Origin of the sequence: Burkholderia sp. 9120, assembly GCF_000745015.1 — a bacterium.
In the GTDB taxonomy this organism is placed as follows: domain Bacteria; phylum Pseudomonadota; class Gammaproteobacteria; order Burkholderiales; family Burkholderiaceae; genus Paraburkholderia.
The window spans coordinates 1722825-1778198 of the sequence record NZ_JQNA01000002.1; the positions used below are offsets into that span (position 1 = coordinate 1722825).

Annotated in this window: 52 protein-coding genes, 1 tRNA gene and 1 riboswitch (2 of these 54 running past the window's edge); of the genes, 28 read left to right on the plus strand and 25 right to left on the minus strand. The window is 62.1% G+C overall.

Annotated elements, in window-relative coordinates:
* The 3 genes from FA94_RS15890 to FA94_RS15900 form a co-directional block, all read left to right on the plus strand.
* Window positions 1–1102, plus strand: partial view of a TAXI family TRAP transporter solute-binding subunit gene (locus FA94_RS15890; protein ID WP_035552845.1) — the 3' portion only. Its footprint begins 392 nt before the window's first position; the window shows 1102 of its 1494 coding nt (coding positions 393–1494); the start codon falls outside the window, past its left edge; its stop codon occupies window positions 1100–1102.
* Window positions 1103–1198: 96 nt separating this feature from the next.
* Window positions 1199–1867 (plus strand): 2-hydroxychromene-2-carboxylate isomerase, encoded by a 669-nt coding sequence (locus tag FA94_RS15895; RefSeq protein WP_035552848.1) that lies wholly within the window; start codon window positions 1199–1201, stop codon window positions 1865–1867.
* A gap of 259 nt (window positions 1868–2126) precedes the next feature.
* Window positions 2127–3101, plus strand: a complete 975-nt coding sequence (locus tag FA94_RS15900) for a LysR family transcriptional regulator (protein ID WP_035552850.1) — start codon at window positions 2127–2129, stop codon at window positions 3099–3101.
* Between the two features lie 72 nt (window positions 3102–3173).
* Here FA94_RS15900 and xdhC read toward each other — a convergent pair whose 3' ends face one another.
* The 3 genes from xdhC to xdhA all read right to left on the minus strand — a co-directional run bounded on the left by xdhC (window position 3174) and on the right by xdhA (window position 7767).
* Window positions 3174–3740, minus strand: a complete 567-nt coding sequence (gene xdhC, locus FA94_RS15905; protein WP_156126641.1) for a xanthine dehydrogenase accessory protein XdhC — start codon at window positions 3738–3740, stop codon at window positions 3174–3176.
* A 51-nt stretch (window positions 3741–3791) separates the two neighbouring features.
* On the minus strand, window positions 3792–6158 hold the full coding sequence (gene xdhB / locus FA94_RS15910) for a xanthine dehydrogenase molybdopterin binding subunit (RefSeq protein WP_035552855.1): 2367 nt from the start codon (window positions 6156–6158) through the stop codon (window positions 3792–3794).
* 79 nt (window positions 6159–6237) lie between these two features.
* Window positions 6238–7767 (minus strand): xanthine dehydrogenase small subunit, encoded by a 1530-nt coding sequence (xdhA, locus tag FA94_RS15915; protein ID WP_035552857.1) that lies wholly within the window; start codon window positions 7765–7767, stop codon window positions 6238–6240.
* 389 nt (window positions 7768–8156) lie between these two features.
* Here xdhA and FA94_RS15920 point away from each other — a divergent pair, with 389 nt between their 5' ends.
* Entirely contained in the window at window positions 8157–9368 is a 1212-nt protein-coding gene (locus FA94_RS15920) for an MFS transporter (protein ID WP_035552859.1), read from the plus strand.
* Window positions 9369–9448: 80 nt separating this feature from the next.
* Here FA94_RS15920 and FA94_RS15925 read toward each other — a convergent pair whose 3' ends face one another.
* The 4 genes from FA94_RS15925 to aspT (FA94_RS15940) form a co-directional block, all read right to left on the minus strand.
* Complete coding sequence (locus tag FA94_RS15925; protein WP_035552862.1) at window positions 9449–10687, minus strand: pyridoxal-phosphate-dependent aminotransferase family protein; 1239 nt, start codon at window positions 10685–10687, stop codon at window positions 9449–9451.
* Between the two features lie 186 nt (window positions 10688–10873).
* Complete coding sequence (locus FA94_RS15930) at window positions 10874–12538, minus strand: bifunctional aspartate transaminase/aspartate 4-decarboxylase (protein ID WP_035552864.1); 1665 nt, start codon at window positions 12536–12538, stop codon at window positions 10874–10876.
* A 107-nt stretch (window positions 12539–12645) separates the two neighbouring features.
* A complete protein-coding gene (gene aspT, locus FA94_RS15935) occupies window positions 12646–14331 on the minus strand; it encodes an aspartate-alanine antiporter (protein ID WP_035552866.1) in 1686 nt (561 codons plus the stop codon).
* Window positions 14332–14454: 123 nt separating this feature from the next.
* Window positions 14455–16137 carry an aspartate-alanine antiporter gene (gene aspT / locus FA94_RS15940; RefSeq protein WP_035552869.1) on the minus strand — a complete coding sequence of 561 codons (1683 nt, stop codon included), beginning with the start codon at window positions 16135–16137 and terminating at the stop codon, window positions 14455–14457.
* Window positions 16138–16687: 550 nt separating this feature from the next.
* On the opposite strand from aspT (FA94_RS15940), the gene FA94_RS15945 reads away from it, so the two are divergent.
* The gene (locus tag FA94_RS15945; protein WP_035552870.1) at window positions 16688–17686 is read left to right on the plus strand and encodes a 2-hydroxyacid dehydrogenase; all 999 of its coding nucleotides are present in this window, start codon (window positions 16688–16690) and stop codon (window positions 17684–17686) included.
* Here the strand turns inward: FA94_RS15945 and FA94_RS15950 are convergent.
* The gene (locus FA94_RS15950) at window positions 17683–18324 is read right to left on the minus strand and encodes a plasmid fertility inhibition factor family protein (protein WP_051980595.1); all 642 of its coding nucleotides are present in this window, start codon (window positions 18322–18324) and stop codon (window positions 17683–17685) included. The genes FA94_RS15945 and FA94_RS15950 overlap by 4 nt on opposite strands.
* A 372-nt stretch (window positions 18325–18696) precedes the next feature.
* On the opposite strand from FA94_RS15950, the gene FA94_RS15955 reads away from it, so the two are divergent.
* Both FA94_RS15955 and FA94_RS15960 read left to right on the plus strand, forming a co-directional pair.
* The gene (locus tag FA94_RS15955; protein ID WP_035552872.1) at window positions 18697–19863 is read left to right on the plus strand and encodes an MFS transporter; all 1167 of its coding nucleotides are present in this window, start codon (window positions 18697–18699) and stop codon (window positions 19861–19863) included.
* A 49-nt stretch (window positions 19864–19912) separates the two neighbouring features.
* Entirely contained in the window at window positions 19913–21073 is a 1161-nt protein-coding gene (locus tag FA94_RS15960; RefSeq protein ID WP_035552875.1) for an MFS transporter, read from the plus strand.
* Window positions 21074–21182: 109 nt separating this feature from the next.
* Here the strand turns inward: FA94_RS15960 and fahA are convergent, their stop codons facing one another.
* From fahA to FA94_RS15975, 3 genes are read right to left on the minus strand one after another with little or no spacing between them, the layout of a single operon-like run.
* A complete protein-coding gene (gene fahA / locus FA94_RS15965) occupies window positions 21183–22493 on the minus strand; it encodes a fumarylacetoacetase (RefSeq protein WP_035552877.1) in 1311 nt (436 codons plus the stop codon).
* On the minus strand, window positions 22490–23836 hold the full coding sequence (hmgA, locus tag FA94_RS15970; protein ID WP_035552879.1) for a homogentisate 1,2-dioxygenase: 1347 nt from the start codon (window positions 23834–23836) through the stop codon (window positions 22490–22492). Before hmgA ends, fahA begins: the two co-directional genes overlap by 4 nt.
* A gap of 34 nt (window positions 23837–23870) precedes the next feature.
* Window positions 23871–25235, minus strand: coding sequence for an MFS transporter (locus tag FA94_RS15975; RefSeq protein ID WP_035552882.1), 1365 nt, complete (start codon window positions 25233–25235; stop codon window positions 23871–23873).
* Window positions 25236–25557: 322 nt separating this feature from the next.
* On the opposite strand from FA94_RS15975, the gene FA94_RS15980 reads away from it, so the two are divergent.
* Window positions 25558–26391: an EAL domain-containing protein gene (locus tag FA94_RS15980; RefSeq protein ID WP_035552884.1), complete on the plus strand. Its 834-nt coding sequence runs from the start codon at window positions 25558–25560 to the stop codon at window positions 26389–26391.
* Between the two features lie 27 nt (window positions 26392–26418).
* On the opposite strand, the gene FA94_RS15985 is transcribed toward FA94_RS15980, so the two are convergent.
* Window positions 26419–27204 (minus strand): IclR family transcriptional regulator, encoded by a 786-nt coding sequence (locus FA94_RS15985; RefSeq protein WP_035552886.1) that lies wholly within the window; start codon window positions 27202–27204, stop codon window positions 26419–26421.
* 116 nt (window positions 27205–27320) lie between these two features.
* Between FA94_RS15985 and FA94_RS15990 the strand changes: the two genes are divergently transcribed.
* Window positions 27321–28511, plus strand: a complete 1191-nt coding sequence (locus FA94_RS15990; RefSeq protein ID WP_035552889.1) for an acyl-CoA dehydrogenase — start codon at window positions 27321–27323, stop codon at window positions 28509–28511.
* 86 nt (window positions 28512–28597) lie between these two features.
* Here the strand turns inward: FA94_RS15990 and FA94_RS15995 are convergent, their stop codons facing one another.
* Window positions 28598–29236, minus strand: a complete 639-nt coding sequence (locus FA94_RS15995) for a peroxiredoxin (RefSeq protein ID WP_035552890.1) — start codon at window positions 29234–29236, stop codon at window positions 28598–28600.
* A 339-nt stretch (window positions 29237–29575) separates the two neighbouring features.
* Between FA94_RS15995 and FA94_RS16000 the strand changes: the two genes are divergently transcribed.
* The 3 genes from FA94_RS16000 (at window position 29576) to FA94_RS16010 (ending at window position 31148) form a co-directional block, all read left to right on the plus strand.
* Window positions 29576–29878: an ElaB/YgaM/YqjD family protein gene (locus FA94_RS16000; RefSeq protein ID WP_028198798.1), complete on the plus strand. Its 303-nt coding sequence runs from the start codon at window positions 29576–29578 to the stop codon at window positions 29876–29878.
* A 150-nt stretch (window positions 29879–30028) separates the two neighbouring features.
* Window positions 30029–30415, plus strand: a complete 387-nt coding sequence (locus FA94_RS16005; protein WP_035552894.1) for a phage holin family protein — start codon at window positions 30029–30031, stop codon at window positions 30413–30415.
* Between the two features lie 253 nt (window positions 30416–30668).
* Complete coding sequence (locus FA94_RS16010) at window positions 30669–31148, plus strand: DUF3318 domain-containing protein (protein WP_035552896.1); 480 nt, start codon at window positions 30669–30671, stop codon at window positions 31146–31148.
* A 28-nt stretch (window positions 31149–31176) separates the two neighbouring features.
* On the opposite strand, the gene FA94_RS16015 is transcribed toward FA94_RS16010, so the two are convergent.
* The 7 genes from FA94_RS16015 to glyA form a co-directional block, all read right to left on the minus strand.
* On the minus strand, window positions 31177–31617 hold the full coding sequence (locus FA94_RS16015) for a type IV pilin protein (protein ID WP_035552899.1): 441 nt from the start codon (window positions 31615–31617) through the stop codon (window positions 31177–31179).
* Between the two features lie 10 nt (window positions 31618–31627).
* Window positions 31628–32131, minus strand: coding sequence for a pilus assembly PilX family protein (locus FA94_RS16020; RefSeq protein ID WP_231584964.1), 504 nt, complete (start codon window positions 32129–32131; stop codon window positions 31628–31630).
* 32 nt (window positions 32132–32163) lie between these two features.
* Entirely contained in the window at window positions 32164–32976 is an 813-nt protein-coding gene (locus FA94_RS16025; RefSeq protein ID WP_156126643.1) for a PilW family protein, read from the minus strand.
* Window positions 32973–33344, minus strand: coding sequence for a hypothetical protein (locus FA94_RS16030; protein ID WP_231584965.1), 372 nt, complete (start codon window positions 33342–33344; stop codon window positions 32973–32975). Before FA94_RS16030 ends, FA94_RS16025 begins: the two co-directional genes overlap by 4 nt.
* Window positions 33345–33415: 71 nt before the next feature.
* Window positions 33416–33976, minus strand: coding sequence for a GspH/FimT family pseudopilin (locus FA94_RS16035; RefSeq protein ID WP_197070212.1), 561 nt, complete (start codon window positions 33974–33976; stop codon window positions 33416–33418).
* A gap of 203 nt (window positions 33977–34179) precedes the next feature.
* Complete coding sequence (gene nrdR / locus FA94_RS16040) at window positions 34180–34662, minus strand: transcriptional regulator NrdR (RefSeq protein WP_035552907.1); 483 nt, start codon at window positions 34660–34662, stop codon at window positions 34180–34182.
* A 6-nt stretch (window positions 34663–34668) separates the two neighbouring features.
* The gene (gene glyA / locus FA94_RS16045; protein WP_035552909.1) at window positions 34669–35916 is read right to left on the minus strand and encodes a serine hydroxymethyltransferase; all 1248 of its coding nucleotides are present in this window, start codon (window positions 35914–35916) and stop codon (window positions 34669–34671) included.
* Between the two features lie 166 nt (window positions 35917–36082).
* A riboswitch (ZMP/ZTP riboswitch) is annotated at window positions 36083–36191 on the minus strand.
* A gap of 238 nt (window positions 36192–36429) precedes the next feature.
* Between glyA and ydfG the strand changes: the two genes are divergently transcribed.
* From ydfG to FA94_RS16095, 10 genes are all read left to right on the plus strand, one after another.
* Window positions 36430–37176 carry a bifunctional NADP-dependent 3-hydroxy acid dehydrogenase/3-hydroxypropionate dehydrogenase YdfG gene (gene ydfG, locus FA94_RS16050; RefSeq protein ID WP_035552911.1) on the plus strand — a complete coding sequence of 249 codons (747 nt, stop codon included), beginning with the start codon at window positions 36430–36432 and terminating at the stop codon, window positions 37174–37176.
* 58 nt (window positions 37177–37234) lie between these two features.
* Window positions 37235–37714, plus strand: coding sequence for a tol-pal system-associated acyl-CoA thioesterase (ybgC, locus tag FA94_RS16055; RefSeq protein WP_035562250.1), 480 nt, complete (start codon window positions 37235–37237; stop codon window positions 37712–37714).
* A 155-nt stretch (window positions 37715–37869) separates the two neighbouring features.
* Window positions 37870–38547, plus strand: coding sequence for a protein TolQ (gene tolQ, locus FA94_RS16060; protein WP_012431821.1), 678 nt, complete (start codon window positions 37870–37872; stop codon window positions 38545–38547).
* A 10-nt stretch (window positions 38548–38557) separates the two neighbouring features.
* The gene (gene tolR / locus FA94_RS16065; protein WP_035552913.1) at window positions 38558–39004 is read left to right on the plus strand and encodes a protein TolR; all 447 of its coding nucleotides are present in this window, start codon (window positions 38558–38560) and stop codon (window positions 39002–39004) included.
* Window positions 39001–40026, plus strand: coding sequence for a cell envelope integrity protein TolA (gene tolA / locus FA94_RS16070; RefSeq protein WP_035552916.1), 1026 nt, complete (start codon window positions 39001–39003; stop codon window positions 40024–40026). Before tolR ends, tolA begins: the two co-directional genes overlap by 4 nt.
* 140 nt (window positions 40027–40166) lie before the next feature.
* Window positions 40167–41459 (plus strand): Tol-Pal system beta propeller repeat protein TolB, encoded by a 1293-nt coding sequence (tolB, locus tag FA94_RS16075; protein ID WP_035552918.1) that lies wholly within the window; start codon window positions 40167–40169, stop codon window positions 41457–41459.
* A gap of 32 nt (window positions 41460–41491) precedes the next feature.
* Complete coding sequence (gene pal, locus FA94_RS16080) at window positions 41492–42001, plus strand: peptidoglycan-associated lipoprotein Pal (RefSeq protein WP_035552920.1); 510 nt, start codon at window positions 41492–41494, stop codon at window positions 41999–42001.
* A 19-nt stretch (window positions 42002–42020) separates the two neighbouring features.
* The gene (gene ybgF / locus FA94_RS16085; protein ID WP_035552923.1) at window positions 42021–42770 is read left to right on the plus strand and encodes a tol-pal system protein YbgF; all 750 of its coding nucleotides are present in this window, start codon (window positions 42021–42023) and stop codon (window positions 42768–42770) included.
* Between the two features lie 199 nt (window positions 42771–42969).
* Window positions 42970–43045: transfer RNA gene (locus FA94_RS16090), tRNA-Lys, on the plus strand.
* A gap of 231 nt (window positions 43046–43276) precedes the next feature.
* Window positions 43277–43759 (plus strand): DUF488 domain-containing protein, encoded by a 483-nt coding sequence (locus tag FA94_RS16095; RefSeq protein ID WP_035552926.1) that lies wholly within the window; start codon window positions 43277–43279, stop codon window positions 43757–43759.
* On the opposite strand, the gene FA94_RS16100 is transcribed toward FA94_RS16095, so the two are convergent.
* The 3 genes from FA94_RS16100 to FA94_RS16110 all read right to left on the minus strand — a co-directional run bounded on the left by FA94_RS16100 (window position 43716) and on the right by FA94_RS16110 (window position 45911).
* Entirely contained in the window at window positions 43716–44546 is an 831-nt protein-coding gene (locus FA94_RS16100; protein ID WP_035552929.1) for a DUF8758 domain-containing protein, read from the minus strand. The two genes, FA94_RS16095 and FA94_RS16100, sit on opposite strands and share 44 nt — an antisense overlap.
* A gap of 363 nt (window positions 44547–44909) precedes the next feature.
* Window positions 44910–45266, minus strand: coding sequence for a DUF2513 domain-containing protein (locus FA94_RS16105; protein ID WP_231584967.1), 357 nt, complete (start codon window positions 45264–45266; stop codon window positions 44910–44912).
* Between the two features lie 51 nt (window positions 45267–45317).
* On the minus strand, window positions 45318–45911 hold the full coding sequence (locus tag FA94_RS16110) for a hypothetical protein (RefSeq protein ID WP_035552931.1): 594 nt from the start codon (window positions 45909–45911) through the stop codon (window positions 45318–45320).
* 584 nt (window positions 45912–46495) lie between these two features.
* Here FA94_RS16110 and FA94_RS16115 point away from each other — a divergent pair.
* Window positions 46496–47122, plus strand: a complete 627-nt coding sequence (locus FA94_RS16115; protein ID WP_156126644.1) for a hypothetical protein — start codon at window positions 46496–46498, stop codon at window positions 47120–47122.
* A 57-nt stretch (window positions 47123–47179) separates the two neighbouring features.
* Here the strand turns inward: FA94_RS16115 and FA94_RS16120 are convergent, their stop codons facing one another.
* Window positions 47180–49861 (minus strand): TrlF family AAA-like ATPase, encoded by a 2682-nt coding sequence (locus tag FA94_RS16120; RefSeq protein WP_035552937.1) that lies wholly within the window; start codon window positions 49859–49861, stop codon window positions 47180–47182.
* Window positions 49862–50384: 523 nt separating this feature from the next.
* On the opposite strand from FA94_RS16120, the gene FA94_RS16125 reads away from it, so the two are divergent.
* Window positions 50385–50786, plus strand: coding sequence for a hypothetical protein (locus tag FA94_RS16125; RefSeq protein WP_051980598.1), 402 nt, complete (start codon window positions 50385–50387; stop codon window positions 50784–50786).
* Between the two features lie 206 nt (window positions 50787–50992).
* Here the strand turns inward: FA94_RS16125 and FA94_RS38640 are convergent, their stop codons facing one another.
* Window positions 50993–51274 (minus strand): hypothetical protein, encoded by a 282-nt coding sequence (locus FA94_RS38640; protein WP_156126645.1) that lies wholly within the window; start codon window positions 51272–51274, stop codon window positions 50993–50995.
* A gap of 181 nt (window positions 51275–51455) precedes the next feature.
* On the opposite strand from FA94_RS38640, the gene FA94_RS16135 reads away from it, so the two are divergent.
* The 4 genes from FA94_RS16135 to FA94_RS16150 form a co-directional block, all read left to right on the plus strand.
* Window positions 51456–52430 (plus strand): DUF932 domain-containing protein, encoded by a 975-nt coding sequence (locus FA94_RS16135; RefSeq protein ID WP_035552941.1) that lies wholly within the window; start codon window positions 51456–51458, stop codon window positions 52428–52430.
* Window positions 52431–52545: 115 nt separating this feature from the next.
* A complete protein-coding gene (locus tag FA94_RS16140; RefSeq protein WP_051981248.1) occupies window positions 52546–53547 on the plus strand; it encodes a YqaJ viral recombinase family nuclease in 1002 nt (333 codons plus the stop codon).
* A gap of 44 nt (window positions 53548–53591) precedes the next feature.
* Window positions 53592–54548, plus strand: coding sequence for a recombination directionality factor (locus FA94_RS16145; protein WP_035552943.1), 957 nt, complete (start codon window positions 53592–53594; stop codon window positions 54546–54548).
* On the plus strand, window positions 54545–55374 hold the 5' portion of the coding sequence (locus FA94_RS16150; RefSeq protein WP_051980600.1) for a hypothetical protein. The gene runs 148 nt beyond the window's last position; the window shows 830 of its 978 coding nt (coding positions 1–830); its start codon is at window positions 54545–54547; its stop codon lies beyond the right edge, outside the window. The genes FA94_RS16145 and FA94_RS16150 overlap by 4 nt, the downstream gene beginning before the upstream one ends.

A 55374-nucleotide genomic window follows, 5' to 3' on the forward strand; every position in this document is an offset into this window, starting at 1 on the left:
CTATGTGCCGCTGGCGATCTTCTATCACGGCCCGACCGTCACGCGGCTCTCCGAATTCAAGGGCCTGCGCCTCGCGGTCGGCGCCGAGGGCAGCGGCACGCGCGAACTGGCGCTCGCGCTGCTCAAGGCCAACGGCATCGTGCCGGGCGGCGCGACCAAACTGCTGCCGCTGTCGGGCGACGACGCCGCCGACGCGCTCGTCTCCGGCAAGGTCGACGCGGCGTTCCTCGCCGGCGACTCGGCGCAACCAGCGGTGATGGGCAAGCTCTACCGCACGCCGAACGTGCAGTTCTACGACTTCACGCAGGCCGATGCGTACACCCGCCGCTTCCCCTATCTGACGCAACTCGAAATGCCGATGGGCGCGTTCGATCTCGGCAAGAACCTGCCGTCCGCGCCGATTCACATGGTGGCGCCCACCGCCGAACTGGTGGCGCGCGACTCGCTGCATCCCGCGCTCTCCGATCTGCTGATCGAAGCCGCGCGCGAGGTGCACGGCAAGGCGAACATCCTGCAGCGCGCCGGCGAATTCCCCGCGCCGCTCGCGCATGATTTCCCGATCAGTGACGACGCCGCGCGCTACTACAAGTCGGGCAAGAGCTTCCTGTACCGGGTGCTGCCGTTCTGGCTCGCGAGCCTCGCCGACCGGCTGCTGGTGGTCGTGGTGCCGCTGATCGTGCTGCTGATACCAGCGTTGCGGCTGGTGCCGTCGCTGTACGCGTGGCGGGTGAAGTCGCGAATCTACCGTTGGTATGGTGCGTTGATCGCGATCGAACGCAGCGCGCTCAGCGAGCATTCGGCAACGGAGCGCGCGTCGCTGATCGAACGTCTCGACGCGATCGAGGAATCGGTCAACGGCCTGAAAATGCCGCTGGCCTACGCGGATCAGTTCTATGTGTTGCGCGAGCATATCGGCTTCGTGCGTCAGCGGCTCACGCAGGCTCGCGACACCCAGCGCGACGACACGACCTACGAATCGGACGACACGCTCGACACCCAGACCAACGCCGCCGACGAAGCCGCCGCCGCGGACAAAACCGCCGCCAACGAAGCCGCCGAGATCGGCGAGACGCCGGGCAGCGCCGGCCGCAAACCATATTGATCGAGGATGCACGCGGCCGCCGCACCGCGTAAGATCATTACAATTCCGACGGTCCAGCAGAGGCGCCGTGCGGACCAGGCAATCCGGGAGACACTTATGACCGTTGGCATCGACGCCAGGCAACCGCTTTGGTTTTACGACTTTGTCTCGCCGTTCACGTACCTGTTGCTTGAGCAACACGACAAATGGCCGGGCTTCGACTTCGCGTTCACGCCGGTCGTATTGAACGATCTGTATAGCCATTGGGGACAGCGGCCGGCCTACAGCGTGCCCGCCAAACGCACCTTCCTGTACCGGCACGCGCTGTTTCGCGCGGAGCAACTCGGCATTCCGTACAAGATGCCGCCGGCGCATCCGTTCGATTCGATGAAGCCGTTGCTGCTCGCCACCGCGGCGAAGGGCGACGTCCAGTTCGTGCGCGAGATTTTCCGCTTCATCTGGCGCGAAGGCCGCGATCCGTCGAGTGAAACGGCGTTTGCCGAACTGTGCGAACGCGTCGGCATGCCCGACGGTCCCGAGTTGATCAAAAGCCCCGACGTGAGCGCGCAATTGCAGCGCAACACCGCGGACGCGATCGGTCTCGGCGTCTACGGCGTGCCGACCTTCCGGCTCAACGATCAACTGTTCTGGGGCGAAGACGCCTTGCCGATGGTGCTGTATTGCGCGCGCACGCCGAACTGGCTCGAGTCGAAAGAAGTGAAGCGGATCAGTGCGCTCGCTTCGGGTGTCGTGGACATACCGACGAACTCGGCGAACCCGACGTAAGGCAAGCGCAAGCTTCACGCGATCCGGATCGACGCGCGTGACGGCGTGAGCGTCGGCAGAGGTCTTGAAGCATTCGAAAACTGCCACGATAGCGCCGAAAAGGCCGTGCTGATGCCGGCCATACCGCGCCCGCTATGCTGCTGCTCCGCAAACGGCCTAAGGTTATAACCTTTGCGCCCAGAGCGCGGGCAGGTCCGCGGGCGGGCTCCGTCCGACGCTTCATTGCGGCCCGAACCGCCTGCCTCGCTTAGCCTTGAACATGGACGACACCGCCGCCTCCCTCGATATCTGGCTCGTGCGCGTATTGCGCACGCTGCTGGTCGAGCGCAGCGTCACGCAGACCGCGCTGCGTCTGAATCAAACTCAACCTGCCATTAGCACCGCGCTGCGCAAACTGCGCGAGACGCTCAACGACCCGATCCTCGTGCGCGGCAAGTCGGGCATGGTGCCCACCGAATATGGCGAGTCGCTGCTGGCTTCCGCACAACGCGTGCTGCGCGAAGTGGATTTTGTCGCGACACCCCATGGCGACTTCGATCCCAGCCGCTCGCGCCGCACCTTTCGCGTCGCCGCGCCGGATTATCTGAACGACTTCTTCATGCCGACCGTGATCGCGCAATTCCGCGAAGCGGCGCCGCATGCACGGCTCGAAATCGAATCGTTGAGTCCGATGCTCGATCATTCCGCCGCGCTCGATGCCGGCGAACTCGATCTGGTGATCGGCAACTGGCCGAAGCCGGACCCGCGTTTCGAACGCAGCGATCTGTTTTCCGACACGGTGGTGTGCCTGATGCGCGCCGACCATCCGCTCACGCGCATACCGATGACGCGCGAAGCGTATCTCGCCGCGCCGCATCTCGCGCCGACGCCGTATAGCGGCGCGCGCGGCGGTGCGATCGACATCGGCTTCGCGCGGGCGCGCGCCGACCGGCGCATCGTCGCCACGCTGCCGTACTTCGGACTGGTGCCGCAAACGCTGCTGCAATCGGATCTGATCTTCACGACCACGCGCCGCTTCGCGATGCATTACGCGAGCATCCTGCCGCTCGCGGTGGTCGACGTGCCGATTCCGTTTCCGCGCATCAAGTGCTATCAGCTGTGGCATCCGCAGCCGGATCGCCCGAGCGATATCGGCTGGCTGCGCACGCTGATGTCGCAAGTGTCGGATGGATTGGTCGCGCAGAAAATGCGCCGCGCCAAGCGGCCGCAGAAAAAAGAAACGTCAGCCGCGTAGGGCTGACGTTGTTGTCGTTGAAGCGGGCGCCTTGCGCTCCGCTACGTCCTGGTCGTTCACGCGGTCACACGTTCACACGCTGGCGCAAAGCTTCTGCATCGTGGCTTGCGCCGCAGCCTGCCGCGAACGGATCTGCAGCAACTCCGCACACACCGCCACGGCGATCGCCGGGGGCGCCTTGTCGACGATACCCGCCACGCCGATCGGACAGGTCATCTCGACCAGCCGATCCAGATCCACGCCGCGATCGATCAACCTGCGCTCGAACTTCACGCGCTTGGTCTTCGAGCCGATCATGCCGAAGTACGTGAAATCGCGCCGCCGCATGATGCGCGCGGCCAGCGAAAAATCGAGCGAGTGGTTATGCGTCATCACCAGAAAATACGCGCCGGGCGGTGCCGTGTCGACGATCGCATCCGGCGTGTCGGTCGCTTCGACCTGCACGTTGGCGGGCGTTTCGTCGGGGAACAGCTCGTCGCGTTCGTCAACCCACTGGACTACGCACGGCAAGCTGCCGAGCAACTCGACGAGCGCATGCCCGACGTGTCCCGCGCCGAACAGCACGATGTGCATCGGCGCCGGACGCGGCGCTTCAACCGTGCTGCGTCGGCCGATCTGAACGGAAGAAGAAGCGTTCATGGCGATCATTCCAGTGAGTGAGTGCTTCACGCGTCGGTCAGGCCGCGACGTTTATTGACGGGCGGCAGCAGTCGCCGCCCGCACCGCGCCGACCGCCTTGAGGATTTCCTCGCTGGTGGCCGGGGCGTTCAGCGGCGGGTTGACCTTGTGGTCGCCCACTGCCGACACCGCGTCGCGCACCGCGAAGAACACCGAGAACGGCAGCAGCAGCGGCGGCTCGCCGGTCGCCTTCGAACGGTGAATGCTGTCCTCCGCATTGCGGTTCTTGAACAGGCGCACGCGGAAATCCGGCGGCGTGTCGTTGACGGTCGGAATCTTGTAGGTGGACGGCGCATGCGTCATCAGCTTGCCGCCTGCGTTCCACCACAGTTCTTCGGTCGTGAGCCAGCCCATGCCCTGAATGAACGCGCCTTCCACCTGGCCGACGTCGAGCGCCGGATTCAGCGACGCGCCCACGTCATGCAACGCATCCGCACGCAGCACGCGCATTTCGCCGGTCAGCGTGTCGATCACCACTTCCGACACGGCCGCGCCGTACGAGTAGTAGTAGAACGGCCGGCCTTGCAGCTTCGACTGATCCCAGTAGAGCTTGGGCGTCGCGTAGAAGCCGTCCGACCAGAGCTGAACACGCGCGACGTAGGCCTTCGCGATCACTTCCTCGAACGGCACGATCATCTCGCCGACCACCACGCGATCGTGCAGGAAGCGCACTTCCGACGCGCTCACCTGGCCCGCGCCGAAACGTTCGGCGGCGAACGCCGACAGACGTTCGCGCAACTGCCGCGCGGCATCCTGTGCGGCCTTGCCGTTCAGGTCCGAACCGGTCGATGCGGCAGTCGCCGACGTGTTGGCGATCTTACTGGTATCGGTCGCCGTCACGCGAATGCGGTTGAAGCCGATCCCCAGTTCATGCGCGACGACCTGCGCGACCTTGGTATTCAAGCCCTGGCCCATTTCGGTGCCGCCATGGTTCACCAGCACCGAACCGTCGGTGTAGATGTGCACCAGCGCGCCGGCCTGGTTGAAGTGGGTCACGTTGAACGCAATGCCGAACTTGACCGGCGTCAGCGCCATGCCCTTCTTCAGCACTGCGTTGTTGGCGTTGAATTCGTTGATCGACGCGCGACGTGCGCGATATTCGCTGGTCGCTTCGAGTTCGTCGATCAGCTCGTGAATCACGTTGTCTTCAACCACCTGCCCGTACGGCGTCTGATTACGCTCGGTCTTGCCGTACAGATTGCGGCGGCGCACGTCGAGCGAATCTTCGCCGACCGAACGCGCGACGTTGTCCATGATGTATTCGATCGCGAACGCGCCTTGTGGACCGCCGAAGCCACGAAACGCCGTGTTGGACTGCGTGTTGGTCTTGCCGCAGAAACCGTCGATCGTCACGTCCGAGAGCCAGTACGCGTTGTCGAAGTGGCACAGCGCACGCGTCATCACCGGACCGGACAGGTCGGCGGAGAAACCGCAGCGCGAGGTCATGTCGACCGTCACGCCGTCGATCACGCCTTGCTCGTCGTAACCGACTTCATACGTGTAGTGGAAATCGTGGCGCTTGCCGGTGACCATCATGTCGTCGTCGCGGTCCGGACGCAGCTTCACCGGGCACAGCAGCTTCCACGCGGCGAGCGCCGCGCAGCACGCGAACAGACCCGATTGCGATTCCTTGCCGCCGAAGCCGCCGCCCATCCGGCGGCATTCGATCAGCACGTTGTGCGACGCCACGCCCAACGCATGCGCGACCATGTGCTGCATTTCGGTCGGGTGCTGCGTCGAACAGTAGACGTGCATGCCGTCGTCGTCCTTCGGCACCGCGTACGAAATCTGGCCTTCCAGATAGAACTGTTCCTGGCCGCCGAGCAGCATTTCGCCGGCTTCGCGACGCGCGGCGCGGGCAATCTTCGTATCGGCTTCGCCGCGCGCGAGTTTCATCGGTGGCAGCACGTGCTGGTTCGCGGCGCGCGCCTGCTGCGCGGTCAGAATCGCCGGCAGTTCTTCGTAGACGACTTCGGCGCGGCGTGCGGCGAGCCGCGCGATGTCATGCGACGTCGCGACCACGATGAACATCGGCTGGCCGACGTATTGCACGAGACCGTCGGCGAGAATCGGATCGTCGCCGTGAATGATCGGGCCGACGTCGTTCACGCCGGGGAAATCTTCCGCGGTGAAGATCGCGACCACGCCCGGCGTGGCGCGCACTTTATCGAGCGACATCGAGACGATCTTCGCGTGCGCTTTCGGCGACAGGCCGAGCGCGGCGTGAAGCGTGCCGGCGAGCGTCGGAATGTCGTCGGTGTAGGTCGCGCGGCCGCTCACGTGCAGATGCGCGGACTCATGCGGCCGCGAAATATGGACCTGGGTGAAGTCGTCGAGCTCCTTGAGGTCTTTCAGGAACGGTTCGGCTTGCTGATTCATTGTGTGTTCTCCGTGTGCTTCTCTTGCTTCCTGTACTTACCGCGCACTGATCGCGTAACTACCGCGTACTTGCCGCGTCTCAGACATTCGCGCCGGCTGGGGCGCATGCCGCGGCCACCGCGCGGACGTCGAGCGCGCTCTTCGGCAGCGGATTGTTCGGACGCGTTTCGAGCCAGAAACGGTACAGCGTGTTTTTCGCGGCTTCGAGCCGGTAATTGCTGGTGGCCCGCATGTCGGACAGCGGCGCGTAGTCGTTGCCGAGCGCGATCATCGCGGCCTGCGCGGTGGCTTCGTGCCATTCGGCGTCGCGCAGCACGGCTTCGGCGTGCGTGGCGCGCTTCGAGGTGGCGGCCATGCCGCCGAACGCGATGCGCGGCTCGCGGATCACGTCGCCGTCGGCGATGAACGAGAACGCGGCGCACACGGCCGAGATGTCCGAGTCGAAACGCTTCGACAGTTTGTACGTGCGGAACTGGAAGTTCTTGCGCACGCCGGTGCGCGTCGGCACCTTCAGCCCAACGACGAACTCGTGTTCGGCCATGTCCTTCTTCTGATACGCGAGGTACAGATCTTCCAGCGGCATTTCACGTTCAATCTCACCGCCGCGCACGATCACATGCGCGCCGAGGGCGATCAGGCCGGGCATCGAATCGCCGATCGGCGAACCGTTGGCGATATTGCCGCCGAGCGTGCCGGCGTTACGAATCGGCAACGACGCGAAGCGCTGCTGCATTTCGAACAGTTCCGGATACTGCTTGATGATTTCCGTGTAGGCCTTTTCGACGCTCACGCCCGCGCCGATCTCGATCCAGTCGTCGTTCGTTTCGAGCTTCTGGAATTCGGCGATCTGCCCGATATAAACGATGTTGCCCAACTCGCGCATCATCTTGGTGACCCACAGGCCGATGTCCGTGCTGCCGGCGAGAATCCGCGTGGCCGGTTCGGCTTCCTTGATCTTCGCGAGCGCCGCGACCGTGCGCGGCGCGTCGAACTGCTGGCCGGCGTGCTGGTAGTGGAACGTCTCCGTGCGCTCGAGCTTGGCGAGCGTGGCGGCGAGCGCTTCGACGTTGACCGGCGCTTTGGGCGGCGGCGCTTCGAACATGCGCACGGCCGCGTCGACGATCGGGCGATAGCCCGTGCAGCGGCACAGGTTGCCGGTCAGCGCATTGCTGATCGTGTCGCGCGACGGCACCGTCTTGTTCGCGCAGCTATGCTCGTGGCCGTGCTTTTCGTACAGCGACCACATCGACATGACGAAACCCGGCGTGCAGAAACCGCACTGCGAGCCGTGGCATTCCACCATCGCTTCCTGCACCGGATGCAGCGAGCCGTCCGGCTGGCGCAAGTCTTCGACGGTGAAGAGCGCCTTGCCGTCGAGCGTCGGCACGAACTGGATGCAGGCATTGACCGTCTTGAAGTCGACGCCGCCCGCCGCGTTGCGCTCGCCGAGCACGACCGTGCACGCGCCGCAGTCGCCTTCTGCACAACCTTCCTTGGTGCCGGTGCAATGCACGTCTTCGCGCAGATACTGCAGGACGGTGCGGGTGACGGGCGCGTCCTTGATCTCGCGGATCGCGTTGCGGTGGTAGAAGCGAATCGGCTCAGTCATGTCTCTTTACTCTCGAATGTTCTGTGTCCGTGGGGACGTGCTGCGTGATGGTTCGAAAACTATCATTCCCAATAAAACCAACCCATAGCTCGGATCGCATGCGGGACATATCCGCGAGGCGATAACGAGATAGGTTTGAGGGTCGCTCGACTTATGTTGACATGGCAATTTAGCTTGGTTTTATTATTTTTCAAGCCAATACAGACATATCGAGACGAGTCGAACCGACCGGAACGAGGGCCAAAACCGGCGCTCATGGAGCAAAACCGGACCACTATATGCATCCGGCACCGTTTTTTAATGGGTCAATTTATTAAGCAACTCCTGCAAGAGAATCGGTTCCATGGGAAAATCACGGCTTCCCGCCGTTTTCAAGTCTCGTTTTCCCCATGTCCACCGATTCAGCGACGCCTCGCAGCGAATTTGCGACGACCTTACAGATCATTCCGGTCGTTTTTTTCACGTTTCTTTGCTATCTGACGATCGGTATTCCGCTCGCGGTGCTGCCCGGCTACGTCCACGACGACCTCGGCTACAGCGCCGTGCTGGCCGGCGCGGCAATCAGCGTGCAATACCTGGCGACACTGGCGTCGCGGCCGCTGGCTGGCCGTTCGGCGGATACGCTGGGGCCGAAGCGCACGGTGTCGATCGGACTGCTGGGGTGCGGCGCGAGCGGGATTCTGTTGCTGCTGGCCGTGCTGTGCGGCCGCTGGCCCGTGCTGAGCCTCGGTCTGCTGGTATGCAGCCGTCTGGTGCTCGGGTTCGGCGAAAGCCTATGCGGGACGGGCGCGATTCTGTGGGGCATCGGCCGGGTCGGCACCAGCAATAACGCCCGGGTGATCTCGTGGAACGGCATCGCCACTTATGGCGCGCTGGCCGTCGGCGCGCCGCTCGGCGTCGCGATCGCGCACACGGTCGGGTTCGCGGCGCTGGGCATTCTGGTGATCTTCCTCGCGGCGCTCGGCTTCTATCTGGCCCGGCCGATCGCGCCGGTGCCGGTCGTCCACGGCGAGCGGATGTCGTATGGCAGCGTGCTCACGCGCGTGCTGCCGCACGGTATCGGCCTCGCGCTCGGCTCCGCCGGGTTTGGCTCGATCGCCACCTTCATCACGCTGTTTTATGCCGCGAAGCATTGGCCGAATGCGGCCTTGTCGCTGACGGTGTTCGGCACGCTGTTCATCGGCGCGCGCCTGTTGTTCGCCAACACGATCAAGAGCTACGGCGGATTCCGCGTCGCGATCGTGTCGTTCTCGTTCGAATGCGCCGGGCTGTTGATGCTGTGGCTCGCGCCCGAGCCGCATATCGCGCTCGCCGGCGCGGCGTTGACCGGTTTCGGCTTCGCGCTGGTGTTCCCCGCGCTCGGCGTCGAAGCGGTCGGCCTCGTGCCGCCGGCCAGTCGTGGCGCGGCGTTGTCGGCTTATTCGGTGTTTCTCGATCTGTCGCTCGGCATCACCGGGCCGCTGGCCGGCTACATTGCCGGCGAGTTCGGCTACGCCTCCGTGTTTCTGTTCGCGGCCGTGGCGTCGGCCGCTGCCGTGGTGCTGTCGACGGTGTTGTACCTGCGCAATGCGCGGGCACCGATTGCGCCCGCAACGACCTGATCGTTCGATACAGCTCGTTATCGGCTATTCAGCGCGGCGTGCCGCGCTGAATACGCCAGGCCTGGCGCAGCAGCGCCAGGCTACCGCGCCAACACGCGCGCGCCACCCGACAACGATTTTTCCAGCGCCGCCACGCCCGCCGGCAGATCCACTGCCGCGCCGAGATCCACCATCGTGCGACCCAACGCGTGCAGTGTTCTGAACAGATTGTGTTCGCGACATTGCTCGCCCATCTGCCCGATCCGCACGATCGGCAAGCCGAACGAACCGGATATCTCGACCTGATGCTGCCGCGAGATGTGGCCGCAGATATCGCCGGGACTCAAGCCTTGCGGCACCTCGATACCAACCACCGAATTCAGCCGGCACGCCGGCGGCGCATACAGATTCAGCCCTAACGCCGCGATCCCTTCCTGCAAGGCCAGCGAACATTTCAGATGCCGTGCGAAGCGCTTCTCCAGCGTCTCCGCGCACACGAGCCGCAACGCCTCGTGCAAAGCCAGCACGCCCGACACCGGCGCGGTGTAGTGATAGCCCGCGTTATGCCAGAAGTTTTCCGCGAGCGACGCATCCAGGCACCAATGCGCGTTCGGCGCCGTGCGTCCTTTGACGCGCGCCCAGGCCGCGTCGGAAAACGCGATCAGCGAGACGCCCGGAATCGACGACAAGCCCTTCTGCCCACCGGTAATCACCGCGTCGATACCCCACGCGTCCATCTCCAGCGGCATCGTGCTCAGCGTACAAACCGCGTCGACGATCACCAGCGCACCCGCGGCTTTCGCCAGCGCGGCGATGTCCTTCAGGTGGTAATTCCACACCGTGTTCGACGTCTCGCCCTGCACCACCGTCACGATCTCGGGACGCTTGCGGCGAATCGCCTCGGCCACCTGGTCGAGACTCGCAACCGCGCCATCGTCGACGTCGAGCATACTCACGCGCGCGCCGACACGGCGACCCATCTCCGCCATCCGTTCGCTGAAGAAACCGTTCCTGATGCTCAACACGCGCGTGCCTTCCCACGCGAGGTTGGAGATCGCCATTTCCATCGCGGCCGATCCCGGTCCCGCTACACCCAGCACCCATTTCGAATTCGTCTGGAACACGTAGCGCGCCATGGTCTTCACCTGGCCGATCACCTTCACCATCGTGCCGCCCAGGTGATTGATGACGATCGTGTTGGCCTTGGCGACGGCGGCGGGAATCGGCACGGGGCCGGCACCCATCATCAGCAGCGGTTCTTCGGGGAGGATGGCGTCGAGCGATTCGACAACCGGACAAGGCACAGCGGAAGCGACGGGTGTGATGGATGAAGTCGGCATGATCGGTACGTGAATGTCAAAACGCTAAGGAACAATCGGCCTCGCCAACAGGGATGCTGGCGAGGCCGTTCATTCGATCATTCACTGATCCGCGCGATTGCGCAAGCCATTTGGCCCTGCTTTCACGCATTAAATGCGAGTATCACGCGACCGGCTGCTAGTGCAGCAACAGCGCCGGCCCGCGTGTTATTTCACCTTCGTTTTATCGAGCTTTTTGCCGGTCGCCGCGTTGAATCGCTCGATGTACTCTTCGATCAGTTTGCGCAACGCGCGGCCGATCTGCCGATAATCCGACTCGTTCAGATTGGCGAGCGACACACGCCCCGACGGATGCTGTGTCCCGAACCCGCGACCCGGCAGCAGCACGACCCGCGCTTCACGCGCGAGACGGAACAGCAGTTCGGAAGGCTCGGTGTTCTTCAGCAGCCAATCGACGAACTCACGCCCGAACATCTTCTCGCCGAGGAACTCGATGTCGAGAATCGTGTAGTAGTCGACCTGGTTCGGATCGTCGTCCTCGAACGAGATGCCCACTTCTTCGTAGAGCGCCTGCTTGCGCTTGCGGATCAGACGCTTCAACGCGTTCTTGTACGCGTCCGGCGTATCCATCAGCGAGAACAACGAGAACAGCACCATCTGCACCTGCTGCGGCGTCGACAGACCCGCCGTGTGATTCAGCGCGACGGTGCGACTGTCGGCGACCAGACGGTCGATAAACTTGAGCTTGTCCGGTTCGGTCGTGATCGACTCGTAACGCTCGTGCAACTGCTTCTTCGCGTCTTTCGGCAACTCGGCGATCAGACGGTCGAGCACGTTGTCGCGATGCGTCGCGATCGTGCCGAGACGCCAGCCGGTCGCGCCGAAATACTTCGAGTACGAATAGACCAGAATCGTGTTCTTCGGTGCGAGCGCGAACAGCGACACGAAGTCGTCGGCGAAGGTGCCGTACACGTCGTCGGTCAGCAGAATCAGATCGGGCCGTTCCTTGACGATGTCGGCAATGTACTGAAGGCTCTCGTCGTTGATCTTCACCGAAGGCGGATTGCTCGGGTTCACGAGGAAGAACGCCTTCACCTTCGGATCGCGCAGCTTGTCGAGTTCCTTCTTCGAATACTGCCAGCCGCTTTCCACGTCCGCTTCGAGATTGACGACGTTCAGCTTGTAGTCGTTCAGGCGCGGAATCTCGATGTACGGCGTGAAGATCGGCATGCCGAGCGCGATCGTGTCGCCTTCCTTGATCAGGTGATTCTCGCGCATCGTGTTGAAGATGTACGTCATCGCCGCCGTGCCGCCTTCCACCGCGAACACGTCGAACTCGCCCACGAACGGATGGTTGCCGATCATCTCGCGGCGCAGATACTGACCGACGATCAGCTCGGACATCTTGAGCATGCGGTCCGGCACCGGATAGTTCGACGCGAGAATGCCCTCGCACATTTCATACAGGAAGTCGCCGGCGGAATAGCCGAGCTGATCGCGCACATACGACACCGCGCCGCGCAAAAAGTCGATGCCTGCCACGCCCTTGTTCTCGCGGCAAAACAGATCGAAGCGTTCTTCCAGACCGTCGCGCCGCGGGAAGCCGCCGATGCCTTCCGGCATGTACGCGAACGAGCGCTCCGATTCGCGCATCGCAAACAGGCCGAGTTGCCAGAAGCCATGACGCGGAATCGTCGCGAGAAAGTTCGGGTTGCCACGACCGGCGTTGAGCATGGCTGCGTTCGCAGCGCGCTCCACGGCGCCGCCGCCGGCCGCCTTGATCAGTTCGTCCTTCAGTTCGAACGGGCTGAGCGCGGACAGCCCCGGTTGCGCCATATCCGCGTGTTTCTTGTCGCCCTTCTCTTTTGCCATGATGCGTTCTCCAATGAGCAGGTGAAAGACGCCGGCGTCGCGAGAATCGCCCGCTTACCGCCAGCGTGAAAGAGATCGATGAGAGATCGATAAAGCGCTGCGCGCGCCTAAACCAGCCCGACCACGAGCGGACCCAGCAGCGTCAGCGCGACGTTGGCGATCGCATACGTGATCGCGAACGGCACCGTCGGCACCGCGCTTTCCGCCTTGTCGAGCACACCGCCGAAGGCCGGATTCGCGCTGCGCGAGCCCGACAGCGCACCGGCCAGAAGCGCCGCGTTGTTGTACTTCAGCACGTAGCGGCCGAACAGCATGGTCAGCAGCAGCGGGAACAATGTGACGAACACGCCGAGCAGGAAGATTGTCATGCCGCTCTGCTTGACCGTCACCACGGCTTGCAGGCCGGAGTTCAGACCCACCACCGCGACGAACGCCGCGAGACCGAAGTCCTTGAGCAACTGCGAAGCCGCCGACGGCATCACGCCGTACATGGGATGCTTGCCGCGCATCCAGCCGAACAGCAGGCCGGCCAGCAGGCAGCCGCCGCCCGAGCCGAGCGTGAGCGGAATGCCGCCCACGTTGACGACGATCAGCCCGATCAGCAAACCGAGCACGAGGCCCACGCCCATGTAGATGAAGTCGGTCTTGTTGGTGTTCGGCAATTCGTAGCCGGCGGCGTCGACGGCGCGCTTGGTGTCTTTCGGCGAGCCGTAGAACGTGATGACGTCGCCATGTTCCAGTTTGGTTTCCGGCAGGATCGGCAGCGGCTGACCGGCGCGCGAAATGTGCTGGATGTAGACGCCGTGGCGCAGGTCGCGGTCCACCACTTCGCGCGCGGCGGCGATCGTCGTGTGGTTCATGCCTTTGCGCGTGAACACGCCGTCGCGGGTCTGCATCACCACGCCGATATCGTCGACGTTGGCGATCTCGTTGCCGTTCGCGCCGAATGCAACAACGGCTTCGCGACGACCCACCACGAGCACTTCGTCGTTGAGCTGCAAGGTCAGATCGGGCGTTGGATCGACGGCCTTGCCGTCGCGTTTGATCTTCTCGACCGTCAACATGTCCTGGTGCAAGGTCTCGACCGCCTTGACGGTCTTGCCGGCGCTGACGTCGATCCGGTACGCGCGTCCTACCAGTTCAGGCAACGCACGAATCTGCCCCGCCGCGAGCGACGTCGACACCCCCGCCGACAACTCGCGCTCCGCGTCGATCGACGCCTCGCGCAAGCCCTGCCCCATGAACTTGGGCAGTATGTTCACGCAGACGATGATCGCGCCCAGCGAGCCGAACACGTAGGTCACCGCGTACGCGATCGCCACGTCCGACTGCAGCGATTTCACCTGATCGGCCGGCAAGCCGAGCCGCGCGATCGCATCGCCCGCCGTGCCGATAATCGCCGACTGCGTCAGCGCGCCGCCCGCGAGCCCGGCCGCGAGGCCCTTGTTCAGATGGAACAGCTTCGCGCACACCACCACGGTGATCAGCGCGGAAACGGCGAGGAACACCGCCATCGCGATTTCACGCAGCGTCTTGCGGTTCAGCGAGTTGAAGAAGCCCGGGCCGGAGTCGTAGCCCACCGCGTAGATGAACACGGCGAACATGACCGACTTCACGCCGTTGTCGATCGTCACGCCGAACTGGCTGATCACGACCGCCGCCAGCAGCGAACCACCCACTCCGCCCAACTGGAACTTGCCGAAGTTGATCTGCCCGATGAAGTAACCGGCTGCTAGCGATAAAAACAGCGCAATTTCGGGGGATTTCTGAAAAATGTGATGTAGCCAGTCCATCATGCCCTCGCTGGATAGTTTGAGATATTGAGTACTGGGTGCCGTCTGCCGGGGTGCTGCGGGCGGGAATGCCGCCTGTCGATGCGCGAAGCGGATCGTGTCGTGCCGCTCATGTCGTGTTACCTAACCGAGCTTGCCGGCGAGACCGACCACCACCGGCCCCATCAACGGCAACAGAATGTTCGAGAGTGCATAGGTGATCGTGTAGCCGATCACCGGCGTCGAGTTGCCGGTCACGCCGACCAGCGCGCTGATCGCGGGCGTGCTGCATTGCTGGCCGGCAATCGCGCCGAGCAGCATGGGGGCTTCGAGCTTGAGAAACGCACGGCCGATCCACAGCGACAGCAGCCCAGGCACCAGCACCATCAGAATGCCGGCCACCGGCAACGCGAGGCCGTATTCGCGCACCAGCTTGATGGCGTCCGGTCCCGCCGACAAACCAACCGCCGCGATGAAGGTGGCGAGGCCGAAGTCCTTGAGAATCTGCGCGGCCGCCGACGGCAGCGAGCCGATCAACGGATAGCGCGAGCGGATCCAGCCGAACAGCAAGCCGGACAGCAGGCAACCGCCGCCCGTGCCGAGCGCGATCGAGACGCCGCCGATCCGGCCGCCGAGGTGGCCGATCGCCATCCCCACCAGCACGCCCAGCGCGAGATAGACGAAGTCGGTTTTCTGCGTGGCGGCCAGCACGTAACCCAGGCGCCGCGCGCCGCGTTCGACGTCGGCCTTGGCGCCGACCAGCGTCAACACGTCGCCGCGATTCAACTCCGTGCCGGGCAACGCGGGCACCGTGGTTTCGAGCCGCGTAACTGCCGCGATGTAGACGCCGCGCGCCTGTTCCGGATCGGCCCGTTCCCGCACCTGCGCCACCGTCAGACCTTCCGCTTCGCGGCGTGTCAGCACCACGTCGATTTTTTCGGCGACGATCTGGTCGAAACCGCCGCTGTCGATTTCTTCGCCCAGACTCGCCGACGCCGTCACAATCGCTTCACGACGCCCGCCGATCAGGATCAGGTCATCGGCCAGCAAGACCAGTTTCGGTTCCACCGGCACTACCTCACCACCGCGCCGTAGTTGCTCGATAGTCAGGTTGTAGCCGTACTGCTGCTCGAACGCCACGACCGTCGTGCCGGCCGCCGCGCCGACGCGGAATGCGCGACCCACCAGCGCCGGCGCCGCCGCCCGCTGTCCTTCGCCGAACGCGCCGTCGCCGCCGAGCTTGCGCCACACGCGCTCGGCTTCCTCGCGCAAATTGACGCGCAGCAGCAGTGGCGCGAACTGGCTCGTGAACAGCACGATGGTGATCAGGCCGAACAGGTAGCTCACGCTGTACGCGGTCACGATATTGGCCTGCAGACGCAGCGTTTCCGCGTCGCCGAAACCGAGCTTGGCGATCGCCTCCGACGCCGTGCCGATCACCGCCGATTCGGTCGCCGCGCCGGCCAGCAGCCCGGCCGCCGTGCCCGCGTCGAGCCGCATCACGACCACCGCGATCAGGATCAGTATCAGCACCGAGACGATCTCGACCACCGACAACAAGCCATAGCGCCAGCCGCGTCCAATGTTGGCAAAGAACTGCGGCCCGCCGGTAAAGCCCAGCGCAAAGATGAACAGCGCAAACGCGATGTTCTTCAGATCGGGCGCCAGTCGCGCGCCCGTCTGTCCCAACAGCAAAGCAACGATCAACGTACCGCAGACGCCGCCGAGCTGTATCGGCCCAACACGAAATGAGCCAATGAAATATCCAATTGCCAGGCTTGCGAACAGCGCGATCTCCGGTTGAGACCTCAGCAAATCACTGATCATGTAGGCTCGCCGATTTACAGGTTTATTAGTAGGAGACTGAAAAACAATGGCTCAAAAAAAGTGCAAATAATTCGCTCAAACCGGGTACGGCTCAGCAATTACTCAACCGGCATAGCTGGCTGAATGACACTATTTATGGCAATGGGATGACGCGACATGCGTCCGGGAAGATTGCGGCGCTGCGGCGATGTTATGGAAAAGCGTTTGTGATAGCTCGACGGTCACACTGTCCTCGCGAAATCGCTCGATGCCTTAAAAAAGACACCGAATTCTGATGGCCGATTTTTTCTACTTTACTGCATGAATGAACATGCTTTTTTCAGACTGCTTTTTTAATAAATATTGTAATTCGTCACACCTGTCAATATTATTTTCAATCTTGACCGGACTGCCTTCGCAAAAGATGATCTTTAGCAAAGACTGAATGGCAATACGTACCGTGCGCGGTGGCGGCAACCGGGCCTTTATACTGGCTCATCCCCCTCGCGCGCGGCGAGACCGCCACGCCTGAATCCACCTTGCGGCCGGCATGCATTCCTTGGAGCCCGACATGCGCATGATCCTGTTCAGCAGCCGTCAGTACGACAGCGACACGTTCATCGAAGCCAACGGCAGGCATTGCTACGAACTGCACTTCCAGGAATCGCACCTCGACAGCGAAACCGCGATCCTTGCGCAGGGCTACGAGGTGGTGTGCCCGTTCGTCAACGACAAAGTCGACGCGGCCGTGCTCGAACGGCTGCATGCCGGCGGCACGCGCCTGATCGCGCTACGCTCGGCCGGCTTCAATCATGTCGACCTGGCCGCGGCCGAACGCCTCGGCATCACGGTCGCGCGCGTGCCGGCGTATTCGCCGCACGCGGTGGCCGAACATGCGGTCGGCCTGATTCTGGCGTTGAACCGGCGTCTGCCGCGCGCCGTCGCGCGGACTCGCGAGGGTGACTTTTCGCTGCACGGGCTGCTCGGTTTCGATCTGCACGGCAAGACCGTAGGCGTGATCGGCACGGGGACGATCGGCCGCGTGTTCGGACGGATCATGGCGGGCTTCGGCATGCAGGTGCTTGCGCACGATCCCGGCACGCCCGCCGAAGACCTGCTCGCGCTCGGTGCGCGCTATGTTCCGCTCGATACCTTGCTGGCGGAATCGGACGTGGTCAGCCTGCACTGTCCGTTGGTGCCGGACACCTACCATCTGATCGACGGCCACGCGCTCGCCAGGATGAAACGCGGCGCGATGCTGATCAACACCGGCCGCGGCGGCCTGGTCGAAAGCAATGCGCTGATCGGCGCGTTGAAGGACGGCCAGCTCGGCCACCTCGGTCTCGACGTGTATGAGGAAGAAGGCGGCCTGTTCTTCGAGGATCACTCGAATCTGCCGCTGCAGGACGACGTGCTCGCGCGTCTGCTGATGTTCCCGAACGTGATCGTCACCGCGCACCAGGCGTTCTTCACGCGTGAAGCGATGAGCGAGATCGCCCAGACCACGCTCGACAACGTCGCGGCCTGGGAGAGCGGCACGCCACGCAACGTGGTGCGGGCGACGGGTTAGGGATGAGCGGCGGGCGGGGGAACGACCTGGGGCGGCCCGCCTAGCGTCGTTGCGCGAATCGCGGTGCGGGCGTCGTCCGGCGCGCCACAGAGTTCGCGCAGCATGACCGCCTCGCGCTCATGCACTTCCACCGGAAACCAGCGCGCGCCGGCATCGGCCAGATAGCGCGCGCGATGCTGCCCGTTGCGAAACGACACCACGCCTTCGCGCTCCAATCCGACCAGGCCGAGCAACCCCGGCGCGCGACGCGTCGTGATCGTCACATAGGGCATCTGCGGAATCCGCGGGTTGTCCGGATCGAGAAACTCGCGAATGCCGCGCACCTTGCCGGCATGCCATTCGGCAACCGGCTTCAGCACGTAGTCGGTGTTGTCGCGATCCGCGCAGGCGAGCAGCTTGCGCACGTCGATCAGCACCACTTGATGCCGCGTGCCGTCGGTGACGAACACGCGTTTCAGGCGCACATGGTCGAACCACGAATGCTCGAGGAGCGGCACGATCCACACGGTTTCGGCGCAAGCCGGCGAGGCGGCTGACGAGGGATTGGACGAGGGCAAAGGCAGGCTCGATAAGCTAGCGAAAATCCGCCAGCGCGTTAAAAGAGCGCTAACGCTACGAGTCGACTGTGTAAGAAGCATGACAGACCACGGCATTAATCACACTGCATGCTCATGCTGCCAGGACACCTCGGCATGAACACACTTTAAAAGTACCCGCACACACGGGCAGACGCTGACCTCTATCGATGTAACGACTATAGCTAGGCAAAATTTCAATAGCTATGGACGCGTCGAAGTTAACCAGGATATCGGCGTCGCGGCACTCGTCCTTGAGTGGACCGCGCGCCGTATGCAGCAAAAAACAACAGCCGCCTGACGGCGCAGCAAGGGTGTTTTGACTTAGGTAGAATCCCCTACTGTTTGCCTCTTGTACGGCGCACGCGTTCTCGCCCCGAAAATGCGCGCCGGCCGCGCGACGCTTCCCGTCGCGCCGATTCACGCTCCGCCACCATGCCTTTACCCCTGCTCGCCCTTGCCGTTGCCGCTTTTGGAATCGGTACCACTGAATTCGTGATCATGGGCTTGCTGCCCGACGTGGCACGCGACCTGTCCGTCTCGATTCCGGCCGCCGGCATGCTGGTGTCGGCGTATGCGCTCGGCGTCACGATCGGTGCGCCGATCGTCGCGATCGCGGTGGCCAACATGCCGCGCAAGAAAGCGTTGATGAGTCTGATCGGCGTGTTCATCGTCGGCAACATGCTGTGCGCGATCGCGCCGGGTTATGCCGTGCTGATGGCCGCGCGTATCGTCACGGCGTTCTGCCATGGCGCGTTCTTCGGTATCGGCTCGGTGGTGGCCGCGGGTCTGGTCGCGCCGAATCGCCGCGCGCAAGCCATCGCGCTGATGTTCACCGGCCTCACGCTCGCCAACGTGCTCGGCGTGCCGCTCGGCACCGCGCTCGGCCAGGCCGTGGGCTGGCGCGCAACCTTCTGGGCGGTGACCGGTATCGGCATCGTCGCGGCGGCTGCGCTCGCCGTCTGCCTGCCGGCCAAGATCGAGATGCAGAAGGCCAGCCTCATCCACGAATTCAGCGTGCTGAAGAATCCGCAGGTGCTGATGGTGCTCGGCATCAGCGTGCTCGCGTCGGCCAGCCTGTTTTCGACCTTCACCTACATCACCCCGATCCTCGAAGACGTGACCGGCTTCACGCCGCATGCGGTCACGCTCGTGCTGCTGCTGTTCGGCCTCGGCCTGACCGTGGGCAGCACGCTCGGCGGCAAGCTCGCCGACTGGCGGCTGTTGCCGTCGCTGGTGGCGTTCCTGCTGGCGATCGTCGTGATCCTCACGATCTTCGCGGGCACGATGCACGCGCAGATTCCGGCGATGATCACGATCTTCGTCTGGGGCATTCTGGCCTTCGCGATCGTGCCGCCGTTGCAAATGCTGATCGTCGACCGCGCAAGCCATGCGCCGAATCTGGCCTCGACCTTGAATCAAGGCGCGTTCAACCTCGGCAATGCCACGGGCGCCTGGCTCGGCGGCATGGCGATCGGTGCGGGTGCGCCGCTCACCACGCTGCCGTGGGTCGGCGTGGCGACCTCGATCGGTGCGCTGGTGCTGACGCTGTGGTCGGTGTCGATCGACCGTCGCACCCAGCGCATGATGGCCGCGGGATAGTCGCCGCGTTGCGTGCTAATGACCCGCGGCCGTAGTAGCATCTCGGCCGATGAAAGTCATCTTCACTCGCGATTTCCTCGCGCTCATTCTTAGCGTTGCCGTAGTCGGGCTCGGCAGCGGCGCGACTCTTCCGCTCACCGCGCTCGCGCTGACGCAAGCCGGCTATGGCACCGACGTGGTCGGCCTGCTGACCGCCGCGCAAGCGGGCGGCGGCCTCTTCATCGTGCCGTTCGCCGGTTGGATCGCGGCGCGCTTCGGCGGCCGGCAGGTGATCGTCGGCGCGGTGCTGGTGGTGGCGATCGCCACCGCGCTGATGCAACTCACCGCGAACCTGTGGCTCTGGGCACTGTTGCGCGTGCTCTGCGGCGCCGCGCTGATGCTGCTCTTCACGATCGGCGAAGCCTGGGTCAACCAGCTCGCCGACGACGCCACCCGCGGCCGCGTCGTCGCGATCTACGCCACCAATTTCACGCTGTTCCAGATGTCGGGGCCGGTGCTGGTGAGTCAGATCGCCGACCTCATGCATTCGCGCTTCCTGATCTGCGGCGCGCTCTTTTTGCTGGCGCTGCCGATGCTCGCCACCATCCGCACCACACCGCACGCCGCCGACGACGAACACGCCGCGCACGGCAGTTGGCGTCACGTTTTGCCGCAGATGCCGGCGCTCGTGGTCGGCACGGGTTTTTTCGCGCTGTTCGACACGATCGCGCTGTCGCTGCTGCCGCTCTTCGCGATGTCGCACGGCATGACGAGCGAAGTCGCCGTGTTGTCGGCGTCGGCTTTGCTGCTCGGCGACACGACGATGCAGTTTCCGATCGGCTGGCTCGCGGACCGGCTGGGCCGCGAACGGGTGCATATCGGTTGCGGCGTGATCGTCGTGCTGCTGTTGCCGCTGCTGCCGTGGGCGATCACCTCGCCGTGGCTATGCTGGCCGTTGCTGTATGTGCTCGGCGCGGCGGCGGGTGCGATCTACACGTTGTCGCTGGTGGCTTGCGGCGAACGCTTTCGCGGCGTCGCGCTGGTGTCGGCGAGTTCGCTGGTGGGCGCGTCGTGGAGCGCGGCCAGTTTCGGTGGGCCGCTCGTGGCCGGTGCATTGATGAAGGGCGTCGGCAACGACGCGATGGTCGGCGTGCTGCTCGTGGCGGCACTCGCGTTTCTGGCGGCTGTCTGGTGGGAACGGCGACGGGCGCCGATGCGGGCAGTGGGGTAACGCGCGCCGCGCGGCGGGTGACGTCATGATGCGCTTGCGCACGTTAGAAATAAAAAAGCCGGCGTAATCCGCCGGCTTTGCACCTTGTGCCGTGACGTTACTCGTGACGTTACGACTGCGCCGGCAAAATCTCCCCGGCGCACACGCCGAACCCCACCCGATAACCGTCACCCTGGCACCAGCCTGCCAACGTCAGTTCATCGCCGTCTTCGATAAAACTGCGCGTGCCTCCCTGCTGCAACTCCACCGGCTTCTTGCCGTTCCACGTCAGTTCCAGCAGGCTGCCGAACGAATCCTCGCTCGGTCCGCTGATCGTGCCCGAACCCATCAGATCGCCCACCCGCGTATTGCAGCCCGACACGGTGTGATGCGCGAGTTGCTGCGCCATCGTCCAGTACATGTGCCTGAAATTGGTCCGCGTGATCGTGCTCGCCTGCGTGGCCTGCTGCGGACGCAACGTCACTTCCAGATGGATATCGAAAGCGTGCGCGCCGTCGTGACGCAGATAAGCGAGCGGCTGCGGCTCCTGCACCGGTTGCGCGACGCGGAACGGTTCGAGCGCGTCGAGCGTGACGATCCACGGCGAGATCGTGGTCGCGAAGGTCTTCGCGTTGAACGGGCCGAGCGGCACGTATTCCCATTGCTGAATGTCGCGTGCGCTCCAGTCGTTCAGCAACACCATGCCGAAGATATTCGCTTCGGCATCCGCGCAGGCCACCGGCTCGCCCAGCGCATTGCCCGCGCCGATCACGAAACCCGTTTCCAGTTCGATATCCAGTTTTCGGCACGCACCGAACACCGGACGCTCCTGATCCGGCAACTTCAGTTGACCGTTCGGCCGACGTACCGGCGTCCCGCTCACCACCACCGACGACGCGCGTCCGTTGTAGCCGATCGGCATTTCCGACCAGTTCGGCAGCAACGCATTCTTCGGATCGCGGAACATCGAGCCGACATTCGTCGCATGTTCTTTCGACGAATAGAAATCGGTGTAGCCCGGAATCTGCACCGGCAGATGCAATTGCGCGTCGGCCTGACGCACGAGCGCCTTCGCGCGCAGTGCGCTGTCGTCGCGCAAGGTGGCGGTGTCACGCCCCAGCAGATCGCTTAGCTGGACGCGGACGCTGCGCCACGCGTCGCGGCCCAGCGCGATGAAATTGTTCAACGTCTCGCGTGCAAACACGTCGGCTTTCGACGACACCTTAAGCAAACCCGCCGCCTGCAACGCGGCCAGATCGACGATCTGGTCGCCGATCGCCACGCCCACGCGCCGCGCCGCGTTCAGCCCATCACGCTTGTCGCTAAACACGCCGAACGGCAGATTCTGAATCGAAAAATCGCTGGTCGAATCGTTGGCCGATTCGACCCAGCTCTTACGCGACGGATCGAGCGTCGCCTGAAGATCGCTCAATGCGTTCATCGTTGCTCCGGGTTGAAATGTTTCTTGAGGCCTTGCCAGCACTCGTAGTAATGCGCCTGCAATTGCGAGGTGTCGAGCGCGAAACGGGTCGGCTTGAGCAGCGTGCGCGTTTCGAACATGAAGGCCATCGTGTCGCCCACTTTGTGCGGCTTCGACGTATCGCTATGCGAGGCTTTTTCGAACGTGTCCGCGTCCGGGCCGTGACCCGTCATGCAGTTGTGCAGACTCCCGCCGCCGGGCACGAAGCCTTCGGCCTTGGCGTCGTACACGCCATGCACGAGGCCCATGAATTCGCTCGCCACATTGCGATGGAACCAGGGCGGGCGGAACGTATCTTCCGCGGCGAGCCAGCGCGGCGGGAAGATCACGAAGTCGATCGTATCGACGCCCGGCGTGTCGCTTTGCGATTGCAACACCAGGAAAATCGACGGGTCCGGATGGTCGAAGCTGATCGAGCCGATCGTGTTGAAGCGGCGCAGATCGTACTTGTACGGCGCGTAATTGCCGTGCCATGCCACCACGTCGAGCGGCGAATGGCCGATGTCCGCGCGCCACAGATTGCCGTTCATCTTGGCAACGAGTTCGAAGTCGCCTTCGCGGTCTTCGTAGGCCGCGTGCGGCGTGAGGAAATCGCGCGGATTCGCGAGACCGTTCGAGCCGATCGGGCCGAGATCCGGCAAGCGCAGCAGCGCGCCGAAGTTCTCGCAGATATAGCCGCGTGCGGTGCCGTCCGGCAGGCTCACCGCGAAGCGCACACCGCGCGGAATCACCGCGATTTCGAACGGCTCGACGTCGAGCCGGCCCATTTCGGTCGCGATGTGGAGACGCCCTTCCTGCGGCACGATCAGCAGTTCGCCGTCGGCGCTGTAAAAGAAACGGTCCTGCATCGAGCGGTTCGCGGCGTACAGGTGAATCGCGCAACCGCTCATCGATTCTGCGGCGCCATTGCCCGCCATCGTCACCCAACCGTCGATGAAATCGGTCGGCTCCGTCGGCATCGGCAACGCGTCCCAACGCAGTTGATTGGGCGGCGTCGGCGGGACTTCGGCGAAGTTGGCGACGAGCCGTTCCGAAGGCAGCAACGTGAACGGCATATGCACAGCCGCCGGCCGGATCCGGTACGTCCACGTGCGGCGGTTGTGGCCGCGCGGCGCGGTGAACGCGGTGCCCGACAGTTGCTCGGCGTACAAACCGTAGGCTGCGCGCTGCGGCGAATTGCGGCCTTCGGGCAACGCGCCCGGCAGCGCCTCGGTGGCGAATTCATTGCCGAAGCCCGACTGATAACCCGGCTCGATCTCGAGCCGCGAGCGCGCGGTATTCGGCTGACGTGTTGCGGTGTCCATGCAAGGTTCTCCGTTGATACTCGTTCGTTTCATCTCACGCGGTCTGCGGCTCGGACGGGCGGCCGCGTTGCCGGGTCGCCGCGGCGAGCGCGATCACCAGCAGCGCGGAACACAGCACCGGCAAAGCCGCCGCGTGGAACAGCGACGCGTTCGACCAGTTCATCGCGATCAGTTGGCCGCCGACCAGCGGCCCGATCACCGAGCCGATCCGGCCGATGCCGAGACTCCAGCCGATGCCCGTCGAACGCAACGTGGTCGGATAGAAATGACCGGCCAGCGCGTTGACCGCCGGTTGTCCGCCGACCACGCAGAAGCCGCCCGCGAACACCACGATCAGCAGCCACGGCAGCGCATGCGCGACCGTGCCGATGGTGCCGACCGCGAGCGCCGCGCCGGCAAAACACACAAACAGCACACGCACGAAGCCGAACCGTTCGATAAACCAGCCGAGCAGCAAGGTGCCGACCACGCCGCCCGTCTGCAACACCGTGCCGACGATCACCGCGGTGGACGGCGAATACCCGGCGTCGCGCATCACGGTGGGCAGCCAGTTCGACAGGAAGTACAAGTCGATCAGGTTCATGAAACTGATCGCCCACAGAATCAGCGTGACCGGCGTGCGGCCCGCGCGGAACAGTTCCGCGACCGGCGCGCCGCCGGTGCCCTTCTCACGCACGACGACGCGGGTGTTGGCATCGATCGTCAGCGTCGGATCGAATTTCGCGAGCCAGCGCAGCGCGCGTTCGCTGTGTCCCTTGATAACGAGGAATTGCAGCGATTCCGGCAACGCGGCGAGCATCGCGAACGCGAGCAGCAGCGGCACCGTGCCGCCGACCCAGAACACCGCGCGCCAGCCGTAGGCCGGAATCAGCGCGGCGCTGACGAAGCCGCCGAGCGCCGCGCCCAGCGTGAAGCCGCACGACACCAGCATCATGCGCTTGACGCGATGCGCGGGCGACGCGAACTCGCCGACCAGCGCCATTGCGTTCGGCATGATGCAGCCGAGCCCGAGGCCGGTGATGAAGCGCAGCGCGATCAACGCGGGAATCGTCGAGACGAACGGTGTGGCCAGCATCGACACGGCGAAGAAAAACGTCGCGCCGATCAGCACCGGCCGACGGCCGATCCGGTCCGCCAGCACCGACAAGCCCAGCGCGCCGAGCAGCATGCCGAACAGGCTGGCGCTGAACACCGGGCCGAGCGCGGCCTTCGACACATGCCATTCGCCGATCACGCTAGGCGCGACATAGCCCATGGCCTGCGCGTCGAAGCCGTCGATCACGAGACACAGCCCGCACAACGCGAGCAGCATCCATTGAAAGGCCGGGTGATGCGTTTCGCCGAGCACGCGCTCGACTTCGATCACGTTGGCGGCGGCTGGAGCCGGGTTGGAACTCATTCGGGTGTCCCCTCATCCTGATGGATTGTCTGGTGGCCGCATGGATGGCAACGGTGACGATGATCTGTGCAGACGCGATCGTCGTCACTGCCCACACGGCAATTTACGTATAGTAAAACGAATTACGGATGGTGAAATTAACGTATACCCTGAAGCTCAGCCCGAATACGGCCGCCAGCCCCGGCGCACAAGCGTTCGGCGGATAACGTTATGAGCATTTTGTTCATGTGGGCGCGGGCCGGGCTGCTACCATCATTGGATGCGGCAACCGCGTCGCGTTGCCCGGCGCCGAGCGCGCCTCTTTTGCCATCCATTCGCCTACATGATTCCGCCGACCATCCCCAACCTCATCGCCCGCGCCGCCGAACACCCGTTTCTTGGCGAATACCTGGCGATGGGACACGGCGAGCACAGCGACATCGCGCTCGCCCGGTTCGACGGGCACGAGCTGGCGAGCAGTTACGAGCCGATCTTCGACATCAGCGTGCATTCGCTGGCGCAGTCGCTCACGTCCGGCGCCGAGGGTGTGGACCGGTTCGGCGACGAACTCGGCTTTCAGGCCGTCACGCAGCGGCTCGACGCGCCACCGCTCGAGGTGTTCGACCCGTTCGACCGGATCGCCGACGACCAGCAGCTCGTGGCGCTCGACCGTATGTCGCGGGCGCTGCATGCGATCAATTTCTTTGGCGCGCAGCGGCACGGGTTGCTGTTTCTGCGCGTGCACGAGCGTCTGCTGAAGAGCGTGAAGTACGACCACGGCCGGCATTTTTCGACGGTGCTGGTGTCGTTCGGGCTGAACCCGTCGCGGGTGGTGATCGAGTTGCCGGCGGCGGCCGTCGCGCACAAGACGTTTCTCGGTTATCTGACCACGAGCTATCAGCGCTACGGCTTCAAGGTGGCGGGCAATCTGTCGAACGCGGGGCAGATTCTGTCGGTGTCGGAGACCGCGCGGCTCGACTTCATCAAGATGGATGCCGGCATCGCGTTGCGCGATGCGACGGTGAAACCGCTAGTGGGTTACGCGAGCCGCCTGCGGATTCCGCTGATCTTCAACCGCGTGGTGGATGAAGCGCAGTTCGTCGCGCTCCAGCAGTACGACGTGCGCTTCGTGCAAGGGCCATTGTTCAACGCGCATTATCACGATCGGGCGGTTTGAGCGGGGCGGCTAGTGTTTCGACGCGCTTTAGCCCGTATCGCCCAGACGCCGCGCGAGCGCTTTCAAGCGCGGCCCGACGTTCTCACGAAACACCGCCTCGCCCATCGACGACGCCGGCCCGCTGCAACTGAGCACCAGCCAGCGCCCTTCGCGCGGCTCGCGAAACGGCACCGCGACCGCGTTCACGTCGTCGTGCCACGCTCGGAATGAATAGCAGCAGCGTTCCGCGGCGAACGCGGCAATTTCCGTTTCGGCGTCGGCGACTAAAGCCGGTCCTTCCTTTCCCGCCGCCTTCTTTAGTTCGGTCAGCAGCGCGGCGCGCACGTCGGCCGGTAGCACGGCCAGATAAGCGCGGCCCATCGAGCTCGTGAGCATCGACAGTTTCGAGCCGGACGCCAGCCCGAGCGTCAGCGCGGTTTCGCTGCGGATCGTCTCCAGATAAATCATGTCGAGCCCGTCACGACAACCGAGCGACACCGCCGCGCCGACTTCGCGAGCGAAAGTGCGCATATGCGGACGCGCGAGTTCCAGCGTGTCGGTGCCCGAAAGCAGCGCGAAACCGAGCGACAACACACCGGCATCGAGCGCATATTTACCCAGCGTTTCGTCGAGCCGCAGATAGCCGAGCACCGTCAGCGTATAGGCGAGACGGTTGACCGTCGCCTTCGGCAGACCCGTGCGTTCGACGAAATCGCGATTGCCGAGCATGGTTTCGCCCGGTTTGAACGCGCGCAGCAAATCCAGCCCGCGTGCGAGGGCGACGACGAATTTACGCTCGTCGAGCGGATCGGACAGAGTAGATGTGGGCGGCATGGGGTGATACACTCGGTCGTGGTTTGCAAAACATTGTTTCGCATAGCGGAACTTAAGTCAAGCCCGAGGATGTAGCTCAGACACGTTTCAGTCCAGAAGGAATCAGGAGATAAATCATGGCCGAGGCCGCGCAGTTTCACTGGGAAGACCCGTTGCTGCTGGATCAGCAGCTCACCGAAGACGAACGCATGGTGCGCGACGCCGCCGCGGCCTACGCGCAGGACAAGCTGCAACCGCGCGTGCTCGAGGCCTTCCGTCATGAGAAGACCGACATCGAGATTTTTCGCGAAATGGGCGAACTCGGCCTGCTCGGTCCGACGATTCCTGAGCAATACGGTGGCCCCGGGCTGAACTACGTGGCGTACGGCTTGATTGCGCGCGAGGTGGAGCGCGTCGATTCCGGCTATCGGTCGATGATGTCGGTGCAGTCGTCGCTCGTCATCGTACCGATTTATGAATTCGGCTCGGAAGCGCAAAAGCAGAAGTACCTGCCGAAGCTCGTTACCGGCGAATGGATCGGCTGCTTCGGCTTGACCGAGCCGAATCACGGCTCCGATCCGGGCAGCATGATCACGCGCGCGAAGAAGGTGGACGGCGGCTACTCGCTGTCGGGCGCGAAAATGTGGATCACCAATTCGCCGATCGCCGACGTGTTCGTCGTGTGGGCGAAGCTGGAGGAGAACGGCAAGGATTCGATCCGCGGCTTCGTTCTCGAGAAGGGCTGGAAGGGGCTGTCGACACCGACTATTCACAGCAAGGTCGGTTTGCGGGCGTCGATCACCGGCGAAATCGTGATGGACGAAGTGTTCGTGCCGGAAGAGAACCGTTTCCCGGAAGTCAGCGGCTTGCGCGGTCCGTTCACGTGCCTGAACTCGGCGCGCTACGGCATTGCGTGGGGTGCGCTCGGCGCGGCGGAAGCCTGCTGGCACACTGCGCGTCAGTACGTGCTGGACCGCAAGCAGTTCGGCCGGCCGCTCGCCGCGAATCAGCTGATCCAGAAGAAGCTCGCCGACATGCAGACCGAAATCACGCTCGGTTTGCAAGGCGTGCTACGCCTCGGTCGCATGAAGGACGAAGGCACTGCGGCGGTCGAGATCACGTCGATCATGAAGCGCAATTCGTGCGGCAAGGCGCTGGATATCGCGCGGCTCGCGCGTGACATGCTCGGCGGCAACGGTATTTCGGACGAGTTCGGGATTGCGCGGCATCTGGTGAATCTGGAGGTCGTGAATACCTACGAAGGGACGCACGATATTCACGCGCTGATTCTGGGCCGTGCGCAGACGGGAATTCAGGCGTTTTTCTGATGGGTTGGTGAGGCGCTGACGGGATAAAAGCAAAAGGCCGATTCTCTTGCGAGAACCGGCCTTTTGCCTTGTGGCGCCTCAGCCGCTTACTTGTTCGGCTGCGGCGTCATGCGCAGATACGGGCGCAGCGCCTTGTAGCCCTTCGGGAATTTCTGTTTGATGATTTCTTCGTCCTTCAACGACGGGACGATCACCACGTCGTCGCCCTGCTTCCAGTTGCCCGGCGTCGCCACCGAATGGTTGTCGGTGAGCTGCAGCGAGTCGATCACCCGCAGCACTTCGTCGAAGTTCCGGCCCGTGCTGGCCGGATAGGTGATGATGAGGCGCACCTTCCGCTTCGGATCGATCACGAACAGCGAACGGACCGTCAGGGTCTCGTTGGCGTTCGGGTGAATCATGTCGTACAGCTCAGCAACCTTGCGATCGCCGTCCGCGAGAATCGGAAAGCCGACGTTGGCCGCCTGCGTTTCGTTGATGTCCTTGATCCATTCCTTGTGCGACTCTGCCGTGTCGACCGACAGTGCGATCGTCTTCACGTTGCGCTTCTCGAACTCGCCCGCCAGCTTGGCGGTCAGACCGAGCTCGGTCGTGCAGACCGGCGTGAAGTCCGCCGGATGCGAGAACAGCACACCCCAGCTATCGCCCAGCCAATCATGAAACTTGATACGACCCACACTCGATTCCTGCTCGAAATCCGGTGCGATATCGCCAAGACGTAGACTCATGATGCATCTCCTTTAGATGTTCGGACAGTCCGCGCGAGCCTCTGCCCGCGACCCCGCAAAGTTAAAGCATACCGGACAGGCGGTGCACCGCTAACGAACATCGCGTCACTACTTTATGCGTTTTTGTAATTTTCGCCGTTTTAGTGGAAACTTTGCGGGACAGATCAACTCCATCTTAAGCAAACTTTCCTGCATGATGCTGTGGGTGGTAGCGTTCTCAAAGCTTTCCTCAACCAGGAACGGTTCGTGCGTTCCTTCGAACAATCGGGCACTGCGCTCGCCAGGGGCCGTTTCTTTGGTTACGATTCACGCGTGGCGTGAGCCGAAGGGGAGCTGTCAATGTCGGAAGTCAACAAGGAGAGATTGATGTCGGATATCAAAACCGTCCTCGCGGACGCGGAAGATCTGCTGAAACAGGCCGCGAGCGCCACGGGCGAGCGCGCTTCGGAACTGCGTGAAACGGCGCTGACGCGCCTGAAGCAGGCTAAGGAAAAAGCGGCTGACGTGCAGGTCGTGGTGGTCGAAAAAGGCAAGAAGGCTGCCCGCGCCACCGACGACTATGTGCATGAGCATCCGTGGGCATCCATCGGCATTGCCGCAGGCGCCGGCGTGCTGCTGGGTTTGCTGATCAACCGCAAGTAAGCAGGCACCACCTGATGCGCCGGGCGGCGAGCATCTCGGCTCCCGTCTCGGCCCATCAGCGAATCGAGTTGACCGGCGCCCGTCTGGCCGGTCCGCTTCTCCTGGCGCGCACAAGCGCCGGTTAGGCCTTTACGCGCAACGCCCACAGCTATGACGATCGAAACACAATCGCAGCGCGGAGAACACAGCCCGTTGCGCCGCATTATCGGATCCGTGTTTGCCATTTTGCAGACGCGGCTGGAACTGGTCGGCATTGAACTCGCCGAAGAAAAAGACCGTCTGCTTGCCGTGCTGTTTCTCGGCCTTGCCGCGATGATGCTCGCCACCATGGCGCTGATCGCATTGACGGCGCTGATCGCAATCGCTTTCTGGGACACTTACCGGTGGCAGGCGCTTGCCAGCATCACCGCGGTTTATGCGATTGCGGGACTGGCCTGTGCGCTGAAAGCGCGCAGTGGTCTGCGCAGTGCACCGATGGTATTCGAAGCGACTATCGCTGAGTTCGAAAAGGATCGCGACGTGTTTCGCAAACCGTGAAGCGGAGTGCGCTGCGCACTTTGCCTGCGGCAGCGTTGCACCGTTGTTGAGATGCTGTTGAGAAATGTGCGCGGTTTTGGGGTTTTTTAGGGTTTTAGTGCCCCGGTTTTAGTGCCCCGTCAGCAAGTTTTTTGCAGCACCCTTGCTGCACTATTTGCACTACCGCTCGCCGCTTTTTTGCAGTCGATTCGTAGCTGATTTGCGATTGTCTGTGATTGTCTGATTGCTCCACCTCCACTGCCGCCGACACGCCATGAGCCAGATCCATTCCGATACCGCCTTCCGTAACAAACGCCACCAGGCGAAAGATCTGAGCGCGCCGCACCTGCGAGCACTGCGCAAGGAACTGCTGATGGTGCGCGCGGATGTCGAGCGTATGGAGCTCGCTCAGGCAACCATCGAACTGCGCCAGGCGGTCACTCATTTCAGTTGGCTCAAGTTCCTTGTGCCGGGCTTTAGCAATATGCGCCCGGGCCGCGGCTCGAAGTCGAATTTCCTCAACGCGGGGAATATCGGCGCATTGCTGAAGGAGTATCCGCTGATCAGTTCCATCGCTTCGATGGTGCTCGCCAAGCCGTTGCGCGCGACGCTTGCCGCTGGCGCCAAACCGGCGCTCAAGTGGGGCGGCCTTGCGCTTGCCGGGTGGGAAGCGTATCGAATCTGGCAGCAGATGAAGCGTGATTCGGCTGGGTCTTCGCGGGAAAAGGTTGACTCGACGGATGGGGGGTATTGAAGGGTTGGGCGGAGTGGGTTGTAGCCCGCTAACCGGTTTTCCAGCATTCACCGATTGACGGCATTAAAACGCCGCTCCCATTACTACCGCTTCTATTACTTCTCTGTCCCGTCGCATCCAGCGTAAAGATGCCGCAGGCGTCGTCGCGCATGGGTCCGGACTCGGTCGGCGCGGCCTCTATCGAATAGCCGCCATTGGTGTCGTCCGCAGGCAGCACACGCAGGCTGTAGATCGGCGCACCGAATTGCGGCGCCTGATCCAGACCAGGAGGCAAAGCCGTCAGGTTGTCGCTCGCCGCACGCTCGACGAATTGCGCCGCCCGATAAAGCGCCGATGCCGCGTCGATTCGATGCGCGCGCTCGACGTGACTCCGATACGAAGGCACGGCGAATACGGCGAGCGTGGCAACTATCGCGAGCGTGATCATCAGTTCGAGCAACGTAAATGCGGATGTATGCCGGCCTGTCATGAGCCTCCCGTCAAAATGGCTTTGCGGCGACGCGGCGCCAATGGCGCTCGACTTTTTCGCCCTCGACGACCAGTTCCATCTGCAGCCAGACCTGCGACTCTTTAGTCCGCCCGAAGCCGCGCGAAGTCAGCAGGAATGCTCGTGCATCGGCGCGCGTGGCAAGACGCCATGCTTCGATCAAACATTGCGGCGGTCGCAGCGATCCGGGCCATTGCGCAACGGGTGCGACCGCGCCAGCCTCGAATGCGGATTCGAGCTTCCATTGCACCGGCTCACCCGAAGCAGCCGGTGGCATCGCGGCGGCACCGTCACCTGCCGCCGTGACGACAGCGCGGGAGCACAACGTCAGCACTGAATCGGCCGCATGGAACGCCTGCAGATAATCGCGGACGTTGCTAGCGGCGCGCGCCGACGCAAGCGAGCTTTCGAACCACGCTGCGGACGTGGCCAACATCATTGCGGCAATCAGCAACACGATGGGGAGCACAGTGCCGCGGCAATGAACGCGTGACATGCCACGCAGGCCCGCCTTCTTTCGATGCGCGGTCACAGAGAAACCCCCGCCGCTGAGTTACGTATCGCCACCCGCCGCCAGAACGCCTGCCGCGCGCGCGAGTCGGCGCTCATGGCGCTAATGCCGTCGCAATCGACATAACTCCCGCGCTGCGCTCGCGGAGCGCCTCGAACGAGCACGCAGAGGTCGACCGCAACGATCTTCGCCCATTGATCAACCGTGACCGCTGACGCTTCGATCGCGTCCAATCGGTCAGCTAGCCAGTACTTGATCCGCAAGCGCTCGACACCTTCGACCAACGGTTGCGCGGATCCCGCCTTGCCATTGCCCTCGCAATAGAGCTCCGGCTCCCCGGTCGAACCACTGACTCGCGCGAAATACCGGTTCACGACCGGGACACCGCGGTCACCGAGCGCCGCGTTGGTGGCGGTCACGGCTTGTCCGAGGCAGTCGGTGGTTTGCCCGGCCGCCGATGGCCACGTCGAGATGTTGTCTCCAACATACCGAACCACGACACCGTCCGAGCGGCTGGACAGCGTCTCGCAGACGGGGTTGTCGTCAGAGGCCGTCGGCCGGCCGCCCGAGCATCCGAATATCGGCGGAGGATTGGCGTAACGTACGACGTCCGCGGGCACGAAGCCGGCCATTTGCAGTTGCTGCCCGATCAAGGTCAGCGCGGTCAACCCGGCTTCGCGAATCCGCGCCGAGTCGCTGGCCTGTTCGAACGCCGCCCTCTGCGCTGTATAGAGCGAAACCGCGCCCGCAGTCACGAGCAAGCCCAATGCGATGGCGATCACGAATTCCACCAGCGTATGGCCGCGAGCAGAAACCGAACGCGCCATCATTCCGCGAACGCCAATGCGACGCATGAGAGGCCGGCGGGAACATCCACTCCGCCACAAGACTCGGGTTTGTCGATGATATTGTCGGCAGGCGGCATGTTGAGCGGGGCCACCCACGTCACACGCGCAGCGGACAGCCCGCCGCTTGCTTCCACCGACACCTGGCCATGCGGCAACAGCACCGCCGCTCGCGCGTTCCATTGCCTAATCACGGCATCGCTCGCGGTAGGTGCGTACATGGCCTCCGCGACCGAATCGGCAATCCACGCCGCGTGCTCGCGCTGTGCCGTCGCGTGCGCTTCGCGAGCGGTCCACAGTTGACCGGCGATTAACCCGAGCGCCGTCACCGCCATCAACGAAATCGCCAGCATGACTTCGATTAGCGAGCTGCCGTCGCATGCCAATGCGCGATGGCGCGGCCAGGGCCTCAGTGAAAGCCGCCTCACGACACGGCTCCGCAAGCACCCTGAACAATCCGCACGCGTCCCCCGGCGGCGATATGGATACAGCGTCGCCACGCGTTCCCCTGAGTTGCTCCTGAAGATACGCGCGGGGCGATTTCGAAACTGCGAAACGTGCCGATCAATTGCCCCGCCGGCGGCGTGAACGTGAGATTTGTCTGCGTCCCGCTGATGCTTACCGCACTTAACGAAGGATGCGCGCGCAAAAGCGTAAGCGTGCCGCCGCGCTCTGCCATGACGGCCCAGCCACAGGACCAGTCAGCAACGCCGTTGGCGCAAGCTTGCCCCGCGACAAGACACCGGCGTGCGGCGTCGACCCGGCAGACGGTAATACGTGTCCCGCGACGCAGCGCTTCGCTGCGCGCGTAGGCAAAGGTCGAGGCAAGCGCTTTCGCGCGGGCGTCGATCTGATCCCGCACGTGCCAGGCGACGAACGACGGCGTCGTCAGCACGGCGACGACAGCAAGTAGCGCAACCACGGCCAGCGTTTCGACGAGCGTAAAGCCGCCGGATGGCGGTCGACAGACGGCGTCCTGTTTCATCTGCATCCCTGATCGTTGCAAAGAATGCAGCCAATCTAGCGGTTCGCAAACGGCTCAACAATCGGCCGAATGGCCAGGTGGCACTCAGACGCTATCGCGCGCAAAAATGCACGCGTCGAACCATAACGGAGCGGGAGCAACCAATGTGCGAATCAACGCGGAGAAAAACGGATACTCGAACGCAACACGCGGCGCGGCCGCGATCAGCGCTTGCGGGGAGGCTTGGGAGGAGAAGAGGCGCGGCGAAATTCTTCGATTACGTCTTCGAACTCAGAGACGTCTTCAAAGCGCCGGTAAACGGAGGCAAAACGAACGTAGGCAATCGTATCGAGCTCGCGCAACTCGTTCATGACGAGTTCGCCGAGGCGCTCACTACGCACCTCACGCTCGCCGCTACCGAGCAACTGATACTCGATGCGGGCGACGGCCGCGTCGATCGCGTCCGCTGCGACCGGGCGCTTGCGCAGCGCCAGTTGCATGCTCGCGACGATCTTGCGGCGATCGAATTCCGTGCGGCTACCGTCCTTCTTGACGACCGACGGCAACGCCAGCTCGACCCGCTCATACGTCGTGAAACGTTTGTCGCAGGCCGGGCAGCGGCGGCGCCGGCGAATCGTTGCGCCGTCTTCGGATACGCGCGAGTCGACAACCTGCGTATCGGCGTGACGGCAGAAGGGGCAGTGCATAACGGCTTAACGGTAGACCGGGAAACGCTGGGTCAGCTCGGCAACCTGGCCGCGCACACGTTCGATCGTGGCGGTGTCTTCCGGGTTGTCCAGCACGTCGGCGATCAGGTTACCCACCTGCTCCGCTTCCTTGACACCGAAGCCGCGCGTGGTCATGGCCGGCGAGCCGAGACGCACACCGCTCGTCACGAACGGCTTTTCCGGGTCGTTCGGGATCGCGTTCTTGTTGACGGTGATGTGAGCGGCGCCCAGCGCGGCTTCCGCAGCCTTGCCCGTGATCTTCTTGGCGCGCAGATCGACCAGCATGACGTGGCTTTCGGTACGGCCCGACACGATACGCAGACCGCGCTTGACCAGCGTTTCAGCCAGCACGCGCGCGTTTTCGACCACTTGCTGCTGGTACACCTTGAATTCCGGCGACAGCGCTTCCTTGAACGCAACAGCCTTACCGGCGATCACGTGCATCAGCGGACCACCCTGAATGCCCGGGAAAATGGCCGAGTTGATCTGCTTCTCGAACTCGGCCTTCATCAGGATCACACCACCACGCGGGCCGCGCAGGCTTTTGTGCGTGGTGGTCGTGACGAAATCGGAGAACGGCACCGGGTTCGGGTACACGCCTGCAGCGACCAGACCGGCGTAGTGCGCCATGTCGACCATGAAGTACGCGCCGACCGACTTGGCGATCTTCGACAGACGTTCAAAATCGATACGCAGCGCGAATGCCGAAGCACCCGCCACGATCAGCTTCGGCTTGTGTTCCTGAGCGAGCTTCTCAGCGGCTTCGTAGTCGATGTCTTCCGCTTCGTTCAGGCCATAGCTGACGACGTTGAACCACTTGCCCGACATGTTGACCGGCGAACCGTGCGTCAGGTGACCACCGTGCGCGAGGCTCATGCCCATGATCGTGTCGCCCGGCTTCAGCATGGCGAAGAACACGCCCTGGTTGGCCTGCGAGCCCGAGTTCGGCTGGACGTTGGCCGCTTCGGCGCCGAACAGTTCCTTGACACGGTCGATCGCCAGTTGCTCGGCGATGTCGACGAATTCGCAGCCGCCGTAGTAGCGCTTGCCCGGATACCCTTCGGCGTATTTGTTGGTGAGCTGCGAGCCTTGCGCGGCCATCACAGCCGGGCTCGTATAGTTTTCCGACGCGATCAGTTCGATGTGCTCTTCCTGACGGCGGTTTTCCTGCTCGATGACTTTCCAGAGTTCAGGATCGACGTTGGCGATGGTGCTTTGGGCTCTATCAAACATACGGATTCCGTTGAGTGTGTTCAGGTTGACCGGATCGTGCGCCGAATCTTGCGTAGAGGGTACGCAGCGCTGCTGGCGGCTGGGCCAGCCCTGACGTGGCGGATAGAGAGACGCCGCACACGCGAGGCAGGACAGCCACCGTCAGCGCAGATCAATGCGCGCGGATCACGGCTGCCCAGGCGAACGGCAAAACGGCACCCTGCGCTTCACGGTGGGTTGTTCCACCTTGAACCCGATTGCTTGAATCGGTTCTATCGCCAGTCACGCAGGGATGAGCGCGTTAGTTTATTGGAAGAGGATCGAATAGGCAACCGGCTACCGGTCGACGCCGGGCGTGCTCGAGAGGCCAGCCCAAGGGCCTCCGGGTGCGGTGTGCAAAGGTCTGAAGAAAACGCGCTGCAAGCCCGCTGCGCGTCCCTGCCACAGCCGCTCATGCGGCTGGTTCAGCCTTGCCGCAGCGCCGCATTGGAAGTAGGCTTGGGACCTTTCTCCTTTACCGACCAGGAAACTGCAATGATCGTGTTCGTCACCGGAGCGTCCGCGGGATTCGGCGCCGCTATCGCTCGCGCCTTCGTCAAGGGCGGCCATCGTGTCGTCGCCACCGCGCGCCGGAAGGACCGCCTTCAGGCGCTCGCCGACGAACTCGGCGACGCGCTTCTGCCCTACGAACTCGACGTACGCGACCGCGCGGCCGTCGAGGCGGTGCCCGCCGGACTGCCGGCGGATTTCGCCGAAATCGACGTGCTCGTCAATAACGCCGGCCTCGCGCTCGGCACCGAGCCGGCGCAAAAAGCGAGTCTGGACGCGTGGAACACCATGATCGAAACCAACTGCACGGGCCTCGTACAGGTTACGCACGCCTTGCTGCCCGGCATGGTGGAGCGCAATCGCGGTCACGTATTTAACCTGGGCTCGGCGGCCGGTAGCTGGCCGTACGCAGGCGGCAACGTTTACGGCGCCACCAAGGCCTTTGTGCGCCAGTTCAGCCTGAACCTGCGCGCCGATCTGGCCGGCACCGCGCTGCGCGTCACCGACATCGAGCCGGGCCTGTGCGGCGGCACCGAATTCTCGAACGTGCGTTTTCGCGGCGACGACGACAAAGCCGCGAAAATGTACGAAAACGTGCAACCGCTGACGCCCGAAGATATCGCCGACTCGATCTACTGGATCGCCACCCGACCGGCCCACGTCAACATCAACACGATCGAACTCATGCCGGTGGCCCAATCGTTCTCCGCTTTGAGCGTTTATCGCGGCTGAGCCCCGCCGGGCAAGGCGCACACTTTGAAACAGACCTCAAGGTATGCGTTCCGGTAAAATGCGCCGCATGAATGAGTCGACCAGCCAGTCCGGCACCGAAATTGGCTGCACGTGGTCCATCCGCGTGTACTACGAAGATACCGACGCCGGCGGCATCGTGTTTTACGCGAACTACCTGAAGTTTTTTGAGCGGGCGCGCACCGAATGGCTGCGCGCGTGCGGCGTCGACCAGCGCCGGCTCGCGGATGAAACAGGCGCGATGTTTATCGTAAGCAGCACTGCGGTCGACTATCGGGCGCCGGCACGGCTCGACGATATCGTCAACGTCGTAAGCCGGATCGAACGGCTAGGCAGGGCTTCGGTCGACTTCGTGCAGGAGGCGTGGCGTGACGGCACGCTGCTTGCTACCGGTTCCATCCGGGTCGGCTGCGTCGATCGTATTGCGCTGCGGCCGGCCGCGATTCCTTCACCGGTTCTGGCCGCTTTGCGGCGCGGGCCGGCCGCGAGCAGCGGCGGCGTGTCAACGGACAACGACTGAATCCCGTTGTTACGGGGCCAGTGAACTCATATCGATCTAGCAACACAAAGCATGGTTCGGCTTGCAATCTCGCCGATGCTTCCGTTTTGCTCACGGCAAGCTTCGACTGACCTTGCAGCCGGACGCCCCCTTCCGGGACGTTAAAACGAACCTTTATGAACACTACACAAGATCTGTCGATCGTTTCACTCGTACTCAATGCGAGCCTGCTAGCGCAGGCCGTGATGGCGCTGCTGCTGTTGCTGTCGCTGTTGTCGTGGACTTTCATTTTCCGCAAGTGGTTTGCGATCCGCCGGGCGCGCGCGCAAACTGAACGCTTCGAACGCGATTTCTGGTCGGGCGGCGACCTGCAGGCGCTGTATCAAAGCGCGGCCAACAACCGCCATACGATCGGCGCGCTGGAACGCATTTTCGAGTCCGGCATGCGCGAATTCCTGAAGGGCAAGGAAAAACGCCTGAATGACTCGGGCGCGATTCTCGACGGCGCACGGCGCGCCATGCGCGCTGCGTTCCAGCGTGAAATGGACGTGCTCGAAGCCAACCTCGCATTTCTCGCGTCGGTCGGTTCGGTCAGCCCGTATATCGGTCTGTTCGGCACGGTGTGGGGGATCATGAACGCGTTCCGCGGCCTCGCCAATGTGCAGCAGGCCACGCTGGCGAACGTCGCGCCGGGTATCGCCGAAGCGCTGACCGCCACCGCGATCGGCCTGTTCGCCGCGATTCCGGCCGTGGTGGCCTATAACCGCTACGCGCACGACATCGATCGTTTGGCGATCCGCTTCGAGACCTTCATCGAAGAGTTCTCGAACATTCTGCAGCGCCAGGCACAGTAAGGAGTCCATGATGGCAGGCTCTCGTTCCTCCAGCATGCGCGGCAGCCGTCAGCGCCGCGCCATGGCCGACATCAACGTCGTGCCGTATATCGACGTGATGCTCGTGCTGCTCGTGATCTTCATGGTGACTGCGCCGCTGGTCGCCCCGTCGATCGTCAATCTGCCCACCGTAGGCGGCGCCGCGCCGCAACAGCAAACGCCTCCCGTGATCGTGAACATCCGTGCGGACGGCAACATGAGCGTCAAATACAAGGACGATTCCGGCGCGCAGCAGCAGGAAGACATGTCGAAGGCTGATCTGAAAGGCTTCATCGCCGATCGTGCGCAAGCGCATCCCGATCAGCCCGTCGTGATCGCCGCCGACAAGACCGTGAAGTACGAAGTCGTCATGAACGTGATGTCCGAACTGAAAGGCGAAGGCGTCAAACGTGTTGGATTGCTCGTCAAATCGCAATGATCCGCAAGAATCCCGACTACCCGCTCCAGCCACCGCGTGAACGCGGCACCTGGCGAGCCTTTGTGTTCGCGCTGGTGATGCACGCGTTGCTCGGGTTCTTCCTGTATCACGGCATTCAGTGGCAAAACAGTACGCCGGAAGGTGCGGAAGCCGAGTTGTGGACCGAAGTGCCGGATACGACCCTTCCGCGTCCCGTTCCGCCCCCGCCGCCCGTGCCGGTCGCCCCTGCCCCGCCGTTGCCGGACGAACAGGCCGACATCGCGCTGCAGGAAAAGAAACGCCAGCAGCAGGAAGCTGCTCGTCAGGCGCAACTGGCTGAGCAGTTGCGCCAGCAAAAGTTGCAGGCCCAGCAGGAAGCCGAGGCGAAACGGCAGCAGCAACTGGCCGCCGACCAGGCTGCGCAGCTTGCCGCGCAAAAGGCTGCGGCAGCGAAACAGAAGCAGCAGCAACAGCAACAGCAGCAGGCCGACAAGCTCAAGCAACAGCAACTGGCCGATCAGCAAAAGCAGCAGCAGAAAGAACAACAGCAACAGGAACAGCAGAAGCAGGCCGACGCTGACGCGGCGCAGAAGAAGGCCGATGCGCAGAAAGCGGCCAAGGCCAAGGCTCAGGCCGACGCTGCGGCGCAAGCGAAGAAGGTGGACTCGGAACGTCGCGCGCGTCTCGCACAGATGATGCAAGGTTCGGCCGGCGGAACGGGCTCGACCGATGGGCTCGGAAAGAGCGGCACGGGTACGGGTTCGGGCGGCACGGCAACATCGCCGGGTTACGCGGACAAGGTCCGTCGTCTGGTTCTCCGGAATATCTCATGGTCCGGCGAAACGGAAGGTCTGGAAACCGTGATCACCGTGCGCTGTTCGCCGACGGGCACATTGCTTGATGCCAGCGTGTTGCACAGCAGCGGCAACTCGGCGTGGGACGACGCGGCATTGCGAGCGGTTCAGCGTTCGAACCCGATGCCTCAGGACATCGACGGCAAGACGCCAACCAGTTTCAAAATTACGTTGCGGCCGGCAGGTTGATTTCAGCAGCATGACAGTCAGTTGACAGCAGACCTGGCGCCCCGCCCAGCGTGGCGCCATTCGGGAACGAATTAGTGCTTTCCGGGTCTGTCTGCTGTCGTGAAGTCTTAGTAAAACCGTTTTTGGGGAAACCATACAGCATGAGTTTGATGACCAAGCTAGGCCTGCGGACACTTGTAGCGTCGTGCCTGATCGCCGTCGGCGGTGCCGCCAACGCACAACTCAACGTCCTCGTGACAGGCGTCGGGTCAACCCAGTTTCCGATCGCAACGGCGAATTTCGCCAATGAAGCGAACTCGCCGCAACAGGTCAGCACGATCGTGCGCCAGGATCTGCAACGCAGCGGCAAGTTCACGAACATCGACGCGGGCGCCACGCCCGTCGCCGAAACCGATTCCGTCGACCTCGGCAGCTGGAAGGCCAAGGGCGCCAACGCATTCGTGTCGGGCAGCGTGAACCGCCTGCCGAACGGCCAGTACGAAGTGCGTTTCAAACTGTACGACACGGTCAAGGGCGAAAGCCTCGGCGGCCTCGTGCTCGTGAGCCCGGAAAGCGGCTTGCGCATGAGCGCGCATAAAGTTGCCGACTACATTTACGCCAAACTGATGGGCGGCCGCGGTGTGTTCGCTACGCGTCTGTCGTACGTGATCAAGACCGGCGGCCGTTACCAGTTGCAGATTTCCGATTCGGATGGCCAGGACGCGCACATCGCGCTGTCGAGCCCCGAGCCGATCATCTCGCCGGCCTGGTCGCCTGACGGCACCAAGGTTGCTTACGTATCGTTCGAAAAGAAGAAGCCGATCGTCTACATTCACGATCTGCCTACGGGCCGCCGTGTGGTCGTCTCGGATCAGAAGGGCAACAACAGTGCGCCGGCCTGGTCGCCGGACGGCCGCACGCTGGCCGTCGCGCTCTCGCGCACCGGCAATACGCAGATTTTCGCCGTCAATGCAGACGGCAGCGGCCTGCGCCGCCTCACGCAAGGCAGCTCGATCGACACCGAACCGTGCTTCTCTCCTGACGGCCAGTCGATCTATTTCACGAGCGACCGTGGCGGCCAACCGCAAATCTACAAGATGCCGGCAGCGGGCGAAAACGCCGGCGCCGCGCAACGCGTCACGTTCACGGGCAGCTATAACACCAGCCCGCGCATCAGCCCGGACGGCAAACAGCTCGCTTATATCTCGCGCGTCGGCGGCGGGTTCAAGCTTTATATCCAGGACCTGCAAGGCAACACTGCCACAGGCCTGACGGACACGACACATGACGAATCGCCGAGCTTCGCGGCGAACGGTCAGTACATTCTTTACGCCACACAGGTGAACGGCCGTGGCGTGTTGGCCGCAGTATCGACCGACGGTCGCACTCGGCAGGTCCTGTCCGTTCAGGGTGGCAGCGTACGCGAGCCATCCTGGGGCCCGTTTATGCAATAACGTTGATGCAATAACACAAGGAGAGTAACCAAATGATGTCCAAACTTCGTTTCGCCTTTGCCGTATTGATGGTCGGTGCACTGGCCGCGTGTCACTCGGGCGTCAAGCTCGACGAAAACGCTAACAAGGGTGGTGCAGTCTCGACGCAGCCGAACCCGACCGATGTCGCACAGGTCAACGTCGATCCGCTGAACGATCCGAACAGCCCGCTGGCCAAACGCAGCATTTACTTCGACTTCGACAGCTACTCGGTCAAAGACGACTACCAATCGCTGCTGCAACAACACGCGCAATACCTGAAGAGCCATCCGCAACGTCACGTCCTGATCCAGGGCAACACCGACGAACGCGGCACGAGCGAGTACAACCTGGCACTCGGCCAGAAGCGTGCTGAAGCGGTGCGCCGTTCGCTGTCGTTGATGGGCGTGACGGACTCGCAAATGGAAGCCGTGAGCCTGGGCAAGGAAAAGCCGCAAGCTACGGGTCATGACGAATCGTCGTGGGCACAAAACCGCCGCGCCGACCTCGTGTACCAACAGTAAGTAACGGGTGATGAGCCGAATGACGCATCGTTTCTCCTGGCTGCGGTTTGCCGCAGCGGCCTGTGTCGCAGGCACCGCCTTCGTGACGGTGCCCGCGCATGCGGGCATCTTCGACGACGATCAGGCCCGTCAGGCCATTCTCGATCTGCGTTCGAAGACCGATAGCCTGTCGAGCCAGTTGTCGGCCGCACAGCGTACGATCCTCGATCAGTCCAACCGTCTCGACCAGCTCAACCAGCAGGTCGCTACGCTGCGTGGACAGAACGAGGACATGGGCAACCAGCTCACCACGCTGCAAAAACAGCAGAAGGACTACTACACCGATCTGGACACGCGGCTGAAGAAATTCGAGCCGCAGCAACAGACGGTGGACGGCGTCCAGGGTGAGGTTCAGCCGGGTGAAACCGATTCGTTCAACGCGGCTTCGCAGCAGTTCCGTGGTGGCGATTTCAAGAATGCGGCGGCGTCGTTCCGCACTTTCATCTCCAAGTATCCGAACAGTCCTTACCAGCCGACCGCGCAGTACTGGCTCGGCAACGCGCTGTATGCATTGCGCGACTACAAGGGTTCGACGGCGACCTGGCAGGGTGTGGTGAAGAACTACCCGCAGCATCCGCGTGCGCCGGATTCACTGATGGCGATTGCGAACAATCAGCTCGAGCAAGGTCAGAAGGCTGCGGCCAAGAAGACGCTGGAGCAGATCGTGGCGCAATACAGCGGCTCGGACGTCGCTCAGTCGGCTCAGAGCAAGCTGTCGCAGATCAAGTAGTTCTGATGGTTGTGTTGCAGGTAGTAATCGCAGGCAGTAACGCGCAGTGTCCGACGTCATAGTCACGCGCGCCTCTCGCTGGAAAGCCCGGGTAGCGATACCCGGGCTTTTCACTATCTGAGTGAAGTAGCGGTAGCCGAATGGGTCACTACGGGTTGACAGCCCGCCAAGGCTATCGCTATAATCTCGCTTCTCTTTTGGGTCGTTAGCTCAGCTGGTAGAGCAGCGGACTTTTAATCCGTTGGTCACAGGTTCGAATCCCGTACGGCCTACCAAAGAAATCAAAGGGTTACAGACCATCGGCCTGTAACCCTTTTCTCATTTCTGGCCCAGTGTAGGCACCATGTAGGCATTTTGGGGCAGCAAAAATCTATTTCGATCCATGTGTCCATGCAGCAAAATGTTGTGACATACGTGGCATCGCAGCAAGGCCGCAAGTGCCGTCAGCGTCGCGGACTCACCAAGGACCGCTTCCTGCACTTATAGTCGCCTAGAGAGGCTCATCGATGACTGTTTTCACTATAGGCTACGAAGGACTTAGCATCGACGCGTTCATGGCGTTGCTCGTTGAGAATGACGTCGAAACGGTTGTGGACATCCGCGAACTGCCCCTGTCGCGGAAACCGGGTTTTTCGAAGAAAGCTCTGGCCAGCGTGCTGAACCTAACTGGTCTCGAATACGTTCATATGGCCAGTCTGGGCTGCCCTCGACCCGTGCGTGACCGCTACCGTGAGGACGGCAACTGGAAACGCTACACGGTAGGTTTCCTGAAGCACCTGAAGAGTCAGGAGGCCGCCATCGTCGAGCTTTCGGATCTGGTTGCGTCGTCGAACTGCGCGTTGCTGTGCTACGAGGCTGACTACAATTTCTGCCACCGCTCAATGGTCGCGAACGCGGTGCACGACTACAGCGACGCCGGCATCCAGCACATCACGGCTGCTGACGCTAGAATAGCCAGCCCTGCCCGTCTTCGACTGGCTTTCGTTTAGGCGGGTATATCAAGCTGATGATCAGCCACTGGTCTTGGAACCGGTGCTGATTGCCCATCAGGAACATCAGATCCGTACCGCCGAGCTGCTCTTCCAGCTTAGCCCGGAACGGTGTTTCCCAATCGTCGCCGTGGCTGCGGTGGCAGTTCCAGTACAGTGCGCCCGCCTCCCAATCGACGATCTTGTGACGATGCTCCTTTTCACCCTCCGGCGTATCGCAAAGATATCGGTAGTAAAAGTCGAACGGCACCTTGCGCAACTCCTTCACCTGGCGCTTCGCATCAGCCTCTGAGAAGAGATCTCCTTGCATTTGCTCCCGCGCTAGTTTCTCCTTCTCCTCCTCCGTCCAAACCAAGTTTCGGGCCTTGACGACATCGAGGCCGAGCACCGTCTTAGGGCGAAGTAGACCGATTGACATGCCGTCGCTTAACCGAGCCGCATCAAGAGTCTCGAAGCTGTGAAACGACGGGATCTTGTCGAGCCACTCCGACCGAGCAGCCCACCCCCTCTTCGTGTTGATGACGTCCCCACATCGGATTGTATCGACGTAGACCTTATGGCTTTCCGACCGATGATCTTTGTTCGCCTTTTCGACCCGAACCTCGATCCACTGCCATTTCTTGAACTGTTGGCCGTCTTCGATCATCCGGAACGGCACTGGATACAGCCTCCGAATCACTCCTTGCTCGTTGATCCCGGCAACGCAGGACGTCTCGACGTACTGCGCGCTGGGCGACGGATAGGTCTTCGCGAGGATCAGAATGCGTTCTATATGCCCCAATGCCATTGCTCGCCCTCTTATGCTTCGTGGTCGGTCAGCCCCTATACGGTCGCGGAACAACCCGCGCCGCCGACGCCCGTGGATAACACGATGCCGGACAGCAGCCCAGTACGCTCGCGATTTTTTCAGAGCGTAAGCATTTCGCGTTGAAACGCCAATAGAAATAGCATAGCGAAAGTCGCGCTACTCCTATCCGTTACTGCGCAACGCCCCAGTTGTCGTTCGTCGGCATGCTCGTAGATCTCGCCCCTTTGCGGACATAGGCGGCATCGCCGGGCTGTAGCCGGCATCTCGTTGATCGACCGGTCTACGACACGCCGATTACCTGCTTGAGTGCCCAGCCGCCAAGCGCCTTAATCGCGTCGAACGTCAGCTCAATGCCCTTTGATCGCGCTGCTGCCTTGATGTTTCCCAAACGGGCTTGGAGCGCATCGTGTCGAGAAGGTCGTGTCCCGCCATAGTCAGACGCGGGGTGGATCGACTGATCATGAAATGACCATTGAGGCCTCGCGTTATCTTGATGCCCTCAACGTAACCATTTTTGATCAGCAGTTCGAGATGCCCAAGGATTCTCGCTTCAATAGCGCTGTATTCCTCGCGCTGGCGAGTAAATTCAGCTTCGGACTGATCGGTCCGTTTCGGTTCGTCGGGAATGTCCGCAAGCACGTTGAGCTCTTCTTCAATGTTGGTGAGCTGCTTGCGCAGCAGATCCCAGTCTCGTTTCATGGAGTTTCCTCGTGTGATTTCGAAGCCCGGCGGCCGACGAGCTCCGGCGCGTTATGACCGGTGCATGCGACGGTCGGAATTGCGGCGATCAAGCATCTGCCTCAATTCGTTCTGGTATCCCTCAAGGAGACTATAGTCGCCATCGCTCAGTTCTCCCTGTTCGCGGTAACGATCGATTAACGCGATAGAGTCGACCAAGTTAGAACGCAGGGCGATAACATCGTCCATTTCCGGGGCGGTAAGCGGCAGTTGGCGTACCGTTGTTAACCGTTGCAAGAGTTCGGAAAACTCAGCACCGTTGATCGATACATACGCGTCCGATGGTCGTCGTCGCATGGTCTCGACGTTCCTGCCGATGAAATGCAGCATGTCGTACGCTAGGTTCCCTATTTCCGTTCGGGTTTGTTCTTCACGTCGCCGCCTGTCGATCTTTGCGCCAAGCTGAGTGTTCCATGCCGCCCACACGATTGCGCCGATTGTGCCGAACGCCTGAAGCCAGTAGGCCATGGTCTCGGGCTTGTAACCCATTTTGGTCCCGTTGCCCGCTCCGAGGAGCGCTCCGGTGAGCGATAGCATGAAGGCGACAGCGGCGATCATGAGCACTCTGGCGACGTGGCTGGGATTGAATGTATCGGGCTTTGGCATGGCAGTAATCCGTTAAAATTCCAAATGGCGCTTGTCGGAGTAGTCGCTGGTGTCGAGAGGTCGTCCGATGTCTCGCGCGTGAAGCTCACGACAACTTGCCCCGGCACACTTTACTGCAAGCTCGCCTGCAATACGAAGCGACGCGGCGCGTTGGAAACAGCAGAGGCCCTCAAAGTGAAGCGGGAGCTTCTTCCGACGCCCCGGACGGCCGCTTTGGCAACGTGACCTTGATTCGTTGGAACAACGGCACCCTCGGACAAGATGAGAAGTTTTCCCCGGACAGAGCAGTGGTCTGCGACTCTCTCTGAACAGGCGGTTAATCAGCAGCAGCGGGGCTTAGCCTTTATCGTTCAGGGGCTCAGGGGAGTAAAGACGTAGGCGCACCATCTCGTACCTATTTTGACGTCGCTGTGCTGAATCCTTGGTGCCGCGTTACCAGATGAGGCCGCCGCTGCGACCCTGCTTTTCAAATCGTCGTTGCATCAGCTGCGATTCGTCGTGTCACCGCAACCGAATGAAGCCGCCCGAGTTTGTGGGGCAATAGTCAGATTGAGATCTGAATGAATGATCGGAGGGCGACGGCCATGCAAGCGCTGGAGAAACTCGAGGACGAATACGGCCTGTCCGCTGGAATACAGCAGCGAATCGGCGCTTTGTTCGTGTATTGCGGGATGCTCGAATTTCATTCGGAAAAAGCTATATGGGCACTCACGGATGAAAACCCCATCGGCAAGCCTCCTTCGACAGACCGAGGTCGCGCCGGAGATCTGATGTCTAAGCTCGGAAAGTTGGCCGATCGCGAAAGCGGAAATTTAGCCGTCACTATCAGGCTCATCGGCGAAGTGGCGAAACCTCTGTTGGAATACAGAAACGCAATCGCTCACGGATTGCTCGTGCGATTCAATTTTGAGCATCCTTCGTTCGTAAATAATGGCACGTGGCATGGTGAGAAAAGGCGTAAGCCGGCCACTCTGGCGCACGCCGACGCCGATCGACTCAATACTGCTATTGAAATCGCGGATACTCTATCGAGCACGGCGATGATTCTGTTTTACAGCTGTTCTGGACCGTCCGCGCGCACTGATGGCTCGCTCGATCAATGGGTGGCCCCGCTGCAGCGTGCGCAGAATCTGGTTGCACGATTGCGAGATTTATTTCGGAGTTGCGGCGTTGGCGCGTACGACATGCGATGGTGCCCGAAGATACAATAGGTCCCCATCTGCGACAAGCCGTATCAATACGCGATCCATAAGCGATAATTCAGCATGTCAGTTTATTCCATAGATCCTTGCCCGACGTGTGAACGCTTCCCGCGCGCCCTCAAGGATCTTGCACGCTGCATCTTGAGCCACCTTGTCGTCAATTGAACCCCGCGCCACGATCACGCTGTGGTCGCTGTTGCTCTTGAACACAATCAACTGCTCGGCGTCGCCAAGAACGGCGATATTGGCATTGTGGGTGACGATGATCACCTGTCGCCGTTCCTTCGCGCGACGCAGCACGGGAACGAAGGTGTGAAAAATGAATTCGCTGTCGAGGTTGTCCTCGGGCTGGTCGATGATGAGTGGACGTTTGCTGTCAGAAGAGAGAATGAGTGCAAGCAGAACGGACTGCTGTTGTCCCAACGAGAGTTGAGAGAAGTCGCGTTGCATAAATTTCGGCTTCTCCCCGCCGTCGATTCGCCGGCTCACCGTCAATCGCGGCAAATCATCGAGATGACAGTGTTCAAGCGCTGCACGCAATGGCGCTTCGCTCAGTTTTTCCAGGATTTCCCGGGCCTCGGAGGTCGAAAACTCCTGAATATCGCCATTCCTGATTTCCGTCAGTGCAGTAGGTTGCGATTTTGAGATCGCGGTGAGCAGACCAGGAATAGTGAGTTTTTCAACAATCAGGCGCGCCTTGGAATGGTTCACCGTGCGCCAGCTCATCGCGCCGGCGATGATGCTCACTGCCTCAGTAGAAAACCCGCTTTCGACATATTGAAGTTTGACCTGGAAGTCCGACAGCACCTCGGCGAGTGCGCGAGACGCTTTTATGGCGTAAGCCTGCCGTAGTGCCGCGACCTTTTTCCGGGCCCGCCATCTTTCGGAGAGAAGTGTCGCGTACTGGGCGCGCAATGTTTTGAGCTGCGGCTCGCACGTCTTGAGATTCGCCAGCAATTTTTGTTGCTTTGCTTCGTCTTTCGTCAATTGCGCCACATGCGCCATGTCAAGCTTGATCCCCTTCGATTCCAGAGCGGCTCGCTTGGTTTCGATTTCTTCGCGAATTGGCTTCTCTTTCGCGACCCAGCGTTCAAGCGCTGCATTCGCCTTGCTCTGAAACTCGTCAAATTCGCAGGCGATTTCATCTCGCGCCCGCTCAAGATAACCGCGAAAACTCTTCACGGCCGCCAGGACTTCGGCGGCTTCGGTGCGCCCGGTCACAATTTCTGTTGCATCGACGATCGAGCGTAGTGATGCCGCTGCCTCGACAAGCGAGCTATCCCCGATCTGCTCTTCCAGGTCGGCCATTTCTTCTTCGAAAAGGTCACGCCTGGTTTTCTCGCTTGCCAGACTACGCTGAAGCGTAATCACTTCGGAACCCTTGACGGCTTCAAATGCTTTTAGCTGCTGCTGTATCGTACTCAGTGCGCGTTGCGTTGGTGCGATGGCTTCCACCTTCTTTTCAGCCTCGATGATCTTTTCACGCTGGGTCGCGAGATTGTCCCGGACTATATGCTCCTCATCGACCGCATCCTGAGCCCTTGTGAATGTGTCAAGATACTTCATCAGAGCAAGTGGATCACTCCTGGCCTGCTCCCGAACGCGGCCCGCTTCTCCCTGACCGAAGCAATCGAGTTCGAAAGCAACTGGCCCGTCAAGCGGATCGTCCAGATTTGTGAGGCCTTCGCCGATCGCCCTGGAAATTGAATGTTGCTGACCGGCCTCGTCCTGCCAGAAAAGATGCAGCAGCTGCGGCCACACTTCGGAGTCAACGACCTCGGCTCCCGACGCCGTGCCTGTAAGGCATCTTACCGCTTCGAATGTGGTGGATTTTCCTGTTCCGCGTCCGCCGATGATGCAATTGAGATTGGGGCTGAAATGAATGCTTTGCCCCCTGAGAAATCCGCCACCTATGATCGCGCCCAGGATGTATGGGGTGGCCGACGGAACCTCTTCTTCAAGACGGATGCGGGAATCCCCCTCCTCAAGCGCGTGGCGCAAGCCGTCAAAGGACGGGGTTGACATCTTGTAGCGCGTGAGCTTTCGATCCAGATTCGCATTGCGGCCGAGGGCTTTCACGGTGTGAGAATCGGAACTTAGAATCCGAGCAAGATATTGGCGCTCCCCCAAACCGAGCCTTTCAATGCGTTGCTTGCCGATGTTTGCCCGAACGTTATCGGGGTCATCAGGCGCATAGCGCACCGGCGATCCCGCCGCGCTGAGTTCAATGCCAAGCAGGGCCTTGTGGCAGAGGATGTCAATCTTGTGAGGCGAGCCACCCGGAACTTTGGTTTCGAGGCCATTGCCCACGTCAACGTGGGCGAGTATGCAGAATCCGCCGAGTTGCTGGGTCAGTTCCAGGCAGGCATGCATGGCGGTGCGGCAGCGGCTATTGCTCTGGCCTCGGTCCGCAAGGTCGAGTCTGCCATGGAACTGTGCAAGTACATCGGCCGTCGGAAAATAGCAAAGGAGATGCCCCTCTGGCGTGGAGAGTTCGACGGCTGGAACAACGAGAATGCCTGCGGCTGTGCCGGCTGCAACAGCAGCCTGAACATTGCCGATCTCATTGTGATCCGCTACCGCGATAATCTGCAGGTTCTCTTGTACCGCAGTGTCGATGATGGCTTGCGGCGTCATTCCGGTGTCGCTTACGTCATGAGATGCGACATAAGAGTGGATATGGAGGTCGCCCCGATAAAAATGCGCCCCGTTTGGCTGCACCAGACATTCTTGTAATTTTTCAGTCATCTTTCTTCCGTATCTCAAATACCCGGGCGCATCGTTACCCGCTGTGCCGAACGACGCTTTGGGTGTCTGGCGACGTAATCGTACGTTGGGCACCTGTGCGCGAAAATCTGCGCAGCAATCTTGTTGCCGAGATCGCACGGATTATTTTAAATAATTCCAGGTCGCGATGGGCACATCTGCCGCGTTTTAGCGCGTTGACTTGTGCCCTTGTCACCCGTTCAACCAAACAGCATAAAGCCCAGGGACGCGGTCCCCTGTGCTTTATGCTGTTTGTTGGCAGCACGTCTGAGCCCGCCGTATAGCGGCTTCGACTGGTTGCCGCGATTCCAGAAAATCTTGGCTACATATCACCTCGTTGGACAAAGCCGGTTGTGCGCATTGTCTGGCGACGGATCAGAGACGCGCATCGGGGATCCCCATTCCCGGTCGCATCAACGCATTCCGTTTTCTTCCACTCCTGTTCGTCGTAGCCGGCTTCTCACCTGACCGGATTCATACGACGCTATTTTGGAGAATTCCCTTTATGACCTATTCGTGTTCGGACTTTGCGGACGACGTGATCAATCGTCTCGTCGACATCGGTGCACTCGACGCTTCGAAGATTCCAGAGAACGATCCGCAGGGGCAGGTGAGCCTTGCGCTTGCCGCCATCACCACACTGCAACGCGGACTGCCTGCCGCACGTTTTGCGAACGAAGTCCTCAATTCGGTCGAATCGCTGTGTGCCGTGGCGGAACAACACGGCGTGCATGCGCTCGCCGATCTGTTCTATCTGCAAACCGTGATTCTCGAAGGCACGCAGGTGCAGCTCGATTCGAAAACGGCACCGATCTTCGAACTTGTTGGAACGCTGCCATCGGTATCCGAGTGGGAGCGGCATATCCGGTTCGACGCTTGCGTTTGCCTGTCGGCATTTCAACCCTAGGGACAATAGCTCATGTTTCACGTGCCTTCCCCCTCGACATGCTGATCGCGTTCGCCATTGTGTTCCTGGCGAGCGTGCTCTCAACAGTCGGCCTGCTCAAATACATCGAGCGGCACAAGGCGGCCATCCGCGTTGTGCGGGCGGCCTGACAAATCCTGATCCATCACAAACGGATGACTTTCATGCACCCATGTCCAAAGTGCCAGTCAGAACAGATCGAAACGAGAAATTGCGCAAGAAAGACAGGCGGCGCAATCGGCGCGGTCGCCGGTGCGGCAGGCACTGCAACCGCCGCCATGTCGGGCGCGGAAATTGGCGCGACCGCTGGCATGATCGGCGGCCCGGTCGGTTCCGTTTTCGGGCTGATCGCGGGCGCCGTTATCGGCGGACTCCTCGGCGGAGCCGCAGGCTGCGCGACGGGCACCGCCGTCGGCGAAGTCATCGACGACAACGTCCTTGATAACTACCGTTGCCTTGAGTGCGGCCACACGTTCAGCAGACGCCCACTTAAAGCCTGAACTCGAACTCCGCATCGTAAGGCCTTTCACTTGGCGGTCTTGTCCACCGTCCCCTGCTGTCCCGAACTCCCTCATCCCGACTTCAATGCTCGCGCATGCGCCCGGTCCCGGCCGGGTCTTATGCGCTCGTCTTTTTACAAAGGAGTTATTCATGCATCTCGTACAAACCATGGCCTACGTCAACGAAACCCCGTGGCACGGTCTGGGCAATCAGCTTGCCCACAACCAGCCGCTCGAAGTCTGGGCGCAACAGGCCGGTATGAACTGGAAGATTGAAGAATCTGAGGTTCGTTTCGTAGCTGGCAACGCTGGCCTCGGTTCCATCCATGCATTTCCGGAACAGAAGGTGCTGTATCGCTCGGACACCAGGGCACCGCTGTCCGTCGTGTCAAGCCGCTATCAGGTCGTCCAGCCCGCAGAGATCCTGGAGTTCTATCGCGACCTGACCGAGGTCGGCGGCTTCGAGCTCGAAACGGCTGGTGTCCTGAAGGAAGGTAAGAAGCTCTGGGCGCTCGCGCGCACCGGCCAGAGCGCCACACTCAAGGGACGTGACAAGGTGAACGGCTATCTGCTGCTCGCCACCGCATGCGACGGCACGCTCGCGACGACGGCGCAGTTCACCTCTGTTCGTGTCGTGTGCAACAACACCCTCGCCATCGCGTTGGGTGACAGCACCGGAGCGGTCAAGGTTCCGCATCGCAGCCAGTTCGATGCGCAGGCCGTGAAGCGTCAACTCGGCATCGCCATTTCGTCGTGGGACGGGTTCATGGTGCGGATGAAAGCGCTGTCGGAGCGCAAGGTCACAGCCGAATCTGCTGAAGCGTATTTTCGCCGCGTGCTGACCTATCAGACCGGTAGCGCATCGGGGGCTGCGGACAAACCGAACGCGACCACCAACGATAGCGCGATCCGTGCCGTGCACGACCTGTTCGCCGGTCGAGGCAAGGGGGCAACGCTCGCGTCTGCCTCTGGGACCGCGTGGGGGCTGCTCAATAGCGTAACCGAGTTTGTCGACCACCAGCGCCGTGCACGCAGCGAAGACCACCGGCGCGACGCGGCGTGGTTTGGCCACGGAGCAACGCTCAAACAGAAGGCCTGGGACGAAGCACTGAAGCTTGTCGTCTGAATCATTGCCATTGGTTTCATCGTTACTCGCCGTCCATCATCTGTTTCCGTCATAAGGCGCCCGGTTGAGCTTCGGCTCACCGGGCGCTTTTTATTTATCCGTCTGGGAGAAGGCCATGTCGCAACTCATCCAGGAAGAGAAACCCTTCAGAAAAGGCTCTGCATTACGCCTGGTCGAAACACGCAGCCTGAGCCGCACCGACTGGCTGGAGGTCCGCAGGACCGGCATCGGTGGGTCCGACGCAGCAGCAGCAGTGGGCCTCAATCCATACAAGAGTGCGCTCGAACTGTGGCTGGAAAAGACGGGGCGCGACGCGAATCTCGCCCAACCCGATCCACACGACACTACGGAACCCGTCTACTGGGGAACGCTACTCGAACCCATCGTCGCCGCAGCCTATACGCAGCAGACCGGCAATCGCGTGCGTAAGGTCAACGCGGTCCTTCAGCATCCAACCATCCCCTTCATGCTGGCCAATCTCGACAGGGAGATTGTGGGTGTGCCGGGACTGCAGATTCTGGAATGCAAGACGGCGGGCGAGTTTGGCGCTCGGCTGTGGCGGGACGGCGTGCCGGAGTATGTGCAACTGCAGGTCCAGCACCAGCTGGCCGTGACCGGCAAGCGCGCCGCCGACGTCGCTGTGCTGCTATGTGGTCAGCAACTGGCGGTGCACCGTATAGAACGAGACGACGAACTCATCGCCCGGCTCATCCCCCTCGAAGCGGCGTTCTGGCAGTACGTCACAACCGACACGCCCCCGCCCGCAGATGGTTCCGAGTCCGCCGATCGCGCCTTGCGCTGCCTGTACCCCGGACATGCCGGTGTAACGGTCGACTTCACGGACGACCGGCGGATGTGTTCGACGTTCGCTGATCTCGTCGCAGTACGCGCGGAGATTGAAGCGCGCGAGCAGCAGGAAGCCAGACTCAAACAAACCATCCAGCAGGCAATGGGCGATGCGTCCCGAGCGCTGTTCGAAACCGGCGAGGTCTCGTTCAAACGCAGTAAGGACTCGGATGGCACTGATCTTAAGCGGCTACTCGCCGATCACCCCGCCTTGCAACAACAGTACGCCATCACGAAACCGGGTTCGCGCCGCTTCCTGGTTTCCGTCTGAATCATCGTCCCGCCTGAACCAACGTTTATCTTAGGAGAATCACCATGCTCAAGGGTCTGGCGATCACGCCTCCCGTTGTCGGCCGCATTACGATTGGCCGCGTCGTCGAAAAGAACGGCAAACGTCTGCCGGAGAAGGACGACCAGTTCACCATCACCAGCCAGATGCAACACGCGAGCGGCTGGCTTTTGCACCCGCTCAACGAATCGCTTCGCAAAGCTACGACGGGCAAGCTGCGCTCGATTCCCGTCCAGATGCTGTTCAACGATCCGGACCTGAATCTGCGCGCCGAATACAGCCTGTTCGACCGCAAAACGGGCCGTCCCCTGTGCGTCGGCAATGGCGAGACGTGCAAACGCGTGACCGATACCGGCATCACCACGATGGACTGTCCGACGCCAGACGGTTGCGCCTTCGGTGAGGCAGGTGGATGCAAGCCTTATGGTCGGCTCAATGTCGCGATCGGCGACGAAGACGAACTCGGCTCGTTCATCTTCCGCACCACCTCGTATAACTCGATCCGCACGCTCTCGGCGCGGCTGCAGTATTTCAACGCGGTGTCGGGCGGACTGCTCGCCTGCCTGCCGCTGGAGCTGAAGCTTCGTGGCAAGTCGACCACACAGAGCTACCGCTCGGCAATCTACTACGTCGATCTGGGCGTACGCGCGGGGAGCTCTCTTCAGGATGCCATCGGACAGGCACGTGAGCTCAATGCCAGCCGGCGGGCGGCCGGTTTTGCCCAGGCGGCACTCGACGCCGCAGCCCGCGCGGGCTTCGCCAATGGCGCATTCGAGGACAGCGTCGAGGAAAGTGCCGCCGTGGCGGAGGAATTCTATCCAGCTACTGAATCGGGCGACGAGGCCAGTGCTGGCAGGCACCGTGCGAAGAGCGCGGAGGCGGTCGCAGACAATGCGCCGGATACGCCCGGGAATCAGGGTGCCCCGACGCTACGTGACAAGCTCGACCGGCGCGCGGTCCTGCTGGGGGGAACAGCGGCATGACCAGCGCGCCGGGTAGTCCGGTCGGCCGCCCAAGTCACGATCCGTCGCGGTTGACGTTCGCGCTGGCAGCCGCAGCAACCGCCACGGCGATCTGCATGTCCGTGCTGGCCGGGTGGCAGCGCGGCGGAGAATTGCCGGAGCGGTTAGTGTGGGTGGCGATCGGTGTGGTGCTGGTCGTCTGCGCACACCTGCTTCCAGCATTGTGTCGCTCCTCGCCCTGGTCGGTACGCGGCGTCGGCAATCTGCTCTGGATTGCGTGCATGGCGACCGCCTGCTTCGGTCACGCGACGTTCTTCGTGCTCGCGCAGCAGCACTCGGGAGAGCATCGCGCCTCGTCCTTCGTCGCGCCGAACGCCGATACCGTTCCGGCCGGTCGCAGTCTGACGGCGATCATGACCGAGCGGGCCAGCGTCACCCGGCAACTGGCGATTGCCGATGCGCGACGCTGCACACGGGAGTGTGCGGCGCTGAAGGTTCGGCAGATCGCGCTGGCCGCAACACTCGATGCGCTGAACGCCGAAGCCGACGATGTCCGGAGACAAGAGGCGGTGGATGACCGGGGGGCGCAGCGGCGTGACGCACTGATGGTCGATCCGGTCACGGGACGACTGGCGGTATTACTCGGCACGACCGTGAGTCGCGTTGATCTGCTTTCGGGACTCACGTTTGCTGCCGTGCTCGAAGGCGTCGCCTGCCTGCTCTGGAGCGTCGCACTCGAGCCACGGCAAACGACGGTCACCACGCCCTCCGTTATCGCCCCGGTCGCGTCGGGTCACGAACCCATCACGCCCAGTCACGGGACCGTCAACGCGCCGGTCTCGCCAGC

What these genes read in the sequence shown, in the direction of transcription:
- FA94_RS15895 (WP_035552848.1), top strand. Translation starts at nt 1,199, where the DNA reads ATGACCGTTGGCATCGACGCCAGGCAACCGCTTTGGTTTTACGACTTT.
- FA94_RS15900 (WP_035552850.1), top strand. Translation starts at nt 2,127, where the DNA reads ATGGACGACACCGCCGCCTCCCTCGATATCTGGCTCGTGCGCGTATTG.
- xdhC (WP_156126641.1), bottom strand. Translation starts at nt 3,740, where the DNA reads ATGAACGCTTCTTCTTCCGTTCAGATCGGCCGACGCAGCACGGTTGAA.
- xdhB (WP_035552855.1), bottom strand. Translation starts at nt 6,158, where the DNA reads ATGAATCAGCAAGCCGAACCGTTCCTGAAAGACCTCAAGGAGCTCGAC.
- xdhA (WP_035552857.1), bottom strand. Translation starts at nt 7,767, where the DNA reads ATGACTGAGCCGATTCGCTTCTACCACCGCAACGCGATCCGCGAGATC.
- FA94_RS15920 (WP_035552859.1), top strand. Translation starts at nt 8,157, where the DNA reads ATGTCCACCGATTCAGCGACGCCTCGCAGCGAATTTGCGACGACCTTA.
- FA94_RS15925 (WP_035552862.1), bottom strand. Translation starts at nt 10,687, where the DNA reads ATGCCGACTTCATCCATCACACCCGTCGCTTCCGCTGTGCCTTGTCCG.
- FA94_RS15930 (WP_035552864.1), bottom strand. Translation starts at nt 12,538, where the DNA reads ATGGCAAAAGAGAAGGGCGACAAGAAACACGCGGATATGGCGCAACCG.
- aspT (WP_035552866.1), bottom strand. Translation starts at nt 14,331, where the DNA reads ATGGACTGGCTACATCACATTTTTCAGAAATCCCCCGAAATTGCGCTG.
- aspT (WP_035552869.1), bottom strand. Translation starts at nt 16,137, where the DNA reads ATGATCAGTGATTTGCTGAGGTCTCAACCGGAGATCGCGCTGTTCGCA.
- FA94_RS15945 (WP_035552870.1), top strand. Translation starts at nt 16,688, where the DNA reads ATGCGCATGATCCTGTTCAGCAGCCGTCAGTACGACAGCGACACGTTC.
- FA94_RS15950 (WP_051980595.1), bottom strand. Translation starts at nt 18,324, where the DNA reads ATGCTTCTTACACAGTCGACTCGTAGCGTTAGCGCTCTTTTAACGCGC.
- FA94_RS15955 (WP_035552872.1), top strand. Translation starts at nt 18,697, where the DNA reads ATGCCTTTACCCCTGCTCGCCCTTGCCGTTGCCGCTTTTGGAATCGGT.
- FA94_RS15960 (WP_035552875.1), top strand. Translation starts at nt 19,913, where the DNA reads ATGAAAGTCATCTTCACTCGCGATTTCCTCGCGCTCATTCTTAGCGTT.
- fahA (WP_035552877.1), bottom strand. Translation starts at nt 22,493, where the DNA reads ATGAACGCATTGAGCGATCTTCAGGCGACGCTCGATCCGTCGCGTAAG.
- hmgA (WP_035552879.1), bottom strand. Translation starts at nt 23,836, where the DNA reads ATGGACACCGCAACACGTCAGCCGAATACCGCGCGCTCGCGGCTCGAG.
- FA94_RS15975 (WP_035552882.1), bottom strand. Translation starts at nt 25,235, where the DNA reads ATGAGTTCCAACCCGGCTCCAGCCGCCGCCAACGTGATCGAAGTCGAG.
- FA94_RS15980 (WP_035552884.1), top strand. Translation starts at nt 25,558, where the DNA reads ATGATTCCGCCGACCATCCCCAACCTCATCGCCCGCGCCGCCGAACAC.
- FA94_RS15985 (WP_035552886.1), bottom strand. Translation starts at nt 27,204, where the DNA reads ATGCCGCCCACATCTACTCTGTCCGATCCGCTCGACGAGCGTAAATTC.
- FA94_RS15990 (WP_035552889.1), top strand. Translation starts at nt 27,321, where the DNA reads ATGGCCGAGGCCGCGCAGTTTCACTGGGAAGACCCGTTGCTGCTGGAT.
- FA94_RS15995 (WP_035552890.1), bottom strand. Translation starts at nt 29,236, where the DNA reads ATGAGTCTACGTCTTGGCGATATCGCACCGGATTTCGAGCAGGAATCG.
- FA94_RS16000 (WP_028198798.1), top strand. Translation starts at nt 29,576, where the DNA reads ATGTCGGAAGTCAACAAGGAGAGATTGATGTCGGATATCAAAACCGTC.
- FA94_RS16005 (WP_035552894.1), top strand. Translation starts at nt 30,029, where the DNA reads ATGACGATCGAAACACAATCGCAGCGCGGAGAACACAGCCCGTTGCGC.
- FA94_RS16010 (WP_035552896.1), top strand. Translation starts at nt 30,669, where the DNA reads ATGAGCCAGATCCATTCCGATACCGCCTTCCGTAACAAACGCCACCAG.
- FA94_RS16015 (WP_035552899.1), bottom strand. Translation starts at nt 31,617, where the DNA reads ATGACAGGCCGGCATACATCCGCATTTACGTTGCTCGAACTGATGATC.
- FA94_RS16020 (WP_231584964.1), bottom strand. Translation starts at nt 32,131, where the DNA reads ATGTCACGCGTTCATTGCCGCGGCACTGTGCTCCCCATCGTGTTGCTG.
- FA94_RS16025 (WP_156126643.1), bottom strand. Translation starts at nt 32,976, where the DNA reads ATGATGGCGCGTTCGGTTTCTGCTCGCGGCCATACGCTGGTGGAATTC.
- FA94_RS16030 (WP_231584965.1), bottom strand. Translation starts at nt 33,344, where the DNA reads ATGCTGGCGATTTCGTTGATGGCGGTGACGGCGCTCGGGTTAATCGCC.
- FA94_RS16035 (WP_197070212.1), bottom strand. Translation starts at nt 33,976, where the DNA reads ATGAAACAGGACGCCGTCTGTCGACCGCCATCCGGCGGCTTTACGCTC.
- nrdR (WP_035552907.1), bottom strand. Translation starts at nt 34,662, where the DNA reads ATGCACTGCCCCTTCTGCCGTCACGCCGATACGCAGGTTGTCGACTCG.
- glyA (WP_035552909.1), bottom strand. Translation starts at nt 35,916, where the DNA reads ATGTTTGATAGAGCCCAAAGCACCATCGCCAACGTCGATCCTGAACTC.
- ydfG (WP_035552911.1), top strand. Translation starts at nt 36,430, where the DNA reads ATGATCGTGTTCGTCACCGGAGCGTCCGCGGGATTCGGCGCCGCTATC.
- ybgC (WP_035562250.1), top strand. Translation starts at nt 37,235, where the DNA reads ATGCGCCGCATGAATGAGTCGACCAGCCAGTCCGGCACCGAAATTGGC.
- tolQ (WP_012431821.1), top strand. Translation starts at nt 37,870, where the DNA reads ATGAACACTACACAAGATCTGTCGATCGTTTCACTCGTACTCAATGCG.
- tolR (WP_035552913.1), top strand. Translation starts at nt 38,558, where the DNA reads ATGGCAGGCTCTCGTTCCTCCAGCATGCGCGGCAGCCGTCAGCGCCGC.
- tolA (WP_035552916.1), top strand. Translation starts at nt 39,001, where the DNA reads ATGATCCGCAAGAATCCCGACTACCCGCTCCAGCCACCGCGTGAACGC.
- tolB (WP_035552918.1), top strand. Translation starts at nt 40,167, where the DNA reads ATGAGTTTGATGACCAAGCTAGGCCTGCGGACACTTGTAGCGTCGTGC.
- pal (WP_035552920.1), top strand. Translation starts at nt 41,492, where the DNA reads ATGATGTCCAAACTTCGTTTCGCCTTTGCCGTATTGATGGTCGGTGCA.
- ybgF (WP_035552923.1), top strand. Translation starts at nt 42,021, where the DNA reads ATGACGCATCGTTTCTCCTGGCTGCGGTTTGCCGCAGCGGCCTGTGTC.
- FA94_RS16095 (WP_035552926.1), top strand. Translation starts at nt 43,277, where the DNA reads ATGACTGTTTTCACTATAGGCTACGAAGGACTTAGCATCGACGCGTTC.
- FA94_RS16100 (WP_035552929.1), bottom strand. Translation starts at nt 44,546, where the DNA reads ATGGCATTGGGGCATATAGAACGCATTCTGATCCTCGCGAAGACCTAT.
- FA94_RS16105 (WP_231584967.1), bottom strand. Translation starts at nt 45,266, where the DNA reads ATGAAACGAGACTGGGATCTGCTGCGCAAGCAGCTCACCAACATTGAA.
- FA94_RS16110 (WP_035552931.1), bottom strand. Translation starts at nt 45,911, where the DNA reads ATGCCAAAGCCCGATACATTCAATCCCAGCCACGTCGCCAGAGTGCTC.
- FA94_RS16115 (WP_156126644.1), top strand. Translation starts at nt 46,496, where the DNA reads ATGCAAGCGCTGGAGAAACTCGAGGACGAATACGGCCTGTCCGCTGGA.
- FA94_RS16120 (WP_035552937.1), bottom strand. Translation starts at nt 49,861, where the DNA reads ATGACTGAAAAATTACAAGAATGTCTGGTGCAGCCAAACGGGGCGCAT.
- FA94_RS16125 (WP_051980598.1), top strand. Translation starts at nt 50,385, where the DNA reads ATGACCTATTCGTGTTCGGACTTTGCGGACGACGTGATCAATCGTCTC.
- FA94_RS16135 (WP_035552941.1), top strand. Translation starts at nt 51,456, where the DNA reads ATGCATCTCGTACAAACCATGGCCTACGTCAACGAAACCCCGTGGCAC.
- FA94_RS16140 (WP_051981248.1), top strand. Translation starts at nt 52,546, where the DNA reads ATGTCGCAACTCATCCAGGAAGAGAAACCCTTCAGAAAAGGCTCTGCA.
- FA94_RS16145 (WP_035552943.1), top strand. Translation starts at nt 53,592, where the DNA reads ATGCTCAAGGGTCTGGCGATCACGCCTCCCGTTGTCGGCCGCATTACG.